This is a genomic window from Streptomyces sp. NPDC059897, from assembly GCF_042730865.1.
Classification (GTDB): Bacteria; Actinomycetota; Actinomycetes; order Streptomycetales; family Streptomycetaceae; genus Streptomyces.
The window spans coordinates 8316-64706 of record NZ_JBHWKQ010000033.1; the positions used below are offsets into that span (position 1 = coordinate 8316).

The window sequence follows — 56391 nt, forward strand, 5'->3', positions numbered from 1 at the left end:
CCCGCGCCCCCGCGGTTGTGGCCGCGCCCGGGGGGGTTGTGTGGGGGCGGCCCCTCCGTCTTTGGCCCCGCCCCCACCACTTTTTGTGCGTGTCAGCGGCGACGGTGTTGCGGTCTCGGGGCTCTGCCCCGGACCCCGCTGCTCAATCGCCGCAGGGGCTCAATTGGTCGGCACTGGTCGATGCCGTCTCGCCTTGGGCGGCAGGGTGGGCAAGGCGGCCCCCGGCGCAGCCGGCACCCTCGATGGGGCTCACGCCGCCTCCTCCAAGAAGCCTCCCGACTGGTGCTGCCAGAGTTTGGCGTAGGTGCCGTGGGCGGCCAGGAGCTCGGTGTGGCTGCCCTGCTCGACGATGCGGCCGTGGTCCAGGACGACCAGGCTGTCCATGCCCGCCACCGTGCTCAGGCGGTGGGCGACCACCAGCGCCGTGCGGCCCTCCATGAGGCGCCAGAGGGCCTCCTGCACGAGCAGCTCGCTCTCCGAGTCGAGCGCGCTGGTCGCCTCGTCCAGGAGCAGGATCGGCGCGTCCCGCAGGATCGCGCGGGCGAGCGCGACCCGCTGGCGCTGGCCGCCGGAGAGCTTGATGCCGCGCTCCCCGACCAGGGTGTCGAACCCCTCCGGCAGGGTGTCGGCGAACTCGGTGACGTGCGCCGCCTCCGCCGCCCGCCGGACCTCCGCCTCGCTCGCCCCCGGCCGCGCGAAGGCGATGTTCTCGCTCAGGGTGCGGTGGAACATGGCCGGCTCCTGGGGGACGTACGCGATCAGGGACCGCAGGTCGGCCTGGCGCAGCTTGGAGATGTCCTGGCCGTCGATCAGGATGCGGCCGCCGTCGATGTCCATCATCCGCAGGAGGAGGCGGGTGAGGGTGGTCTTGCCGCCGCCCGAGCGGCCGACCAGGCCGAGGCGGGTGCCGCCGGGCACGGTCAGGTCGAGCCCCGTGAACAGCGGCTCCGCTCCGGCGTGCGTGTACGCGACCCGCTCGAAGCGGACCGCGGCGGCCGAGGTCTTCTGCGGTTCCTCGGGCTCGGCCGGGTCGAGCACCTTCGGCTTGTCCCGCAGCAGCTCCGTGAACTGGGCCGCCTCCGTCATGGCGCGCTCCAGACGCCGGTAGATCTGGTTGAACTCGAACATGATCCGGGTCGCGTTGGTGAAGTACGTGAACGCGACGACGATCGCCTCGACGCCCTGCCCGTTGCCCGCGAGGGCGACCGCGAGCAGCAGTCCGAGGGCGTTGGTCAGCACGGAGAGCGGCGCGACGAGGGTGTCCACGCGCAGATTCCCGTAGTCCCAGGCGCGCAGTATGTGGCCGCGCGCGTCCGCGACCCGCTCCCGGTGCTCGGCGGCCTCGCGCTCCTCGGCGGCGAAGGCGCGGACCGTCTCCATGTTCATCAGGCTGTCGGCGACGTGCCCCGACATGTGGGTGAACGCCGCCTCGCGCGCGTTGACCAGCTTCTGGCGGCGCCGGATCAGCGGCCGCACGCACAGCCCGGTGATCGCGATCATCGCCAGGAGCACGACGACGAGCCAGGGCTCGTAGCGCCACAGCACCACCGATCCGAAGATGATCGGTACGAAGCTGGCCATCACGTTGAAGATCAGTACGTCGGCGAACTCCTCGAAGCGGGAGGCGAAGCTCAGGACGCGCTTGGTGAGGGCGCCGGCGAAGTTGTCGTGGAAGAACGTGGCGTCCTTCGCGTACAGCTCGTCCATGCCGATCACGTAGAGGCGCGAGATGGCGCGCGCTTCGAGCCGGTTGATGCAGTGGAAGCCGATGCGCCACAGTGCCTCGGCGGCGAGGAGCACACCGGCGAAGGCGAGGACGTACGGCAGCAGTGCGCGGGTGCCGCGCTCGCCGCCGTCGGCGAGGTGGCCGACGAGCTTGGCGACGACGAGCGGCGCGAGGTAGAAGATGCCGATGTTGCCGAGCGCGGGCAGCAGCATCGCGGGAATCGCGAACCGGCGTGCGTCGGCCAGTTCACGTCCGTAGTAGCGGAGTGCGAGCAGTACCGAGCCGCGGCTCGGTGGCACTACGCGTAATGAGGTCAATCCGATCCCGTCCCTTGGGTGTTGGCGGGTGTGGGCTTCCGGCCGCGGTGGGGGCCGGGAATCGGAGTGTCCCGTGACGCAGGGTGGTCGGTCCACACGTTTTCGGAGTCATGGCATGCGTATCGGCCGGGTTCGGGCGGGTCGGGTGCCGTGCAGGCCCGTGCCGGGAAGCTCGGGGCGGACCAGCACCTTTACGTGGTCGTCGGGGGCGTACAGGGTGGCGAGGGCCGTGGGGACGCCGGCGAGGCCCACCTCGCCGGTGATGAGCGCGGCGGCGTCCACGGTCCCGTCGGCGATCCGGTCCAGGGTGCGCGCGAACTCCTTCGGCGGGTACGCCATGCACATCGTGACCGTGATGTCCTTGTAGAGGCCCACCACCGGGCGGAAGACGTCTTCGGTCATGCACGCGCCGATGAGCAGGACGTGTGTCTCGCGGGGCGCCCTGTGCAGGATCTCGTTGAGCATGCCCGCGCGGCCGGAGCACTCCAGGACCTTGAGCTGCTGGCCTTTCCGCGATGCCTCGCGCCATGCGTCGAAGGGGTCCGTGGTCGTGGGGTCCACGACCACGTGCGCTCCGAAGTGGCCGGCCAACTCCCTTCTGCGCGGGGATGGTTCGGACACAACTACCGGTGCCACGCCTCGTTCGACGAGTGCCGCGAGGGCGCCGAGGCCGATGGGGCCGGAGCCGATCACGACGGCTCCCGAGCCCGGCCCGGGGTCGGCGCGCGCGACGTTGCCGTAGCCGACCGCGAGGGGTTCGGTGAGCGCCGCGACGTGCGGCGGCACATGGTCGGGCACGGGGATCAGCGCGGCCTCGGACAGGACGACGCGCTCGCCGAAGCCGCCGGGGAAGTCCGTGGCGTAGCCGATGGTGCGCATCGTGCCGCCCGCGTCGACGGCCCAGGGCAGGCCGACCACGGCCCGGCCCTGCCACTCCCCCGGGCTCAGCACCCGCGCGCACAGTTCGTGGCCGAGGACGAGGTCGGCGTCCGGGTCGAAGAGGAAGGACTCCGTGCCCGAGTCGCGGGACGCCTTGAGGAAGTCCTCGGTGTGCCGGGCGGCGGAGAGGTCGGAGCCGCAGATCCCGGTCGCGAGGGGCGCCGCGAGGACCTGACCGGGGCCCGGTACGGGTTCGGGCACGTCGTCGGCGACATGGAGGTCCCCGTCACGCAGCACGGCGGCGCGCATCACGACGCCCCCTTCTCGACCGCGGCCTGCACCGCCGCGCGCATCGCCCCGACGAACCGCTCGCTGTTGGCGTGCGCCCACGCCATCGACGCCGCGCGCCGCGTGTTCGCCCCGGTGCAGTGCGGCACCACGTGGTCGGCGAAGAGTTCGTACGAGCGTCGCTTCGCCTCCTGCGTGGCGAGCGGCAGGTCGAGCAGGAGCAGCGTGCCGAAGCCGCCGGAGGCCTCGGCGAGCGCCTCGACGCGGGCGATCGCGTCGTCCGGTGTGCCGATGGTGGCGACGCCGAAGACCGGGAAGCCGTCCGTGGTGAACTGCTCGACGGCGTCGGCGGGTTCGCGGCCCCACGGCAGCGTCGCGCCCGACAGGCCCTCGATGTAGCGGACGAGGTGACGCACCCCGTGCGCCGCCTCCGCGCGGGCCTGTTCCCGCGTCTCGGCCAGGTGCATCGGGACGACCAGACGCCAGGCGGCCCGGTCCGCCACGTGTCCGTTGCGCGCGCAGGACTTGTCGTACGCCTCCCAGTTCCCGCGCAGCGCCGCGAGGCCCGCCGGGTCGCCGGCCGCGAGCGAGAGCAGGCCGATGCCGTGCCGGCCGGCCTGGACCGAGCCGGAGGGCGAGACCGTCGAGGCGACCGCCATCTCCAGGCCCGCGGCCGGACGGTAGGGGCCCAACTGGCAGCGAGCCTCCGCCAGTTCGTACCAGTCGGTCTTCTCCGTGACCGTCTCGCCGCGCGCCAGGCGGACGATCGCGTCGAGCGCCTCGGCCATCATGTCCCGCTGCTTCATCGGGTCGATGCCCATCATGAAGGCGTCGGAGGCGAGCTGGCCGGGCCCCGCGCCGAGCATGACGCGGCCGCGCGTCTGGTGGTCGAGCTGGAGCAGGCGGTCCGCGAGCATCAGCGGGTGGTGGTACGGGAGGGAGTTGACGCCCGTCCCGAGGCGGATGCGGTGGGTGAGTTCGGCCGCCGCGGCGATGAACGCCTCCGGTGAGGCGATGGTCTCGTAGCCGGCGGAGTGGTGCTCGCCGATCCACGCCTCGTCGAAGCCGAGGCCGTCGAGGGCGCGGACCAGGTCGAGGTCCTGGCGGATGCGGAGGGAAGGGCTGCCGTCGAGCCCGTGGTACGGGGCGAGGAACGCGCCGAACCGGGCCGGGAGTTGGGGTGCCTGCTGCACTCGTACGCCTTTCGCCGTGCCGGACGTAGGACATAAGGTCGAGGCTTGCACTTCTTACGTCCTATATCGGCGCGGCCGAGAGGTCAACACACGGAGAGGAAGCGGGGAGTTGGAGAGTCCCAGGACGCGGCGGCACCACGACGGCTCACCCAGCGCGCGCACGCTCGCGCTCACCGTCCTCGGCGAGTACGTGCGGTACCCGGGCGATCAGCGGGTGGCGGCCGGGGCCGTCGTGGGAGCCCTTGGCGCGTGCGGGATCGGTGACGCGGCGGCGCGGCGGGCGCTCGGCCGGCTCACGCAGGAGGGCTGGCTGCGCTCGCGGCGGGCGGGGCGCCACACGCAGCTTGTGCTGGAACCCCGGCTCATACGGCTGCTCACCGCGTGGACGCACCGCCTTGAGCGGGCGGTGGACCCGACGCCGTGGAACGGCGAGTGGCAGCAGTTGCTGTTGCGTCCGCCCGCCGATGCCTGGCGCGAACGACCGCTGGTCGAGCAGCAGTTGGCGTTCGAGGGCTTCGGGTCGCTGGGGGCCGGGCTGTGGTGTGCGGCCGACCCCGGCGGCGTGCCCGCGCTGAAGGGCCTGCTGCGGGAGCAGGGGCTCGCGCCACACGCCCTGTGGTTGACGTGCCGGGCCGAGGACGATGCCGACCTGGTCGGCAGGACCTGGGAGTTGGGTGACGTACGGCGCGCTCATGAGGGGTTTCTGGCGCGGTTCGGGGACCGTGCCGGGCAGGTGCAGGGGCCGGAGGCCGCGTTCGTGGCGCGGACGCGGCTCGTGCACGCCTGGCGGACCACGTTCGAGCGCGATCCGCGGCTGCCCGACGCGCTGCTTCCGCACGACTGGCCGGGCCGCGCCGCGACCCGGCTGTTCGTCGACGCGTGGCGGGCGCTGCGGGCGCCCGCCGACACGTACTGGCGTCAGCTCACCTTCGGAGTGAAGCCCTTGGCCTCCTCGGACTCGGACGGCTGACGGACGACCTTCATGCCGCCGACCGCGGACTTATCGGGCTGGAGGATCACCGATCCGTGCGAGGACGGGGCCTTGGGGTCGGAGAAGTCCTGCGTGACGCCGAAGCCGTTCTCGAAGTCGCTCAGCGACAGCAGCGCCTTGTCGACGCCCTCGCGCGTGAGGTCCTTGCTCTCGCAGGCCTTCTTCAGGGCCTCGCCGAAGACGGCCGCGGCGGTCCAGCCCGCGACGACGCCGTTGTCGAGCGCGTCCTTCGGATAGGCCTTCTTGTAGTCGGCCACCAGCTTCTTCGCCTCCGGGGTGTCCGCGCCGATGGGCAGCGACGGCGAGGCGACCCAGTAGTTCTTCAGGAGGGCCGGGGCCGCCTGCGTGCCGAGCAGCTGCGGCGAGTACGCCGAGTTGTTGCCGATGATCGGCGCGTTCAGCTTCGCCGCCGCCGCGACGCCGACGAGGGAGGCCGCCTGGCGCGGGCCCGCGCTGATCACGACGCCCTTGACGCCGGCCTTCTTCAGGGCGGCGACCTGGGCGGTCATGTCGTTGTCGGTCGGCTTGATCTTCTGCTCGACGACGGTGATCCCGGCCTGCTTCGCCATGTACGTCGAGCCCTGCAGCGCGTTCTCGCCGTAGTCGCCCTCGAAGTAGACGTGGCCGAGCTTATCGCCCTTCTTCAGGCCCTTCTCCTTCATCAGGAAATCGATCGCGTTGATCGTCTCGATGTCGTACGTCGAGCCGATGACGCGCACATACTTACTGCCGAGCAGGTGCGCCGACCAGGCCTGCGGCAGCACGAGCGCCTTGTCCTGGCCGTCGATGCGCTGCTTGACGGCGGCGACGAACGGGGAGCCGAGGAACTGCGGGAAGCCGAGCACGTCGGGCGCCAGTTCGGTGTACGCGGCGACGGCCTTCTGCGGGTCGTAGCCGTGGTCGCGCACCGTCAGCTTGGCCTTGTAGCCGCAGGCGCCGCCCGCCGCGTTGAACTGCTTCACGTACAGCTGCTGCGCCTGTGTGACGGACTTGCCGAGTGTCGCGTAGACGCCGGTCATGTCGGTGAGGACGCCGAGGTTGATGGTCTTGCCTGTGATGCCCTTGCCGGTCTTGACGCCGCCCGCGCTCTGCTTGTCGCCGTCGTCGTCCTTGGCCTTGGAGCTGCACGCGGCGGTCAGCGCGAGCAGCGCGGCGACCGCGGTCACCGTGAGCGTGCGGGTGCGGCCGTTCCTTGGGTTCATGCGTCCTCCTGAGGGTGTTTCCTGGCTCGCTGGGCGGTCAGCCGCACAAGTCCGCCGGGTAGGAAAAGGACGACCGCCACGACGGCGGCGCCGTACAGATAGCGGGACGCCTCGCCGGGGGCCACGCCGCCGGTGCCGGGGGCGGAGACCAGGGGCAGGGCGTCGCTGTACCGGGTGAGCAGTTGCGGAAGCAGCGAGACGAAGGCCGCGCCGACGACGGCGCCCGCCACCGAGCCGAGGCCGCCGATGACGATCATGGCGAGGTATTCGAGGGAGAGCGTGATGCCGAAGTAGTCGGGCACGGTGCGCTGGAAGACCAGGGCGAGCAGGACGCCCGCGAGCCCCGCGTACATCGACGAGAGCACGAAGACGAAGCCCCGGTAGCGGGCCACAGGCACGCCGAGCACCCCGGCCGCGATCCGGTGGTCGCGGATCGCGTTGAGGGCGCGTCCCGGCCGTCCGCGCAGCACGCCGCGGGCGAAGAGTCCGCAGCCGAGGGTGAGCAGCAGGCCGAGGTACCAGAGCTTCTCGGAGGCGCCGAACGGCACGCCGGCGACGGCGAGTTCGCTCTCGTCGAAGGTGAGGCCGAACAGGCTCATGGCGGGTACGTCGCGCCCGTTGGCGCCGCCGGTCAGATCCTGGGCGTTGAACAGGACGTGCTGCCCGATGAAGATCAGCGCGAGGGTCGCGATGCCGAGGTACGCGCCCTTGAGGCGGCCCGCGATGGGGCTGAACAGGCCGCCCGCGACGCCGGCGACGAGCACCGCGAGCACGGCGGCGAGCCACGGCGGAAGCCCGAGCCCGTTGATCGTCTGGCCCCGCTCCCCCGCGAACACGCAGTACCCGTAGGCGCCGACGGCGAGGAAGAAGGCGTGCCCCATGGAGAGTTGGCCGGTCGCGCCGGTCAGCAGGTTGAGGCCGATGGCACCGATGGCCGCGGCCATGGCGAACAGTCCGGCCTGCAGCCAGAAGCGTTCCAGGTAGAACGGCAGGGCGAGCAGCAGGACGGCGCAGGCCGCGATGACGTACGTACGGCGGCGCGAGAGGAGCGTGCGCAATGAACTGCCATTGCTGGTACGGGACTTGGTGGGCGGGGCATCCGAGGCGAGTACGTCAGACACGGGCGAGCTCCTTCGTCCCGAAGAGCCCCGAGGGCCGCAGCAGCAGGATCACGGTCATCACGAGATAGGGCGCGAGGTCGCCGAGGCCGCGCCCCATGAAGGCGAGTTCGCTCTGGTAGCCGGCGGCGAGGGACTCGGTGACGCCGACGATGAGCCCGCCGACGAGCGCCCCAGTCGTGGAGTCGAGGCCGCCGAGGATCGCGGCGGGGAAGGCCTTGAGCGCCGCCAGTGACGTGGCCCGTTCGAGGCCCGGCGTCGGGAACACGGTCAGGAACAGCGCGGCGACGGCCGCGAGCCCGCCCGCCACCGCCCACGCGCCGAGCGACACGCGGCCGAGCCGTACGCCCATCAGCGCGGCGGTCTCGCTGCTCTCCGCGGCGGCGCGCATCGCGACGCCCCACGAGGTGTAGCGGAACGTGAGCAGGAACGCGGTGATGAGCAGGGCCGCCGCGGCGAGCGCGGCGATCCGGGTGTGCGCGATCGACACACCGCCGACGGTGAGCACGGCGTCGCCCCACGGGTCTCCCATGGCGAGCACGTCCGTGCCGAGGCGGCGGGTGAGTTCCGTGGTCAGGAGGATGTCGACGCCGATGGTGACGATGGCGAGGACGCTGTGGTCGCGCCCCCGGTAGCGGCGCATCACGAGGAACTCGACGGCGGCGCCGACGACGGCCGCGGCCGCGATGCCGACGCCGACCGCGGGCCAGAACCCGAGGTCGTCGTGGAGCGACGCGATGACGTAGCCGCCGGCGAGCAGCAGCGACGCGTGGGCGAAGTTGACGACCTCGGTGGCCCGGAAGATGACGACGAAGCCGAGCGCGATGAGGGCGTAGACGGAGCCCATCGAGACGCCGTTGATGAGGAGTTCGAGGAACGTCGTGAGATCGCTCATGCGGAGGCCTCCGGCTCTTCGGGGGCGCCCAGGTACGCCTGGACCACCGCCGGGTCGTTCTGCACCCGCTCCGGGGGCCCGCCCGCGATGCGGCGGCCGAAGTCGAGGACCGTCACCTCGTCGGCGAGCCGCATGACGACGCCCATGTCGTGCTCGACGAGGACGATGGAGATGCCGAGGCTGTCGCGGACGCCCGCGATGACGGCGGCGGTGCGGCGGCGTTCGTCGGCGGTCATGCCGGCGACGGGTTCGTCGAGGAGGAGGATCTTGGGCTCCATGCACAGGGCGCGGGCGAGTTCGGCGAGCTTCTGCGCGCCGTACGGCAACGAGCCGGTGGGTGTGGTCAGTTGATCGGCGATGCCGACGAACGCGGCGATCTCCGCCACCCGTTCGCGGTGGGCGCGCTCCTCGCGGGCCGCCGACGGCAGCCGCAGGCCCGCCGCGACGAAGCCCGCGCGGGTCAGCCGGTGCCGGCCGAGCAGCAGGCTGTCGGCGACAGTGGTGTGCGGCGGCAGCGCGAGGTTCTGGAAGGTGCGGGCGACGCCGAGTTCGGCGATGCGGTGCGGGGGCAGTCCGGTGAGTTCGCGCTCGCCGAGGTGGACGGTGCCCGAGGTGGCCCGGTAGACGCCGGAGAGGACGTTGAAGGTGGTGGACTTGCCCGCGCCGTTCGGGCCGATGACGGCGTGCACGGTGCCCGGTTCGACGGTCAGGCCGATGGCGTCGAGGGCGGTGAGGCCCGCGAACCGTACGGTCAGGTCCCTGACGTGCAGGGGCGGTACGTCGGTCATCGCGCGCCTCCCCAACGGCTCAGCGTCGGCGTGTGCGCGGACCCGCCGGTCGCGGCCGCGGCGTCCGAGGCGGCCGTCTCGTCGACCACGCCCAGGTAGCGGCGGCGCACCTCGTCGGAGCCCGCGAGTTCGTCGGCGCGGCCGTGCAGGGTGATCTCGCCGACCTCCAGGACGTACGCGTGCGAGGCGAGCCGCAGGGCGAGCGCCGCGTTCTGCTCGACGAGGAGGACGGACACGCCCTGGGCGTTGATCTCGCGGATCGTGTCGGCGATCCGGGCGGCCATCAGCGGGGCGAGGCCCAGCGACGGCTCGTCCAGGAGCAGCAGTTTCGGCGCGGCCATCAGGGCGCGGCCCACGGCGAGCATCTGCTGCTCGCCGCCGGACAGCAGCCCGGCCCGCTGCTGCGCCCGGTCGGCGAGGACGGGGAACAGTTCGTGCACGCGCCGCAGCGCCGCCGCCTTGTCGGCGCGCGATCCGTGCGAGCCGAGCGCCCCGGCCCGCAGATTGTCCGCGACGGTCATCCGCGCGAACACCCGCCGCCCCTCCGGTACTTGGCAGACCCCGGCGGCCACCACCCGGTCGGCGGACAGTCCGCCGATCCGGCGCCCGCCGAAGTCCACGGTGCCGGCCGTCACCGCCCCGCCGTGGAAGCCGAGGGTGCGCGAGACGGCGCGCAGCAGCGTCGTCTTGCCCGCGCCGTTGCCGCCGAGCACCGCCACGACGGAGCCCGCCGGCACCTCCAGGGTCACGCCGCGCAGCGCGCGGACGGGCCCGTAGCCGACGGACACGTCGTCGACGACGAGCCCTGGTTCGTTTGCCTTGCTCACATCGGTCACTGTGTGCGTCCCTCCCTGGACCGGTGGCGCTCACGACAGCACCGCGCGGACGGCCCGTCCACGGGCGGCCCGGGAATCGCTGCGCGGGCCCAGCGCCCGCCCGCCCCGGTTGTGCCCGCGCACAAGACCGCGTGTCAGGGGCCTGCCGGTGACGCCGGGCGGGTGGCATCCTCCGCACAAGCGGGTGAGTTCTTTGCCGTTGCTTTAAGGCTCGTCACGCCGTGGCCGCAGCCGCTGCCGCCGGGGCCGGACGGTTCGTTGGGGAGGGGCGATGGGCGCACGCAAGCACCGCACGGGCCAGGACTGGCAGCTGCTCAAGGAGGCGTGCGGCACGCTGCTCGACCGGGTGCCGGAGCTCGTCGACGAGCATCTGCGGCAGCTCTTCGCGTACTCGGACGTCTACGCGCGCGTGCTGCCGTACGACGCGCAGTGGCGGGAGGCCGAGCAGGCGATGCGGATCGGCATCGAGACGATCTCGGCGCCCCGCGACTCGCCGCGCAGGGACCTGGTGTACGCGGAGGACGCGGGCCGGCGCCGGGCCGGGCAGGGGCTGCCGCTCGACCTCCTGATCCACGCGTACCGCAACGCGGGCTATCTGGTCTGGGACGCCCTGATGGAGAGCGCGGGCGGCGAACCGGCCCGCCTGAAGGCGCTGATGCGCTCGGCGACGATGGTTTGGGCCGCGGTCGACGCGCAGGCCGAGGCGGCCTCCGAGGCGTACCGGGCCACGGAGCTGGAGCTGCGCCGCCGCACCGACGAGCAGACCCAGGCGCTGCTCGACGCGCTCCTGGACGGCCGTCCGGCGCCGGGCCTCGCGGCGCGCGCGGCGGCGGGCCTCGACCTGCCCGAGCACGGCCGGTACGCGGTCGTCGTGCTCCGGGTGGAGCGGCAGGGCGGGCGGGAGGCGTTCCACCGGCGGATCCAGGACGAGCGGTTCCGGTTCGTGTGGCGGATGCGGGCGGACTGCGAGGTGGGCGTCGCGGCGCTCGGGGCGGGCCGCACGCTGGACGATCTGGCGGCGCTGCTCGACGGCCGCTGCCCCGGTCCCGGCGGGGTCAGCCCGGTCGTCAAGGGGCTCGCCGAGCTGGGCCACGCCCGCCGCCTCGCCGAACTCGCGCTGCGGACCTGCCCTCCGGACACGACGGGCGTGGTCCGCCTGGACGAGCGGATGCCGACGGCCCTGGTGGTGAGCCAGCCGGACCTGGCGCAGCGCCTGGTGGCGGGCGTCTTCGGCGAGCTCCTGGCCCTCGAACCGGCCGACCGGGCCGTCCTGTTGGAGACGCTGGACGCGTGGCTGGCGTGCGAGGGCTCGGCAGGACGGGCGGCGGGCCGCCTGTACTGCCACCGCAACACGGTCTTCAACCGCCTGCGCAGGCTGGAGCAGTTGACGTCGCGTTCGCTGTCGCGGCCCCGCGACCTGATGGAGATGACACTGGCGCTCGACGCGTACCGGCTGTCACCGGGGTGAGCGGCAGGGGCACGCCGTACGCCGCCGTGCCCCGCCCCGCTCAGCGCAGGAAGTCGGTCCCGATGCGCTCCGCCACGTCCTCCAGGATCGGCCCCGCCTCGGCGATGCAGCGCGCCACGTCCGGCTCCACGTCGGTGAGCGCGTACGCCCGGCGGATCCCGGCCCGGCCAAGGACCTCCGGCGCCAGCGCGAGGCGTCCGCACACGGCGACGACCTCGACGCCCGCCGCCCGCGCCGCCGCGGCGACGCCCGCCGGGGCCTTGCCGTGCAGCGTCTGCTCGTCCAGCGAGCCCTCGCCGGTGATCACGAGCTCGGCCCGCTCCAGGGCGGGCGCGAAGCCGAGGACGTCGAGCATGACCTCGATGCCGGGCCGGAAGCTCGCGCCGAGGCCGACGAGCGCCCCGTACCCGATGCCGCCCGCGGCGCCCGCGCCCGGCGACTGGGCGTACTCCAGCGCCTTCGGCCCGATGGACTCGGAGAGCACCTTCGCGAAGTGGGCGAGCGCGGTGTCCAGCTCCGCGATGTTGTCCGCGGTGGCGCCCTTCTGCGGCCCGTAGATCGCGGGCGCGCCCTTGGGGCCTGTGAGCGGGTTGTCGACGTCGCTCGCCAGGACGAGATCGACGTCGGCGAGGCGCGCGTCGAGCCCGGACAGGTCGGCCGATGCGAGGTTCGCGAGGGCGCCGCCGCCCGGTCCGACCGGATTGCCGTCCGCGTCCAGCAGGCGGGCGCCGAGCGCGGACAGCATGCCCGCGCCGCCGTCGGTCGTGGCGCTGCCGCCCACGCCGAACACGATCGAGCGCGCTCCGGCGTCGAGCGCGGCGGTGATCACCTCGCCGGACCCGTACGTCGTCGCCGTCAGCGGCGCGAACTCGCCCTCGGGCAGCAGCTGGAGTCCTGAGGCCTCCGCCATCTCCACGACGGCCGTGCCCTCGCGCAGCGCGTACGCGGCGACGACCGGCTCGCCGAGCGGCCCGGTCACCGGGACCTCGCGGCGCTCGAACCCGGCCGCGACCGCCGCCGCCACCGTCCCGTCCCCGCCGTCCGCGACCGGCACGGACTCCACCGTGACCTCGGGCGCGACCCGGTGCAGACCCGCCGTCACACGCTGTGCGACCTGCACCGCGGTGAGCGAGCCCTTGAACTTGTCCGCCGCGATCAACACGTGCCGCGCGGTGTGTGCAGCGTCCGCCACCTTGCTCTCCCCTTGCTGTTGCGCCTTGCTCGAGGCAAGGCAGTCGCGCCGCTGCGACCTTAACCGCAGGAGGGGGCCGCTGCCCATGGCCGTCCGGTCCCCGGACCGCCGATCGCGGCCGGAATATTCGCACAAAGAGCCGCAAACCAGTACGACCGTTGATCTTCAAAAGCGGGTACACCGGTCTCATGACGCCAACCGGCCCCCGGCTCACCGACCTCACCGAGAGCGCCCTCGCCGACCGTGTGCTCGGCGGCTGGCTCGGCCGGATCGCCGGCAACATGCTCGGCAAGCCGGTGGAGCAGGGCGAGGTGTGGACGCGCGAGCGCATCGACCGCTATCTGCGGCAGGCGGAGGCCCTGCCGCTGACCGACTACCTGCCCGAGCCGCCGTCGGACGAGGTGGCGTCGGCGCTGCGGCCCGAGTGGCACCAGTGCGTGCGCGGCCGCATCCACGGCAGCTGCCGCGACGACGACGTGGACTACGCGGTGCTCGGCCTGCACCTCCTGGAGACCCACGGCTTCTCGTTCACGACGGAGCAGGTCGGCGAGCTGTGGCTGCTGCGCCTCCCCTACCTCCAGACGTTCACGGCGGAGCGCGCCGCGTACCGCAATCTCGCGAACGGCCTCAAGCCCCCGCTCACGGCGACGTACGACAATCCGCACCAGGAGTGGATCGGCGCCCTGATCCGCGCGGACGTCTTCGGCTGGACCAGCCCCGGCGCCCCGCGCCGCGCCGCCTCCCTGGCCCGCCGCGACGCGGTCCTCTCGCACACCGGGAACGGCGTCTACGGCGCGATGTGGGCCGCCGCCCTGATCTCCGCCGCCTTCACCGCGCCGACCCCGCGCGCAGCCCTGGACGCCGCGCTCTGCGTGATCCCCGCGAGCAGCCGCCTGGCCCGCGTCGTCCGCCGCACGGCCTCCCTGCACGACTCGCGGCTGACCTGGGAGGAGACCCTGGCCACGGTCGCCAAGGAGACGGCGGGCCTCGGCTGGATCCACACGGTGCCGAACGCCGCGGTGATCACCGCGGGGCTGCTGTACGGCGACGGGGACTTCACCCGGACCGTGGCGCTGACGGTCAGGGGCGGCCTGGACACGGACTCCAACGGCGCGACGGCCGGTTCGTTCGCGGGGGTGCTGTGCGGCGCCGCCGCGATCCCTCTGCAGTGGACCGAGCCGCTCGAGGACCGGGTCCGCAGCGCGGTCTTCGGCTTCGACGGCGCCCGTATCAGCGAACTGGCCGCCCGGACGGCGGGGTTGGCGCAGCACTGAGACCCGCGCCGCCCTTCCCGTCCGCGATCCTCTACGCTCCTCACGTCTACGCGCGTTGACATCTCCTGTGGCGGGGAGGGATGTTTCCGTGGACAGTTTCTCGTAACCAGAGCAAAGGGGCTCGTACCGGTGGCCAGGAAGATCATCCTCGATTGCGACCCGGGTCATGACGACGCGGTCGCGATGCTGCTCGCGCACGGCAATCCCGACATCGACCTGGTCGCCGTGACCACCGTCGTCGGCAACCAGACCCTGGAGAAGGTGACGCGCAACGCCCTCTCCGTGGCGGCGATCGCCGGGATCACCGGGGTGCCGTTCGCGGCGGGCTGCCCGCGGCCGCTGATCCGTACGATCGAGACCGCGCCCGAGATCCACGGCGACACGGGCCTCGACGGCCCCGCGCTCCAGGACGCCCTCTTCGAGCTCGACGAGCGGCACGCGGTGGACCTGATCATCGACACGGTCATGGCGCACGAGCCGGGCGAGATCACCATCGTGCCGACGGCCGGTCTCACGAACATCGCCCTGGCCGCGCGCAAGGAGCCGCGCATCGTCGAGCGGGTGCGCGAGGTCGTGCTGATGGGCGGCGGCTACCACGAGGGCAACTGGAGCCCGGTCGCCGAGTTCAACATCGTGATCGACCCCGAGGCCGCGCACATCGTCTTCAACGAGCCGTGGCCGGTCACCATGGTCGGCCTCGACCTCACCCACCAGGCCCTCGCCACCCCCGAGGTCGAGAAGAAGATCGCCGCGGTCGGGACCAAGCCCGCCCGGTTCGTCCTCGAACTGCTCGAGTTCTTCCGCGAGGCCTACCGCGAGAACCAGGGCTTCGAGCACCCGCCCGTGCACGACCCGTGCGCCGTCGCGTACGTCATCGACCCCAGCGTCATGACCGTCCGCAAGGCCCCCGTGGACATCGAGCTGCGCGGCTCCCTCACGCTCGGCATGACCGTCACCGACCTGCGCGCGCCCGCGCCCGATGACTGCCACACGCAGGTCGCCGTCGACCTCGACCACGAGAAGTTCTGGAACCTCGTCGTCGACGCGCTCGCCCGTATCGGAGAGCCCGACGGGAACGGGGCGCCCGCCGCATGAACGTCGCCGCCTCCCCCCACTCCTCGGCCGGCGGCCCCGACGCGCGGCGCCCGGTCCGGATCGGCGCCCTCATGGTCGCGCTGCTCGCGGCCAGCTTCGCCTTCCAGCTCAACGCCTCGATGCTCAGCCCGGCGCTCGCGACGATGGCGGACGAGCTGGACACCACCGCGTCCGCGATCGGCATCACGCAGACCGCGTTCTTCACGGCCGCAGCACTGTTCTCGCTGTTCCTCCCCCGGCTCGGCGATCTGATCGGCCGCCGCAAGGTGCTCACCGGGATGATGGTCCTGATGGCCGTCGGGTGTGTGATCTCCGCGCTGGCGACCTCCGTCGGGATGCTCGCCGTCGGCCGTGTCATCCAGGGCGCGTCGGGCCCGACGATCCCGCTCGCGCTGATCATGCTGCGCGTCGAGGTCCCGGACCCGAAGCGGTACGGCACGCTCATGGGCATCGTGACCGCCGTCAACGGCGGCATCGCGGGCGTCGACTCCTTCGCGGGCGGCTCGCTCGCCGAGCACTACGGCTACGCGTCGATCTTCTGGGTCATGACGGCCTTCGCGGTGCTCTCGGCGGTGCTCGTGCGCTTCTTCGCCCCGGAGTCCCGCGCGAGCGAGCGGCCGCCCATGGACTGGCCGGGCGTGCTGCTCCTGGTGATCTCCGTGGGCGCGCTGCTCATCGCCTTCAACGAGGCGGGCAAGCTGGCCGCCGCGAACTGGCCGCTCGCGATCGGCCTCCTCGTCGTGGCCGCCCTCGCGTTCTGGGCGTTCTGGCGGATGGAGAACCGCTCCTCGCACCCGCTGGTCACCACGCATCTGCTGAAGCGCCGCGCCACGTGGTCGCTGCTCCTGTCGACGATGCTCACCATGACCGGCGTCTTCGCGATCATGAACGGGCTGCTGCCCGGCTTCGCGCAGGACACCTCGGTGGGCCTCGGTCTCGGCGCCGAGGGTGCGACCTGGTGGACGCTGACCCCGTACGCGCTCGCGGGCCTCGCCATGGGCCCGGTCTCGGGACGCCTCGCGGCGACGTTCGGCTACGGCCGCATCCTGCGCACCGGCCTGATCGCCACGGCGGTCTCCACGGTCCTGGCGCTGCTGACCCTCCAGACGGACTCCTCGGGCCTGCTGCTCGCGGTGTCGATCCTGCTGGGCATCACCTACGCGGGCATGGCCAACATCATGCTGAACGGCCTCGGCATCGTGCTCTCCCCGCCCGAGAACCCCGGCTTCCTGCCGGGCCTCAACGCGGGCTGCTTCAACCTCGGCGCGGGCCTCAGCTTCGTGATCCTGTACGCGGCGATGGACTCGGTCGCCCCCTCCGGCGGCACCTCGGTCGGCGGCTACAGCGCCGGTGTCGTGGCGGGGCTCGTGCTCATCGTGGCGGCCCTGTTCGCGTCGCTGCTGATCCCGAAGCCCGTGCACGCGGAGGAGACGGACTGAAACACGGATCGCGGTGCGCGCACCGCGTCCGTCCGGCAGGCTGAGGCAGCGAACCACCGACCTACCGACCTACCGACCTACCGACTTACAAAAGGAGCGGTGCTCGATGAAGCTGGTGGTACAGGAGTTCCTGACGCTGGACGGTGTGTCGCAGGGGCCGGGCGCCCCCGACGAGGACACCAGCGACGGTTTCACGCGTGGCGGCTGGTTCGTGCCGTACGTCGACGAGGAGTTCATGGAGATCGCCGACGGCTGGCTCGGCGAGGCGGACGGGCTGCTGCTCGGTCGCCGCACCTACGAGAACTTCGCGCGGGACTGGCCGACGATGACGGACCACCCGATGGGGGCGGTCATGAACGGCCTGCCGAAGTACGTCGCCAGCCAGAGCCTGACCAAGGCCGACTGGAACCCGACGACGATCCTGGCGGGCAACATCGCCGCCGAGGTCGACGCGCTGAAGCGGCAGCCGGGCCGCGAGCTGCAGATCCACGGCAGCTCACGGCTCGCCCAGTCGCTGCTCGCGGCGGGCCTCGTCGACCAGCTGCGCCTCGCGATCGCCCCGGTCGTCGTGGGCCGCGGCCGGCGCCTGTTCCCCGACGGCGGCACCCCGGCGGGCCTGCGTCCGGTGAGCCAGCGCTCGACGGCGGGCGGCCTGTCCGTGCACGTCTTCGACACGGCGGGGCTGCCGTCGTACGGGGTGTATCCGGGTTAGGTCCGGTCTTCGGCCTGCCGGGGCGGCCCGGAGGGCACGGCGTCCGTGTGCCGGGCCGCGAGGCGGCGGGCCGGCGCGCGGTACGCCTCGGGTGAGCGGTGGTACGTCCGTACCGTCAGCAGACCGGCGATCAGGCGCGGGTCGTGGGCCGGTTCGTGCAGTTCCACGTGGCATCCCGAGTCGCGGTCCGTGTAGGTCAGCACGGTGTGGTCGCGGTCCCGCCAGGTGATGCGCTGGGGCGGTGGGACGGCGCCGGAGAAGGCGCCGCCGAGCAGCCCGAGGATCACCACCACCAGCTGCACCGGCAGGATCAGCCACCACAGGGTCCACAGCCACAGCGGACCCTGGCGCCCCACCGCCGCCGGCCGCCCTTCGGGCCGTACCGTCCAGCGGGTCCGCAGCCGTCGACCGCGCAGCCCCGGCTCCCGGGTGATCGTGCCGAGCACGTCGCCCTCGGGGGCGCGGACGCGGTAGGTGATCGGCTGCCCGGGCGTCGGGCACAGCGCCTCCACGCGCGCGTAGGGCGTGGTGTGCGCCTCGTCCGCCCACAGGGTCAGGATCCGCTCCACCGGGCCCTCCGCCTCCAGGTGGAGCCAGGCGACGGCGGGCGCGGTGTCCGGTTCGTCGGCCCAGCGGATCTCCTGCGTGCCGGTGGTCCGCAGCTTCAGGCATCGCCCCATGCGGGCGCACGCTAGCCGAACAGGGTGGGGGCGCCAGAGGACGCGCTCAGTCCGGCACGCGTGCGCTCGAAGTGCAGCAGGCGCCGCTTGCGGTCGAGGCCGCCGCCGTAACCGGTGAGGTCGCCGTTGGCCCCGATGACGCGGTGGCAGGGGACGATGACGCCGATGGGGTTCTTGCCGTTGGCGAGGCCCACCGCCCGGGAGGCGTTCGGGTTTCCGAGGGCCTCGGCCAGCTCCCCGTAGGTGCGGGTCTCCCCGTACGGGATCCGCTGGAGCTCGGCCCAGACGGAGCGCTGGAACGGGGTGCCGTGCAGGTGCAGCGGCAGGTCGAAGTCCCGCGCCGCGCCCTCGAAGTAGGCGTTCAGCTGGTCGATGGCCGCGCCGAAGGGCCGCTCGTCGCGGGCGCCGAAGGTGTCCTGCGGCGGGCGGTGGCGCTGGTCGGTCATGTAGAGGCCCGAGAGCGTGCCGTCGGTGGACACGAGGGTGAGCGGGCCGTAGGGGCTGTCGACGACGGTGTGGTGGCGGATGCCGGTCATGGTCGTGGCCTTTCCTTACGCGGGCAGGGAGTTGATGGGGTGGGAGTCGGTCGCCCACAGGTACTGGGTGGCGTACGCGCGCCAGGGGCGCCAGGCGGCGGCCCGCGCGGTGAGCGCCGCCGGGGTGTGGGGCAGGCCCAACTCCTGTGCAGCGCGGCGCATTCCGAGGTCGGTGGGGAGGAAGGCGTCCGGGTCACCGAGGGCCCGCATGGCGATCGCCTCGATGGTCCAGGGCCCGAAGCCGGGCAGCTCCGCGAGCCGTGTGCGGGCCTCTGCCCAGTCGGACTCGGGGCCCAACGTCACCTCCCCGTCGGCCAGTTGGCGTACGAGGGTGGTGAGGGTCGTGCGGCGGCTGCGGGGCAGGGCGAGGGACTCGGGGTCGAGGGAGGCGAGGGCCTGTGGTGTCGGGAAGAGGTGGGTGAGGCCGCCCTCGGGGTCGTCGACCGGTTCGCCGTGGGCGAGGACGAGGCGGGCGGCGTGGGTGCGGGCGGCGGCCGTGGAGACCTGCTGGCCGAGCACGGCGCGTACGGCGAACTCGGCCTCGTCGACCGTGCGCGGCACGCGGCGGCCCGGTGCCCCGTCGACGAGCGGGGCGAGGAGCGGGTCGGTGCGCAGCTGTTCGTCCACGGCGACCGGGTCCGCGTCCAGGTCGAGCAGGCGGCGGCAGCGGCTGATGGCCACGGCGAGGTCGCGCTGGTCGGTGAGGACGAGGCGGCAGGCGATGTGCTCGGCGCCCGGGGTCAGGGCCGCGATGCCGTGCCCGTACGGGAGCCGCAGGGTGCGCCGGTACGCGCCGTCGCGCCACTCCTCGACGCCCGGCACGGCGGTGGCGGCGAGGTGCCCGAAGAGATTGCTGGGGTTGAGGGGCTTGCGGAACGGCAGCCGCAACGTCAGTGCCCCTGGGGCGCCGGCGCGTCCCTGGGGCGCGCGCGTGCGCAGCTCCGTCGGCGACAGCGCGTAGACCTCGCGGACGGTCTCGTTGAAGGTGCGGATCGAGGCGAAGCCCGCCGCGAACGCGACGTCCGAGAGCGGGAGTCGGGTCGTCTCGACGAGCAGGCGCGCCGTCTGGGCGCGCTGCGCGCGGGCCAGGGCGAGCGGGCCCGCGCCCAGCTCGGCAAGGAGCTGCCGCTCGATCTGGCGGGCGCTGTAGCCGAGCCGGCGGGCGAGCCCCGAGACACCCTCGCGGTCCACGACGCCGTCGCCGATGAGGCGCATCGCGCGGGCCGTGAGGTCGGCCCGCGCGTTCCATTCGGGGGAGCCGGGCGTGGTGTCGGGGCGGCACCGCTTGCAGGCCCGGAATCCGGCCTGCTGGCAGGCCGCCGCGCTCGGGTAGAAGCGCATGTTGCGAGGCTTGGGCGGCACGACCGGGCAGCCGGGGCGGCAGTAGATGCGGGTGGTGACCACGGCGGTGAAGAAGACCCCGTCGAAGCGGGTGTCCTTGGCCTGCACCGCGCGTACGCAGCGATCCGTGTCGGTGTGCATGTGTCCAGCTTCGTGCAAGGTGAGCGCGGTGGCTGGCGAGAATCCGACATCTACGTCGACGCCCGGCACGCCCTCGCGGACGCCGCCCGCGAGGGCCGTGGGGTCGAACCGTGGGAGCCGTGGGGTCAGGCCGTGGCGGGGCGCCACATCGTCCACAGCAGCGGGCCGCCGCCCGGCAGCTTCAGCTCCTCACGGACGGTGAAGCCGAAGTGCTCGTAGACCGGCAGGTTGGATTCCTTGGAGGACTCCAGGTGGACGGGCATGCCCGCGGCGTCGGCCGCGGCGAGGCCGGAGCGCAGCAGCGCGGCGCCCTCGCCGCGGCCCTGGGCGGCCGGGTCGACGCCGATCAGGGCGAGGGACCAGTGCGGCTGCGCGGGGGTGTGCCGGGCGGCGGCTTCGACGGCGTCGCCGAACAGTTCGGCCCGCTCGCCGAGGATGGCCTGGAGTTCCCGGATGGTGTCGATGTCGGGCACGGCCTTGTCCTGGTCCTCGGCGGGCACCCAGAACGCGGCGGCGGAGCCGGTGCGCTCGCAGCGGCCGTGGCGGACGTACTGGCGGGCGAAGATGGTGGTGAAGTACCGCGCCAGGGACGCCTGCCGCCCGGGGCCCTCCGGGAAGAAGAAGCCCATCATCGGGTCGTCGTGGAAGGCGCGGGCGAGCAGGTCGCCCAGCGCGGGCGCGTCCTCGGGGACGGCGGGGCGCGGTGTGGTCGTCGTCGACATACCGGTCATTCTTACGCCGGTGATCTTCGACGCTCCCGGCGGGGCCCCGATGTGCCTACGAGGCGTCGTCCAGGTGGCGGGCGAACGCCTCGCGCGCCCGGTCGTCGAAGACCACGAAGCGGATCTCCCGCACCGAGGTGCGGGTCGTGCGGGTCGTCTCCACAGCGATCCGCGCCCCGTCGTCCAGCGGCCAGCCGTAGATCCCGGTGGAGATCGCGGGGAACGCCACCACGCGCGCGTGCAGCTCGTCCGCCACCCGCAGCGACGCGCGGTAGCAGGAGGCGAGCAGCTCCGAGCGGTCTTCGGTGGGCGACCAGCGCGGGCCCACCGTGTGGATGACGTGACCGGCCGGAAGACGGCCCGCCGTCGTGGCGACCGCCTGGCCCGTGGGCAGGCCCTTGCCGTACTTCGAGGCCCGCAGCGCGCGGCAGTCGGCCAGGATCTCCGGGCCGCCCCGGCGGTGGATCGCGCCGTCCACTCCCCCGCCGCCGAGCAGCGAGGAGTTGGCCGCGTTGACGATCGCGTCCACGTCCTGCTCGGTGATGTCGCCCTGGACCAGTACGAGTTGAGCACTCATGACGCGCGCAGCCTCCTCCACACCGCCTTCGCGGCGTTGTGGCCCGACATGCCGTGGACTCCCGGTCCCGGTGGGGACGCGGACGAGCAGATGTACACGGCGGGGTGCGGGGTCGTGTACGGGGAGAGGGAGAGCTTGGGGCGCAGCAGGAGCTGGAGGCCGCTGGCGGCGCCGGAGGCGATGTCGCCGCCCACGTAGTTGGCGTTGCGGACCGCGAGTTCGGGCGGGCCCGCCGTCGCGCGCGCGAGGACGAGGTCCCTGAATCCCGGGGCGAAGCGCTCCACTTGGCGCTCGATGGCGTCCGTGAGGTCGCCGTCCCAGCCGTTCGGCACATGCCCGTACGCCCAGAAGGTGTGCTTGCCCTCGGGGGCGCGCGTCGGGTCGGCGACGGTCGGCTGCACCGTGATGAGGAACGGGGCCTCGGGGCCGCGGCCCTCGCGGGCGGCCTCGTTCAGCGCCCGGCCGATGTCCGAGCGGTGCGGGCCGACCTGCACCGTCCCGGCCGTGCGCGCCTCCTTCGCGGTCCACGGCACCGGTCCGTCCAGCGCGTAGTCGACCTTGAAGACGCTCGCCCCGTACCGGAAGCGGTCGTAATAGCGGCCGAGCCCGGCGATCCGGGCGACCGCCGTCGGCGACGTGTCGAAGATGTAGGCGCGGGCGGGCGGCAGGTCGTCGAGCCGCTTCACCTCGAAGTCGGTGTGGACGGCGCCGCCGAGGTCCTTCAGATACCCGGCGAGCGCGTCGGAGATGGCCTGGGAGCCGCCGCGTGCGACGGGCCACCCGCGCGCGTGCGCGGCGAGCGCGAACACGAGGCCGATCGCGGACGTGGCGAAGCCGGACAGCGGCGCGATGACGTGGGCGACGAGGCCCGAGAGCAGTGCCGGGGCCTTCTCGTCGCGGAAGCGGCGCATCAGCCAGGTCGACGGCGGCAGGCCGACGAGGCCGAACCGGGCGAGGGTGACCGGGTCGCGGGGCAGCGCGCTGAGAGGGAGGGACATGAAGTCCTTCACCAGGGTGTCCCAGTGCGGGAGCAGCGGTTCGATCAGGCGCCGGTACGCGCCCGCGTCGCGCGGCCCGAAGGACGCGGCGGTCTCGGCGACGGACCGGGAGAGGACGGCCGCGCTGCCGTCGGGGAACGGGTGCGCCATCGGCAGTTCGTGCTGCACCCAGTCGAGCCCGTAGCGCTCCAGGGGCAGGTCACGGAACGCCGGGGAGTTGATGCCCAGGGGGTGCGCGGCCGAGCACGGGTCGTGTCGGAAACCGGGGAGCGTCAGCTCCTCGGTGCGCGCGCCACCGCCCACCGTCCCCTCGGCCTCGAACACGGCAACGGAGAAGCCGCGCCTGGCCAGTTCAACGGCTGCGGTCAGCCCGTTCGGCCCCGCACCCACCACGACGGCATCGAGCATCGACGGCACCTTCGGACTCCTTCGTCAGCCGATGGCCACTGCTCGCACAGGATATGCCGGGCCACCGACAACGCCGGTCCGCGGGTCAGCCCGCCAGCAGTTCCGCCACCCGCCGGGTGGTGTCCGCGTCGCGCGCCGCGGTGAACGGCAGCGCGTTTCCGCCGCGGATGGAGAACGGGGCGCCGTCCCGCGTGAGGTGGGTGCCGCCCGCCTCCTCGACGAGCAGGATGCCCGCCGCGTGGTCCCAGGCCAGCTCCCAGCTGAACGCGATGGCGTCGACGGCGCCCCGGGCGATGCCCAGGTACTCCAGGCCCGCGGAACCGCACGGGCGCGGCGCGACGCCATCCGTGCGCAGGCCGAGGAGTGCGCGCTTCTGGTCGTCGGTCGTGAAGTCGGGGTGCGAGGTCGCGACCCGCAGGTCGGCGCCGGGTGCCGGGGGTCCGGCGTGCAGCACCTCTCCGTTGAGCCGCGCGCCGCGGCCGCGGACGGCCACGGCCATCTCGTCGAGCGCGGGCGCGTACGTCCAGGAGGCGAGCACCACGCCGTCGAGCGCAAGGGCGACGAGGGTGCAGAAGCCGGGGTCGCCGTGCACGAACTGGCGGGTGCCGTCGACCGGGTCGACGATCCACACCGGGGCGCTGCCCTGGATCGCCTCGTACGAGGCCGGGTCCGCGGCGACAGCTTCCTCGCCGACGACGACGGAGCCGGGCAGGAGGCCGGCGAGCTCGCGGGTGAGGTACTCCTCGGCGCGCTTGTCGGCGACCGTCACGAGGTCGTGCGGTGCACTCTTCTCCTCGATCTCGTCGGCGTCGAGCTGCCGGAAGCGCGGGGTGATCTCGGCTGCGGCGGCGGCGCGGACGATGTCCTCGACGTCGGTGAGGAGCTTGTGGTTGATGTTCTGGGTCAGAAAGTCTTCGATGCTTTCCGTCTTCGTTTCGATCATGGCTCCATGAGAACACACCCCACTGACAACGCCCCCACGGCAGGTGAACGGGAGGTGGCCCCCGGATGATTTCCGGGGGCCACACACGGAGTGACCGCTCAGCGACCGACCGCGTATCCCTGCATGCCGCGCGGGTTCGCCGCCGCGGACAGGACGCCGGTGCGCGGGTCTCGGGCGACCGCGCACAGTCGGCCCTCGGACCAGGCGTCGCCGACGGTCACGTCGTGGCCGCGGCGGCGCAGCTCGGCGACGACCTCCGCGTCCATGCGGGACTCGACGGTGACCGAACCGGGCCGCATGCCGCGCGGGAAGAAGGAGCCGGGGAACGAGTCGTTGTGCCAGTTCGGGGCGTCGATGGCGCCCTGGAGGTCGAGCCCGCCGCGCACCGCCCCGCGCAGCGCCACCGCGAGGAAGAAGTGCACCTGCCACTGGTCCTGCTGGTCGCCGCCGGGGGTGCCGAAGGCCATCACCGGGACGCCGTCCTTCAGGGCGAGCGACGGGGTGAGCGTGGTGCGGGGGCGCTTGCCGGGCGTGAGCGAGTTCGGCAGGCCCTCCTCCAGCCACGCCATCTGGAGGCGGGTGCCGAGCGGGAAGCCCAGCTCGGGGACGACCGGGTTGGCCTGCAGCCAGCCGCCGGAGGGCGTGGCGGCGACCATGTTGCCCCAGCGGTCGACGATGTCGATGTGGCAGGTGTCACCGCGGGTGGCGCCGTTGGCGGACACCTCCTCGTCCGAGGCCGACTTCTGCACGGTGGGCTCGCCCGCGCCCGCGACCCCCATGGCGTCGAAGCCCTCCTCGCCGGAGGCGACGGCGTGGGCGTGCGCGCTCAGGCGCGGCTCGGCGCCGAGCGGGCTGCCGGGACGCAGCTCGTGGGAGGCCTTGTCCGGGTCGACGAGGGCGCGGCGCTCGGCGTTGTACGCGTCCGAAAGCAGCGCGTCCACCGGGACGTCCGCCGCGTCGCCGTACCAGGCCTCGCGGTCCGCCATCGCGAGCTTGCAGCCCTCGATCAGCAGGTGGACGTAGTCGGCGGACCCGTAGGCGGGCAGCTCGGGCGGGAGCAGGGCGAGCTGCTGGAGGAAGGCGGGGCCCTGGCTCCAGCCGCCGGCCTTGCACAGCGTCCAGCCGTTCCAGTCGTACGTCGCCGGGGCCTCGTAGGACGCCGACCAGCCGGCGAGGTCCTCGGCGGTCAGCGTGCCGACGTGGCGCTCGCCGCTGGTGTCCTTCGTGGGCCGCTGCGACTGGCGCACGAGCGCCTCGGCGATGAAGCCCTCGCGCCACACCTTCCGGGCGGCCTCGATCTGAGCGACACGGTCGGCGCCTCCGGCCTCCTCGGACTCGGCTATGAGGCGCTTCCAGGTGGTGGCGAGCTGCCGGTTGCGCAGCAGCTCACCGGGCTTGGGCGCCTTGCCGTCGACGAGGTAGACCTCGGCGGACGAGGGCCACTCGGTCTCGAAGAGCTCGCGGACGGTCTCGACGGTCTCGCCGACGCGCTCCACGGGCGCGTGCCCGTCCTCGGCGTACCCGATGGCGTACTTGAGGACCTCGGCGAGGGTCTTGGTGCCGTGGTCCTTCAGGAGCAGCATCCAGGCGTCGAACGCGCCGGGCACGGCGGCCGCGAGCGGTCCTGTGCCGGGGACGAGGTCGAGGCCGAGGGACTTGTAGTGCGCGACGGTGGCGCCCGCCGGGGCCCCGCCCTGCCCGCACAGCACGCGCACCTCTCCCCCGGTCGGCGCCAGGATGATCGGCACCTCGCCGGCGGGCCCGTTCAGGTGCGGCTCGACGACGTGCAGCACGAAGCCCGCGGCGACGGCGGCGTCGTAGGCGTTGCCGCCGTCCTCCAGGACGGCCATCGCGGACTGGGAGGCGAGGTAGTGCGTGGAGGACACCATGCCGAAGGTGCCCTGGAGGGTCGGGCGGGTGGTGAACAAGGAGGCTCCTAGCTGGTGGCGGTGCGGGTGTTGGGGATCGTACGAGACGCTGCCGACAGCGCCTCCGGTGGCGCGGAGGCGGCGTCCGGGGCCGTGCCGTCCTCGGCGACGAGGTGGCAGGAGACCTCCCGGCCGCCCTCCAGCGTCCGCAGGGCGGGGACTTCGGTGCGGCAGCGGTCGACGGCGAGCGGGCAGCGGGTGTGGAAGCGGCAGCCGGCGGGCGGGGCGAGCGGGCTGGGCAGTTCGCCGCTGAGGACGATGCGTTCGCGGCTGCGCTGCGTGGCCGGGTCCGGGACGGGTGCGGCCGAGAGCAGCGCCTGCGTGTAGGGGTGCTTGGGGTCGGCGAACAGCTCGCGCGTGGGCGCCTGTTCGACGATCTGGCCGAGGTACATGACGGCGATCCGGTCGGCGAGGTACTCGACGGCCGCGAGGTCGTGCGTGATGAACAGGCAGCCGAAGCCGCGGTCGCGTTGCAGGTCGGCCAGCAGGTTGAGGACGGAGGCCTGCACGGAGACGTCGAGCGCGGAGGTCGGCTCGTCGGCGATCAGCAGGTCCGGTTCGACGGACAGGGCGCGCGCGATGGAGATGCGCTGGCGCTGGCCGCCGGAGAGTTCGTGCGGGTGCCGGTCGGCGTGCTCGGGGCGCAGCCCCACCTGGTCGAGGAGTTCGGCCACCCGCGCGCGTGCCGCCTCGCCCTTCGCGATGCCGTGCAGCTTGAGCGGTTCGGCGATGATCTGGCCGACCGTCATCCGCGGGTCGAGCGAGGACGACGGGTCCTGGAACACCAGGTGGAAGTCCTTGCGCAGGGGCCGCAGGGCGCGCCGCGACATGCTGGTCACGTCGGTGCCCTTGATGCGCACGGTGCCGCCGGTGGGGTCGTCGAGGCGGACGGCGCAGCGGCCGACGGTCGACTTGCCGCTGCCGGACTCGCCGACCAGGCCGACGACCTCGCCGCGACCGACGGCCAGGGTGACGCCGTCGGCGGCGCGCACGGTGCCGCCGGAACCCGCGAAGTGCCGTTCCAGGTCGATCAGTTCAAGCACGGGCTCGGGGCTCATGACGCGGTCTCCTGGAGGGTGTGCGGGTGCCAGCAGGCGGCGCGGTGCGGGGCGTCGGCCCCGGCGTCCGCGGCGACGGCCTTGAGGCCGGGACGGCTCGACGTACAGGTGTCGTCGGCGCGGGCGCAGCGCGGCGCGAAGGTGCAGGCGTCGGGCTGGGAGTCGAGGCTCGGCACGAGGCCGGGGATCTCGGGGAGCCGCCGCTTGGCTGTGCCTTGCGAGCCGCCGGGGCGCAGCACGGCGGAGAGCAGTCCGCGCGTGTACGGGTGCTTGGGGTCGTCGAACAGCTCGTCCACCGGTGCCTGTTCGACCGGGCGGCCCGCGTACATGACGAGCACGCGGTCGGCGGTGTCGGCCACCACGCCGAGGTCGTGCGTGATGAGGACGATGGCGGTGCCGAGCCGCTCGCGCAGCGATTGCAGCACCTCCAGGATGCCCGCCTGCACGGTGACGTCGAGCGCGGTCGTCGGCTCGTCGGCGATGAGCACGGCCGGGTCGCAGGCGACGGCGATGGCGATCATGACGCGCTGGCGCATGCCGCCGGACAGCTGGTGCGGGTACTCGTCGACGCGCTCGGCCGGGGCGGGGATGCCGACGAGGTCGAGGAGTTCGACGGCACGCGCGCGTGCCTGCTTCTTGTTCAGCCCCTGGTGGCGGCGGAGCACCTCGCCGATCTGGCGGCCGATGGTGAGCACCGGGTTCAGGGACGTCATCGGCTCCTGGAAGATCATCGCGATGTCGTTGCCGCGGATCTTCCCGTACGCCTTGTCGTCCGCGCCCGCGAGCTCCTTGTCGCCGATCCGGACGGAGCCGGTGATGTGCGCGCTGGGCGGCAGCAGCCCCATGACGGCCATGGAGGTGACGGACTTGCCGCAGCCCGACTCCCCCACCACGGCGAGCACTTCACCGGCGCGCAGGTCGAAGGAGACCTGGTCGACGGCGTGCACGGTGCGGGTGTCGGAGCGGAACGAGACGGACAAGTCACGGACGCTGAGAACAGGATCGGGGCTCATCGGGTCGCTCCACGGGGGTCGAGGACGTCGCGCAGGCCGTCGCCGAGCAGGTTGAACGCCAGCGTCGCGGCGACGACCGCGAGGCCGGGGAACACCGCCATCCAGGGCGCCTGCGCGAGGAAGGACTGGGCGGAGGACAGCATCACGCCGAGGGACGGCTCGGGCGGCTGCACGCCGAGGCCGAGGAAGCTGAGCAGGGCCTCGCCGATGATGGCGGTGGGGATGCCGACGGTGGCCTGCACGATCAGCGCCGAGGTGGCGTTGGGCAGGATGTGCCGGAACAGGACGGTGCCGTCGCCGCCGCCGTTGGCGACCGCAGCGGCCACGTAGTCGACGTGCTTGAGGCGGAGCGTCTCGGCGCGGGAGATGCGGATGACGGCCGGGATCTGCGAGATGCCGATCGCGATGGTCGCGTTGCCGAGCGAGGGGCCGAGGACGGCGGCGAGGCCGACGGCGAGCACCAGGAACGGGAAGGCGAGCATCGTGTCGGTGACGCGGGAGACGACGCTGTCGGCGACCTTGCCGTAGTACCCGGCGAGCAGCCCGAGCGGGACGCCGACGACGAACGCGAGGACGACCGCGAGGACGCCGACCTGCATCGAGGCGCGGGCCCCGAACACGACGCGGGACAGCTGGTCGCGCCCGAGGTCGTCGGTGCCCAGCCAGTGCGCCCAGCTCGGCGCGGCGAGGACGTCGTCGAAGTTGGCGCGCGCCGGGTCGTAGGGCGCGACGAGCGGCGCGAACAGCGCGGCGAGCACGAAGATCGCGGCGATGACGGCGCCGGTCATGGCGAGCTTGTTCTTGCGCAGGGCGCGCAGCTTGGCGTTCCCGGCGGCCCGGGCGCGTATTCCTGTGAGAGCCAGCGTGGTCACCGGGCACCTCCGAGCCGGATGCGCGGGTCGATGACCGAGTACGCCACGTCGACCAGCAGGTTGATGAAGATGTACGCGAACGACGTGCACAGCACCACGCCTTGCAGCGTCGCGTAGTCGCGGGTGAAGACGGCGTCGATGGTGAGCTTGCCGAAGCCGGGGAGCACGAAGATCTGCTCGGTGACGACGGCGCCGGAGATCAGGTGGCCGAGCTGGAGGCCGAGCACGGTGACGACGGTGACGAGCGAGTTGCGCAGCGCGTGTCCGCCGACCACCTCGCGGCGCGAGAGGCCCTTGGCGCGGGCGGTGCGCACGTAGTCCGCGGACAGCGAGTCGAGCATCGCGGCGCGGGTCTGCCGCATGACGACGGCGGCGAGCCCGGAGCCGAGGACGATCGCGGGCAGCACCATGCGGCGCAGGTTGTCGATCGGGTCGGTGCCGAACGGGACGAAGCCGGAGGCCGCGAAGACCGGTACGGCGATCGCGAAGGCGAGGACCAGGACGATGCCGAGCCAGAACGTCGGCACCGAAAGACCCAGCAGGGCCAGGGCGTTGGCGATCCACTCGGCGGTCTTGCCGCGGCGCACGGCGGCGACGACACCGGCTCCGACCCCAAGGACGATGGCCAACAGGAGGGACAGCGCCGCGAGTTCGAGGGTGACGGGCAGCGCCTGCGCGATGGCGTCGGAGACCGGGAGACCGGTACGCGAGGAGTTGCCGAGGTCGCCCTGGAGGGCGTGCCCGATGAACCGGCCGTACTGGATCACGATGTTGTCGTCGAGCCCGTACGCGGCGCGGATCGCGGCCAGCGCCTTCGGGCTGCGCTCCTCACCGGCGAGGGCGAGCGCGGGGTCGCCGGGCAGCGCGCGGATGCCGGCGAACACGACGATCGACACGAGGAACATCGTGATGACGGACTGCCGGATCCGGGTGAGGACGTACTTGGCCATCGGGTGCCCGGCGAGCAGCCCCGACTTCTTCAATGTGGGCTTCTTGACAGCCACTTGAGCGGTCGTCACTTGACGTACCCCGCATCCTTGACTCGGACGAGGCCGTCGCCGTAGACGCGCAGGCCCGCGACGTCCTGCCCGGTGACGACGTAGTTCTTCTGGCGGTAGAGGTAGATCAGGGCGTGCTCGTCGTTCACCTTGCGGATCAGCTCGGCGTAGATCTTGTCGCGCGTCGCGGAGTCGGACTCGGTGCGGCCGCGCTTGATCAGCTCGTCGATCTCGGGGTCGCCGAGGCCGTAGGCGTTCATCGCGCCCTTGGTCTGCAGGAAGCTGGCGATGTTGCCGTCGGGGTCGAGCCGTCCGGACCAGCCGCTCTGGAAGGCCTCGTAGTGGCCGTCGTCGGTCTCCTCGAGCATGGTGGCGTACTCGGTGGGGCGCAGCTTCAGGTCGAATCCGGCGTCCTTGACCATCGCCTGGATGACCTGGCCGATGCGGCTCCACTCCGGCGTCGTGTTGATCTTCAGTTCCACGGGCACGGAGCCCTTGACGCCCGCCGCCTTCAGCAGCCGCTTGGCCTTGGGGACGTCGCGCTTCGGGCACTCGGAGGCCTTGACGCCGGGCGCGATCGCGGACGCCGGGGACATCGGGCCGCAGGCGGGCTCGTACATGCCCTGGAAGGCGACCTTGTTGATGAGGTCGCGGTCGATGGCCAGCTCGAAGGCCTCGCGGACGCGGACGTCCTTGGCCATCGGGGTGTCGACCTCGCCGGGGGCCTGGCCGAGGCCCTTGACGTTGCCGACGTTGATGCCGATGCCCTGGTAGCCAAGCGAGGGCGAGTTGAAGAGCCGCAGCTTGTTGTCGGTGAGCGCGCTCTTCACGTCGACCGGGACCATCTGGTCGCCGACCTGGACGTCGCCGGAGCGCAGGTTGGCGAGGCGGACGCTGCCGTCGGGGATCGGCTTGTAGATCACCCTGTCCAGGCGGACGTCCTTGGCGTCGTAGTAGTTCGGGTCCTTGGCGACGACGATGCGGTCGCCGCCGACACGCTCCACGAACCGGAACGGCCCGACGCAGGACGGGTGGTTGGTGAAGTTCTTGCCGTACTTCTTGAGCGCGGTCGGCGACATGACCATGCCGGAGCGGTCGGCGAGCACGGCGGTCAGCGGCACGTACGGCTGCTTCAGGGTGAGCTTCACGCTGTACGGGCCCGTGGCCTTCGCCGACTTCAGCGGGGTCAGCTCGGTGGCGCGGGCGGAGCCCGACAGGTCGCGGTGGCGCAGCAGGGAGGTGACGACGGCGTCGGCGTCCAGCTTCGTGCCGTCGCTGAACCTGGCGTCCTCGCGCACGTCGAAGGTGACGGTGCGGCCGTCCTTCGACACCTCGGGCTGCCGGGTCGCGAGCTGCGGCACGACCTTGCCCTGCTCGTTGACGTCGTAGAGCTTTTCGCACATGCCCGCGAAGACGGTGCGGCCCACGAGGGTCTGGGCGAGGGTCGGGTCGAGCTTGTCGGGGTCGGCGTTGAGGGCCACGGTCAGCGTTCCGCCGTCACGGACGGGACGGTCGTCGGTCATCCGCTCCCCGCCCACCTCCGTGGCCGAGGACTGCAGGGAGCCGCAGCCCGCCAAAGTGGACATCGCCAGGACAACTGCCGTGCTGGCAACCGCTGTTCGGCGCACGAGGGCGTACCTCCGCCAGGGATGAGGGGTGGGCGATCGGTGAGCGATCAAGGAATACGGCAGAACGTATTTCGCATACAGTCCGCACACAAGAGGGTTGTCCGGGATCCGGACAACCCTTGGTGAAGATTGGATAACCCCGAGCGGCAAAAGGGGCTCCACGCCCACAAATTGCCCCGCCCACCGACCCGCCGCTCAGGCCGGCGGAGCGAACGCCTCCCCTTCCACTTCCCGCAGCCGCCGGAACCGCCCCCTCAGCTCCGCCCTGCGCGCCCGGTCCATGGCGAGATTCACCAGCTCGCCCGGATCCTCCTGGTGGTCGTACAGCTCGTGGTCGTTGTCGTCGAAGTCGGCGTCCGGGCCGTAGAGCATCGTCGAGGGCTCCGGCTTCTCGCCCAGGTCCGCGGGGAGCCCGCCGCCGACGCCGAAGTAGCGGGCGTACTTGAACCGGCCGTCGAACATGCCGCGCACCGCGTACCGCGTCTGCTGGATCCGGCGGGTGTGCGTGGCCTCGTGCGCGAACAGCACGTAGTCGCGCACCGACGCGCGCGGGTCCCGGAGCACGGGCGTGAGGTCCACGCCGCGGAACGAGTCGGGCGCGGGCGCCCCCGCGAGCGCGCAGATCGTCGAGGCGAGGTCGACATGCGAGGCGAGGGAGCCGCTGACCGTGCCGGGCCGGGTCACGCCCGGGGCCTTCACGTAGCAGGGCACCCGCATGATCTCGTCGTAGACGAAGGGCCCCTTGGAGCGCAGGCCGTGGCCGCCGCACATGTCGCCGTGGTCGGACGTGAAGATCACGACCGTGTCGTCCCAGCCACCGGACTCCTCCAGGGCACCGAGGACCTTTCCGAGGGACTCGTCGGCGAGGCGGTGCAGCTGGGCGTAGTAGTCGAGCTGGCGCAGCCACGCGCCCTTGTCGGCGGGGTCGATGCGGCCGTACAGGCTGTGCTGCTGGTCGTGGCGCCACTGCCGCTGGGTGTCCGGCTTGGTGTGCAGGTCGTCGTCGAAGTTCGCGGGCAGCTCGCTGAACACCTCGTCATAGGGCCGCTCGTACGGCGGGATCGCCTGCCCGCCGCCCCAGTCGCCGTCAAGGAACTGGCGGATGAACTCCATCGTGCGGGGGTGCGCGCGCTGATATTCGGGCTGGTCGATCGGGTACCACATCACGTCGTGCGGATTGACGAGCGCGACGGTCAGGAACCAGGGATCGGGGGCGTCGGCGTTGCGGCGCAGCCAGTGCGCGGCGTTCTCCGCGATGACCGGGTCGAAGTGCACACCGGTGCCCGCGAGGCCCATGAAGTGGTGGTCGTTGCCGTCCCAGTCGCCGTAGCCGTACGCCTCCATGTCGGGCCGCGCCGAGCGGGACAGGTGCCACTTCCCGATGTACGAGGACCGGTACCCGGCCCCCCGCAGCGCGCCGCCGATGGTGGTGACGGCGGGGTCGAGCTCCGGCTGCCAGGGGAAGATGACGTTCTCGGCGACCTGGTGCTGGGTGACGTACTGGCCCGTCATCATCGTGGCCCGCGAGGGCGAGCAGGGCGAGGAGTGCGTCCAGTAGTTGGTGAACTCCATGCCTTCGGCCAGCAGCCGCTCGCGCCACGGGAGTTCGACCGTGGCCGGCAGCCAGTCGCGCTGGCGCTCCTGGTCGGAGACGACGAGGAGGATGTTGGGCCGATGAGGGTGAGGCATGTCAACCTTCCTTGTTCGCAGGGGAGTTGGCCTCGCGCGTGGCGGCGCCCACGCCGCCGGTAGCCGGGGTCCGGCCGTGCCGCATGAGGACGGCGACGAGCAGGGCCGTGGCGGCGAAGCCCGCCGCCACCAGGAACGCGGCGACATAGCCGGACTCGGCGTAGAGGATCTCGTCGCCCGCCGCCGGTCCTTCGAGGACGTGCCGGGCGAGGACGGCGCCGAGCACCGTGACGCCCGTGGCGTTGCCGAGGTTGTTGGCGACGCCCATCATTCCGGCGCCGACTCCGGTGTGTGTCGCGGGCACGGCCTCGACGACGAGGTTCGACACGGACACGAAGAAGAAGCCGAAGCCGACGCCCGCGAACACGGCCGCGAGCAGGATGTGCCACACCTGCGTGTGCAGCACCGCAAGGAGCGCCGCGCCCGTGGCGAGGCAGCCGAGCGCGACGACGAGGCCGGTGCGCGGCCCGTGCCGCCGCGCGAGCAGCCCGCCGAGCGGACCGCCCGCCGCGCTCAACAACCCTTGCGGGACAAGGAAGACGGCGACCCCGAGCGGCGCCATGCCGAGCCCGAACCCGGTGTCCTTCGGTGTCTGCACGAGCTGCGGCAGCGCGAGCGCCTGCCCGCCGATCGCCACGGCCCCGCCGAACGCGGCGAGCAGCGTCCAGCGCAGCGCGGGCCCCGCGAGCAGCCGCAGGTCGATCAGCGGATGCGCGGCGCGCAGCTCGCACACCACGAACAGGGCGAGCAGCACGCACGCCCCGACGGCCACCGCGATCAGCCGGCCCGAGCCCCACCCCCACCGGCCGCCCTGCCCCACCGCGAGCAGCACCCCCGCCGCGCCGCACCCGAAGAGCAGTCCCCCGGCGACGTCCACGCGCCGCCGAAGGCGCACCCCGGACTCCGGGAAGGTGGCGACGACGAGCGGCGTGAGCACCACCGCGTACAGCAGGCAGAACCAGAAGATCGCCCGGAAGCCGAAGGCCTGCGTGAGCGCCCCGCCGACGACCGGGCCCACGATGACGCTGAACCCGATGCCGGTCGTGATCGCCCCCATCGCGACCGGCACGATGCGCGCCGGGAACACATCACGGATCAGCCCGTACGCGGCCGGGGCGATCACCATGGCGACGCCCTGCACGGCACGCCCCGCGAGGAACACGGGGAAGTTCGGCGCGAGGGCGCACACCAGCGAGCCGACCGCGAAGGCGCCCGCCGCGTACACGATCACCCGCTTCTTGCCGTGCCCGTCCGCGACCTTGCCGAGCAGCGGCTGCGCCACCACCCCGACGAGGCTGACGACGGTCAGTGTCCAGCCGATCGACGGGGTGCGGAACTCGGCCGCCATCTGCTGCAACGCCGGGTAGACCAGGGAGAGTTCGAGCGCGACGACCTCGGTGAGCAGGATCAGCGGGACCAGCCGCAGGACGTACGCGGCGGTGCTGCGGCCTTCGATGCGCGACGTGTCGGTCACGGAGACGTCTTAACGCGCTTGCGTTAAACAAGCAAGACACGCGACACTCCTCGCCATGCCTCCCGCGAACACGAACACGACGGCCACCGCGAACGGAACACGACGCCGCCTCATCGACGTGGCGGAGCGCCTCTTCGCCGAACAGGGCATCCATGCCACGTCACTTCGGGAGATCGCCGCGGCGGCGGACCAGCGCAACACGTCCGCGGTCGCCTACCACTTCGGCACGAAGCGGGGCCTGATCGACGCGATCTACGAGGACCGGCTCACGGTCACCACCGCGCGCCAGTTGGAGCTCCTGGAGGCGATCGACGCGCAGGGCCGGGGCAGGGAACTGCGGGCGCTCACCGGGGTGTTGGTGCGTCCGATGGTCGAGCGCCTGGAGGACCCGGAGCGGCCCAGCTGGTTCCTGCGGTTCGTCGTCAACGCCATGTACGTCGAGGGCATCGCGCCGGACGACCTCAGGGCCCACCCGTGGACGCGCGGACTGCTGCGGCTGCACTCCCGGATCACGCGCTGCATGCCCGAACTCCCGGACCGCATACGGGAGAACCGCTGGGACTTCTTCATCGGCCTGCTGCTGCACACCCTCGCCCAGCGGGAGCGGGCACTGCAGGCCGGGGCCGACCCCGGCGAACCGCGACTGCTCGCGGCCGACCTCGTCGACGCGGGGGTGGCGGTGCTCACCGCCGAGGTGTCGGAGAAACCCTGGTGATCAGCTGTCCACCCAGCCGTGCTTGCGCCCGCTCTGCACCAACTCCCGGCGGATGGCCAGGATCTGCTCCCCCGTCAGGGACGGGGCCGAGCGCAGCAGCAGCTCCGTGACCTCGTTGGTGAACTCGTCGACGCGCAGCACGTCGCAGAGCACGTCGTCGCCGTCGGCCGCGTGCCGCCCCGGCGCGGGAGCCGAGGCGCCCTCGGCGAGCTGGACCGACGAGGCCTTGGGCCCGCGGTCGCCGTCCTCGATGTCGAAGGAGACCTTGAGGCCCGTGCGGATGTACGACTCGGGAATCAGGAGGTCGTTCACATGCAGGAAGACGTCCTCGCCGCCGTCGTCCGGCGCGATGAACCCATAACCACGCGCTCCGTCGAAGCGCACCACACGACCAGCGACCACGCCGACCCCCAACCACCTCGGCGGACCCGGTGCCCGCAGCCTCCAACAACGTTTGCGGATCCTACCGGTCCGCCCCCGCGAACCCGCGGACCCGCCGCGGCGACGCCCCAGCGTGATGTCGCGGTGACGGAAGTGGCGGTTTCCGCACACAGGAACTCATGTGAGACTGGCGTCCCCCGCCCACCCTGACGTAAGGGACGTACGCGGTGCGTTCTCTCCCGCTCCCGGTCACCCTGACCGCACGCCTGCTGCCCGTCGCCGTGCTCGCCTGCGCGGGCTGGGCCTACTCCGGCCCGATGGCGGAGCAGTCCGCGAGCAAGGACCGCTCCGAGTCGGCGCCGCAGTCGTCCTCGGCGCCCGACGAGCCCGGCGAGTCCGTGGCCTCGAAGACCTATCAGAAGCCGCCGGCCCCCTGTGAGGCGCTGCCCGCCTCGACCATCAAGTCGCTCGTGCCCGACGCCAAGACGGCCGGCAAGGAGCTGTCGGCCACCGACGAGTCGGTCCGCCGCGGCTGCTCGTGGAGCGCCCTGAAGGGGTACGACTACCGCTGGCTCGACGTCTCCTTCGAGGTGAAGGACTCCGACGACCTGGCGAAGAAGGCATACGCGGCCGGGAACGGCGAGAAGCGGACCAGCCCGCTCAAGGGCCTCGGGGACGAGGCGCGCGTGACGAGCTCGCTCACGACGAAGAACAAGCAGGACACGCGCGAGTCCGTCGTGACGGTCCGCACGGGGAACATGCTGCTGACCGTCACCTACAACGGCAGCGACTTCGAGTCGAAGGACGCGCCGTCGAACGACACCGTGATCAGAGGCGCCCGCGAGGCCGCCGGGGACGCGGAGGCCTCGCTCGGCACCGGGAAGGGCTCCTGACTCAGCCCCGGCTCGGCGGCCAGTTCTTGAACGTCTTGGGGCGCGGCGGCGCGTACGTGCGCACCTTCGACGTGCTCAGGCCCATCCGCACCAGCGACTCGGCCACGGTCACGGCCGCGGCGACGCCGTCGACGACGGGCACGCCCGTGCGCGCCTTGACCTCGTCGACGAGGCCCGCCATGCCGCCGCAGCCCAGGCAGATCACCTCGGCCCGGTCCTCCTCGACGGCCCGCGCGGACTGCTCGACGATGGCCTTCACGGCGGCGTCCGGATCGCGTTCGAGATCGAGCACGGCGAGGCCACTGGCCCGTACGGAGGCGAGCCGGTCGGTGAGCCCGGCCAGCTTGAGGCGGTCCTCGATGAGCGGCACGGCCCGGTCGAGCGTGGTCACCACCGAGTACTTGTGGCCGAGGTACATGGCCGTGCTCGCGGCGGCCTCGGTGATGTCGACGACCGGTACGTCGAGGAGCTCCTGGAGCCCCTCGCGGCCGTGCTCGCCGTAGCCCGCCTGGATGACGGCGTCGAAGGGCTCCGGGTAGGCGCGGACCGTCTCCATGACGGCGATCGCGGCCAGGTAGCTCTCGTAGTTGCCCTCGCAGGAGTCGGGGCCGAACGCCGGGGTGAGCGGCACGATCTCGGTGCCCGGCGAGGCCACGGCCCTGGCCTGCGCACCGATGCTCTCGGTCATGTCCTCGGTGGTGTTGACGTTGCAGACGAGAATGCGCATGGCGGGCTACAGCTTTCTTCTTGTTGTGCTTCGTGGTGGTGCGGGAGCGGGGGTCAGGCGGCCGGGACCGCGATCTCCTCGCCGTCCTTGTCGTTCGCGATACGGCTGCGGTCCGCGAGGACAACGTAGAGCAGCGCGGCGAGGCCGGCGCCGATGAACCAGGAGAAGCCGGAGAGCGACTTGAACGCGGGCACGAGGGCGATCACGACCGCGACGGCGGCGGACGGGGCGAACGCGGCGACGGCCCGCAGGTGGAACCCGGAGCGGTAGTGGTAGTCGCCGTCGGCGGCGTCGGTGTAGAGGTCGGGGACGTTGACCCGGGTCTTGCGGACGATCCAGTAGTCGGCCATGACGACGCCGAAGGCCGGGCCGAGCAGGGCGCCGAGCCCGCCGAGGAAGTAGTTCACGACGGTCGGGCTGTTGTAGAGGTTCCACGGCAGGATGACGAGGCCGATGACGGCGCTGACGATGCCGGCCTTGCGGAAGTCCAGCTTGCGCGGGAACAGGTTGACCAGGGCGTAGACGGGCGCGACGAAGTTGGCGAGCAGGTTCACGGCGATGGTCAGGACGATGAAGGCCAGGGAGGCGAGGACCATCAGCGGGGTGCTCGGGATGGTCGCCACGATGTCCTCGGGACCGGCGATGACCTTCCCGTTGATCGCGAACTGGCCGCCGGAGAGCACGACGACGATGCCGGCGAAGAACAGCATGTTGAGCGGGATGCCGACGAGGTTGCCCGCGACGATGGCGCGGCGGCTCTTCGCGGAGCGGGTGAAGTCGCAGAAGTTCAGGACGAAGGTGCCGTAGATGACGACCCACAGCGCGGCGGACTCGAAGATCTGCCGCCAGGCGTCGAGCCCGGTGGGCGCGGAGCCGGTGGAGACCGCGATGGACATGTCGGCCTTGACGAAGATCCAGGCGGCGAGCGCGCACATCGTGATGAGGATGGTGGGCGCGGCGAACGCCATGTACTTGCGGATCAGCTCCATGCCGTAGCTGACGATCACGACCTGGACGACCCAGAGGACCAGGAAGGTGATCCAGCCGAGGGTGGACAGGCCCAGGATCGAGTTGTGGTCGAGCGCGGCGGCGCCGGGCGCCAGCTTCTTGATCACGGCGCCGAGCACGACGGCGGCGAGATAGGTCTGGATGCCGAACCAGGCGATGGCGACGGCCCCGCGCACCGCGGCGGGGACCTGCGCCCCGCGGATACCGAAGGCGATCCGGCTCATCACGGGGAACGGGACGCCGGTCTTCTGGCCCATGTAGCCGGAGAGCGTGAGCAGCCCGAAGAGCAGCAGCGAGGCGACGGCGAAGGCGATCAGGATCTGCCAGACGCTGAGCCCGAGCGCGAACAGGCCCACGGCGAACGCGTAGTTGCCGAGGCTGTGCACGTCGTTGCCCCACAGCGTGAAGACGTTGTACGCGCCCCAGCGGCGGCCCTCCTTCTTGGTGGGGGCCAGATCGGGACTGTAGAGACCCGGACTGGTGCGGGCGGGCCCGTCGACACCGGCGGTGGGGGTCTGTTCGTGCACGGCAGTCATGACGCGCTCCTGGGGGATGTCCACAATTTCCGCGATGAGGAATCTGGTTTCCTCTTGGCGGGAAGACGCTACGGGCCGGTTTTGCGGTAATCAAGAGGTGTACGCGAAGAAAACACCGATTCCTCACGGGCCAACTCGCCGCCCGATTCGGGCATTTGCGGGCCGAGCGCGCAGAGCACGCACAGCGCCCGCATCTCCAGTTTGGTATACCAAAGCCGATGGGAGGGGGATCCGTCAATGGGAGACGGGTCACAGAAAGCACATCGGGGGAAGAGTGCGCGATTCATTGACGCGCAACGCCTTCGACCCTACGTTCCCGTCCGGACACACGACCACCGTCCGAAATACCGGACACGTGTGCCTCGTCCGACGCGAAGGAGCCCCCATGCCGCGCGCTTCACGAAGAACCGCGTTACTCGCCATCCCCGCCGCCGCCCTGCTGGCGCTGATCCCCTCGACGGCCTCGGCCTACCCGAACCCGGGCACGGTCACCGGCGCCACCGTCGTCCACGACCCCACGATGATCCGCACCTCGGCGGGCAAGTACCTGCTCTACGCGACGGGCGGCGGCCTCGCCGAACGCTCGTCGACCGACCGGACCGCCTTCACCGCGGGCCGCGACGCCTTCACCACCAAGCCCTCCTGGTGGTCCTCGTACGCGACGGAGGCCTGGGCCCCCGACATCTCGTACCACGGCGGCAAGTACCTGATGTACTACGCCGTTTCGACCTTCGGCTCCAACAAATCCGCGATCGGCCTGGCCGGCTCCACGACCGGCGAGCCGGGCTCGTGGACGGACTACGGCACCGTCTACACCTCCACCACGTCCAGCGACTACAACGCCATCGACCCGAACCTGTTCGTCGACGGCGACGGCAAGTGGTGGCTGTCGTTCGGGAGTTGGTGGTCCGGCATCAAGATGATCCAGATCAATCCGTCGACCGGCAAGCAGATCGCCACGAACACCAAGCGCTACTCACTGGCCGCGCGCCCCACCGGCACCAAGGCCGTCGAGGCGCCCTACGTCGTCAAGCGCGGCAGCCACTACTACCTGTTCGCCTCGTACGACACCTGCTGCGCCGGCACCTCCTCCACGTACAAGGTCAAGGTCGGCCGAGCCACGAGCGTCACCGGGCCGTACTACGACAAGAACGGCGTCGCCATGACGAACAACGGCGGCACGCCCGTCCTGGAGTCGCACGGCCGGTACATCGGTCCCGGCGGCCAGTCGATCATGAACGACGTGGACGGGGACCTGATCGTCTACCACTACTACGACGGCCAGGACAACGGCACCCCGAAGCTCGGCGTCAACCTGCTCGACTGGAGCTCGGGGTGGCCCGTCGCCTACTGAGACCTCCGCTCCCCCAGCATGAGCACCGTGTAGAGCACGAGTGACGCCGCGAGCCCCACCGCCCAGCCGTAGTCCGCCAGCGGCTTGAGGAAGGGGATCAGGCCGTCCACGGGGAACGGGCCCGCCTTCTCGCCCTTCGCGTTCAGCGTCGAGTACGAGCCGCCCACGGCGAGCACCCCGCCGACCGCGAAGGCGAGAACGGCGCGCCAGTTCCAGCCGCCGCGATACCAGTAACGCCCCTCCCGCACATACAGGTCGGCGAGGTGCAGCACCGTGCGCCGCACGATCCAGTAGTCGGCGATCAGGATGCCCGCGACCGTGCCGAGCAGCCCGCCGACCACGCCGAGCCACGTGAAGATGTACAGCTCGGGCGTCGAGGTGAGCTTCCACGGCATGACGAGGACGCCCACCACGCCCGTGATGATCGCGCCGGTGCGGAAGCTGATCAGCTTCGGGGCCAGGTTCGCCAGGTCGTACGCGGGCGAGACCACGTTGGCCGCCACATTGACCGAGATCGTCGCCACGAACACCGTGACCAGCGCGAAGAGCAGCCCGAACACGTTGTCCGTCTTGCCCGCGAGCGCCACCGGGTCCCAGATCGGCGCCCCGTACACCTTCTCCGAACCGGCCGTCACCAGGACCGACATCAGCGCGAAGAGTGTCATGGTCGTCGGCAGCCCCATGGTCTGCCCCCAGACCTGCGCCCGCTGGCCCTTCCCGAAGCGGGTGAAGTCCGGGATGTTCAGCGACAGCGTGGACCAGAAGCCGATCATGCCCATCAGGCCGGGGAAGAAGACCTTCCAGAAGTCGGGGCCCCAGCCGACCTTCGACGGCTCGTGCAGCAGCGGGCCGAAGCCGCCCGCCTTGTTCGCGATCCAGATCAGCAGCACCGCCGCGCCGACGAGCACGAACGGCGCCGCCCAGTTCTCGAAGCGGCGCAGCGTCTCCATCCCCCGGTAGATGATGGCGAGTTCGATCACCCAGAAGACGAAGAAGCAGAGCCAGAGGGTCCACGGGTAGCCGCCGACCTCGGCCGCGCCCGTCCACCCTCCGAAGATCTTCCCGAGCAGCACGAAGATGCCCTGGCCGCCGATCCACGTCTGGATGCCGAACCAGCAGCAGGCCACCGCGGCCCGCACCATCGCGGGCAGATTGGCGCCGCGGATCCCGAAGCCGGCCCGCGCGAGGACCGGGAAGGGGATGCCGTACTTGGGGCCCGCGTGCCCGGTCAGCAGCATCGGGAGCAGGACGATGACGTTCGCCAGGGCGATGGTGAGGACGGCCTGCTTCCAGTCCATGCCCAGGGCGACGAGACCGGACGCGAGCGTCCACGACGGGATGCAGTGCGCCATCCCGATCCACAGGGCCACGAAGTTGTACGTGGTCCAGCGGCGGTCGGCGAGCGGAACGGGGCGCAGGTCCTCATTGGCGTAGCGGCTGCCGGCCGGATAGGCGTCGGCGGCGAGCTCCACCGCATGCTGGGGTGCTCTCGGGGCGGTGTCGGTCATGGGGCAGTCCGTTCTGCTCAGGGAGACGGAATCAGCGCACCGTTCCTGTCAGGCGTGCAGCGCGGGGATCACGTCCCTGCCGTACGCCTCGATCACCGCTTCCTTCGCGTCGTGCATCGCGTACACGGCGAACTGGTCGACGCCCAACTCCTTCAGCCTGCCCAGCCTTTCGAGGTGCGCGGCGGGCGGGCCGAGCAGACAGAAGCGGTCCACGATCTCGTCGGGCACGAACGCCGTGTCCGGGTTCCCGGAGCGGCCGTGGTGCGCGTAGTCGTACCCCTCGCGCGCCTTGATGTAGTCCGTCAGCGCGTCCGGGACCATGCCCGAGTGCGCGCCGTACTTGGCCACCAGGTCGGCCACGTGGTTGCCGACCATGCCGCCGAACCAGCGGCACTGCTCGCGCGCGTGGTCGAGCGCGGCCGGTGTGTCGACCTCCGTGACGTAGGCGGGCGCCGCGACACAGATCTTGACCGCGGCGGGGTCACGGCCCGCCGCGGTCGCCGCGTCCCGCACCGCCTTGATCATCCACTCGGTGAGGAACGGGTCGGCGAGCTGGAGGATGAACCCGTCGGCCTCCTCACCGGCCATCTTCAGGGCCTTCGGCCCGTACGCCGCCATCCACACGGGGAGTTCGGCGCCCTCGCGCACCCAGGGGAACCTGACGACGGAGCCGCCGCCGAGGTCGGCCTCGTCGCCGCGAGCCAGCGCCCGGATGACCTTCATCGCGTCGCTGATCCGGGCCAGCGTGTTCGGCTTGCGCCCCGCCACCCGCATCGCGGAGTCGCCGCGCCCGATGCCGCACACCGTGCGGTTGCCGTACATGTCGTTGAGCGTCGCGAAGGTCGAGGCGGTGACCTCCCAGGTGCGGGTGCCGGGGTTGGTGACCATCGGGCCGACGGTCAGCCGCTCGGTCTCCGCGAGGATCCGGCTGTAGATGACGAACGGCTCCTGCCACAGCACGGCGGAGTCGAACGTCCAGCCGTACGTGAAGCCGGAGGCCTCCGCGCGTTTCATGAGGTCCACGACCGCGGAGGCGGGCGGGTCGGTCTGCAGGACGAGTCCGAAATCCATGGGGAGCCCCTCGTGTCTTGTGCCGAGTGCCGGGTGCCGAGCCGCCATTGAAAGGCACAATCGTGGACTTCCCGGGGAGGCTTGGCAAGAGGTCCACCGGATGAGCTCTACGCGCGTCCAGCATCCGCCACCCGTGCGGGTGAGGGGCGGGCCCCCTCACCCGCGGGTGCTCAGACCGCGGACGCCCTGCGCGCCGGACGCCACCCGGGCCCCGGCACCGCCGCCCGCAGCTGCCGGGTGTACTCCTCCCGCGGGTCCGCCAACAGGCCCTCCGTCGGCCCCTGTTCGACGACGCGGCCCGCGCGCATCACCAGCGCCCGGTCGCTGATCTGCCGGACCACGGCCAGGTCGTGCGAGATGAACACGTAGGCGATCTCACGGCGTTCGCGGATGTCGGCGAGCAGGTTGAGGATCTGGGACTGGATCGACACGTCGAGCGCGGCCACCGCCTCGTCGAGGACGAGAACGCGCGGCTCCACGGCGAGCGCGCGGGCGATGGCGACGCGCTGGCGCTGCCCGCCGGAGAGCTGGGCCGGGCGCAGCTCCGCATGGTGCTTCGCGAGGCCGACCGACTCCAGCAACTCCGCTGCCCGCGACCGTCGTTCGGCGGCCGACGCGGGGAAGTGCAGGGCGAGCGCGGTCTCGACGACGTCGCCGACGCGCTGCAGCCGGTCCAGGGACGCGTACGGGTCCTGGAACACGATCTGGATCTCGCGGGCCCGGCGCCGCCGCTCGGCCGAGGGCACCCGGCGCCGCGCGGCGCGCTCCCTGCCGCACACGGTGAGGCGCCCCGCGTCCGGTGTCTCCAGGCCGAGCAGCATCCGCGCGACCGTGCTCTTGCCGGAACCTGACTCCCCGACGATGGCCAGACACTCCCCGGCGCCGACCGTGAACGACACGTCGTCCACGGCCACGGCGTCGCCGAACGTCTTGCGCAGGTCGACCGCTTCGAGGACGGCCCCGCCACTGCTGCTCACCATGTCGCGACCTCCTCCGCCCGCAGGCACGCCACCCGCACACCGTCGTCCAACTCCCTTTCCTCCGGCTCCTGTTGACCGCAGGCGTCGACGGCGTGCGCACAGCGCGGGGCGAACGCGCAGCCGGGCCCCTCCTCCTGCGCCTCGAAGGCCGCGACCGGGCGGCCGGGGACGACCGGGAGGCGGTGCGCCCGGTCGGTGAGGCTCGGGCGGGAGCGCAGCAGGCCCGCCGAGTAGGGGTGCCGGGGGCGTGCGGTGAGCGCCTCGGCGGGCTGGGTCTCCACCGTGCGGCCCGCGTACATGACGGCGAGGCGGTCGCAGGTCGCGGCGGCCAGCTCCAGGTCGTGCGTGATCAGCAGCAGCGCCAGGCCGCGGGACCGCCGCGCCTCGTCGAGGATCGCCATGACCTCGGACTGGGCGGTGACGTCGAGCGCGGTGGTCGGCTCGTCGGCGAGCACGAGGTCGGGCTCGGCCGCGAGCACGGAGGCGATCATGACGCGTTGCAGCAGGCCGCCGGAGAGTTCGTGCGGGTACTGGCGCAGGCGGCGCGCCCCGTCGGGGATGCCGACGTCGGCGAGGATCGCGACGACGCGGCGCTCGGCCTCCCGGCGCGCCACCGACCGCTCGGCGACCAGCGCCTCCGTGAGGAAGTCGCCCACGCTGCGCACCGGGTTGATGTGGGCGCGCGGGTCCTGGAAGACCATGGCGATGCGGCGGGCCCGCAGGGCGCGCAGGGCACGGCCGCCGAGCGCCGTGACGTCGCCGCCCTCGAACTCGACGCGCCCGTGGGTGCGCGCGCCCTGCGGGGTGAGGCCGATGACGGCGCGCGCGGTCATCGACTTCCCGGACCCCGACTCGCCGACGAGGCCGACGGCCTCGCCCCGGCCCAGTACGAGATCCACCCGGTCGACGAGGGTCCTGCGCACGCCCTTCGTCCCCGGGACGGGGATGTCGAGCCCGAATCCGCGCAGGGCGAGCAGCGGTGCCGCGTCCCGCTCCATGGGTGTGGTGGTCATCGGTCCCTCCCGAGCCGGTCGCCGAGCACGTTGACCGCGCACACCGCGAGGGCGATCGCCACGCCCGCGGCCACGGCCTCGATCGGATTGCCGCGCATGGCGCTGTCCAGGCCGGACTTCACCATCAACCCCCAGTCGGGCGTGGGTGGTTGGACGCCGAGGCCGAGGAAGGAGATCGCCGCGAGGTCGATCACGGCGTAGCCGAGCGCGGACACGGCCTGCGCGACGATGATCGGCCGCAGGTTGGGCAGCAGGTGCCGTACGCAGATGGTGACCGCGGGCCGGCCCTGCACCCAGGCGGCGGCGACGTAGGGCAGGTTCCGCTCCCGCAGCGCGGCGCCGCGCACCACTCGGGCGACGTACGGGGTGTAGGCAACGGTCAGGCCGAGCGCGACGGGCATCAGGCCCGGTCCGAGCACGGCGACCGCGAGCAGCGCGAACACGATGCCGGGCACCGCGAACAGCACGTCGAGGACGCGCGAGACGACCGTGTCGACCCAGCCGCCGCACCACGCCGCGGTGATCGCGAGGGTGGTGCCGACGGCCGCGGACACGGCGATGACCAGGACCGGGCCGAGCAGGGTGGGGCGGGCGCCCCAGATCAGCCGGGACAGCACGTCGCGGCCGAGGGCGTCGCCGCCGAGCCAGTGCCCCGGGGTGGCGTAGCCGAGCGTGTTGAACAGGTCCGGGAGATCGGGGTCGTAGGGCGCGACGAGGGGCGCCGCGAGGGTGCCGAGGACGATCAGGGCGAGGACGGCGGCCGCGGCGCGGGCGAGCGGGTCGCGCGGCACCGCTCTGCGGGCGGCGGTCAGCGAGGTGGCGAGTGCGGTGGTCATCGAGCCATCCGGGGGTCGAGGACGGAGTAGAAGAGGTCGACGACGAGGTTGACGACGACGAAGGACGCCACGAGGACGAGCACCACGGCCTGCACCACGGCGAAGTCCCGCTGCATGATGGCGCGGACGAACAGCGAGCCGATGCCGTCGAGCGCGAACACGTTCTCCACGACGACGGCCCCCGCGAGCAGCCCCGCGACGGTCAGGCCGATGACGGTGGTGACGGGCACGGCCGCGTTGCGCAGCACGTGCCGCCGCACGATCCGGGATTCGGAGAGCCCCCGGCTGCGGGCGGTCTCCACGTGTTCGCGGCCCATCTCCTCGCGCACGGAGGCGCGGGTGATCCGGGCGAGGTACGCGGCGGAGCCGACGGCGAGCGTGATGGCGGGCAGCGTGAGGTGGTGCACGCGCCCCCACAGCCCTTCGCCCGCGCCGAACACCGGGAACCAGCCGAGGCCGCGCGCGAACACGATCACGAGGACGACGCCGATGACGAACACCGGGGTGGCGAGCAGCACCGAGGAGACGCCGGTGACGGCGGCGTCGGTGCGGCCGCCGCGCAGCGCGGCGAGGGTGCCGGCGGCGAGCCCGCCGACGACGATGAGCAGCGACGAGTAGGCGACGAGCCACAGGGTGGTGGCGGCGCGCGTGCCGAGCAGCGTGGTGACGTCCTGCCGGTAGACGAGCGAGCGGCCGAGGTCGCCGCCGAGCGCGTCGCCGAGCCAGCTGACGTAGCGCACCAGGAAAGGGTCGTCGAGGTGGTACTGGGCGCGGATCGCGGCGATCTGCTCGGGCGTTCCCGTGCGGTTGCCGAGGAGGAACGCCATCGGCCCGCCCGGCACCAGGTACAGCAGCCCGTACACGAGGAAGGAGGCGACGAGCAGCACGGCGGCGAGCCCGGCGAGCCTCAGCAGCACGAATCTGACGGTGGGGTTGAGAAGCGATTTCATGCGTCACCGACCTCCCAGGCCCGTGGCCCACGGGTAGTACAGATACGGGAACGAGGGGACGGCGCCGGTGATCCGGTCGCTCTGGTAGAGGATGACCGGCAGGTTGTTCAGCGGCATCCAGGTCACGTCGCGGGCCACCCTGCTCTGGATGCGGGTGACGATGCGGGCGCGTTCCGCCCGGTCGGAGGTGGCGCGGGCCTTCTTGATGTCGGCGTCCACGCCCTCGTACCCGCTGAAGTTGTTGTTGCCGCCGGACAGGAAGACTGTGTACGCGTCGAGGGGGTCCGGCACGTTCCCGTACCAGGTGGACAGGAAGGCGTCGATGCCCTTGCGGGCCTTGGGGTCCTGGTAGAGGTTGCCGTACTGCTCGACGGGCACGACGCGGATGTCGATATCGAGGCCGAGCTTCTTTCCGGTGGCCTTGACGAGGTTGCCGGTGAGTTCGTGCACGGAGGAGCTGCCCTGCACGGCGATCGTGATTCGCTTGCGGGCGGCGGGCCCCGCCTCCTTCAGCAGCGCCTTCGCCTTCTTCAAGTCGGCTTTTCCGCTGGGCAGTTGGTCGTACGCCTTGCGGAAGGTCTCCTTCTCGTAGCCCCAGGTCGCCGGCCCGGCGAGGGCACGCTGGGCGGGTGCGGTGCCCTGGAAGACGGCGGCGCCGAGCGCGTCGCGGTCGAGGGCGTACGAGAGGGCCTGGCGGACCTTCCGCATCGCGTACGGGCCGTGCTCGGTGGCGTCGAGCAGCGCCCAGTAGGTGAGCGAGCGGCCGAGGGTGACGGTGCCGGTCGGTGAGGACTGCAACTGGCCGATCGCGGCGGGCGGCAGGTAGAAGTACTGGCCGTCGACCTCGCCGGAGCGCAGCGCGTTGACGGCGGTGGTCTCGTCGGCGATGAACCGGAAGGTCAGCGACTTGGAGACGGGCCTGTGGGGCCGGTCCCAGTAGTCGTCGTTGCGGGTGATGGTGAGCGATTCGCCGGAGCGCCAGCGCGCGAACTCGAACGGTCCCGTGCACATCACGCCCTGCTTGGGCGTCCCGTAGTCCTTGTCCGCCCGTTCCATGGCCGACTTCTGGGACACGGCGCCGGCCGCGGTGGCCATGGCCTGGTTGAACAGGGCGTCGGGCCGCTTGAGGGTGACGGTGAGCTCCATCCGGCCCGTGGCCCGCACGGAGTCGACGTTCTGGAAGTAGTCGCCCCACCAGGTGCCGAGCTTCGGGTCGAGGTGGCGGCTCAGGCTCGCGGCCGCGTCGTCGGCGGTCAGCGGCTCGCCGTTCCAGAAACGGACGCCTTCACGGAGGGTGTAGACCCACTTCTTCGGGGTCGGGTTGGCGGCCTTGGTGGCGAGCCCCGGCTTGATCCTGAAGTCGGGGGTGAGCCGCAGCAGGCTCTCGCAGAGGTTCGAAAGGACCGTGTTCTCTGCGTAGTTGAAGGACTTGATCGGGTCGATGCCCTGCGGCTCGTACGGCAGGTTCCAGGTGATGGAGTCGAGCGGTTTCGTCGCCTTCGGGGTCGAGGTCTTCAGGTCGAGCGCGACGGCGGGGCGCAGCTTGCCGGGTCCGCCGCCGCAGCCGCCGAGCGTGGCGGTGAGGAGCAGTGCGGCGAGGGCCGAGGTGAGGACGCGGCGGTTCACGACACCCCACCGCCCCCGACGAGTTCGCCGTCGCGCGCGACGACCCGGCCGCCCCGCACGACCATGCGCGGGACGGGCCTGCGCACCACGGCCCGGGCGACGCTCGGCGCGTCCACGAGGATGAAGTCGGCCGGGTCGCCGGGCCTGAACCCGACCCGGTCGAGGCCGAGGAGGTCGGCGCCGCCGTCGGCCACGAGCGCGTAGCAGGCGGCGAGGTCGGCGTCGGTGCGGGCGTCGCTGCGGTAGGCGAGCAGGTGGGCCCGGTCGAGCATCTGGGCGTCACCGAACGGGGTCCACGGGTCGCACACCCCGTCGGAGCCGACGGCCACGGCGGCGCCCGCGCGGGTGAGCGCGGCGAAGGGGACGAGGGGGTCGGCGCCGAGGGCGCAGGTGGTGACGGTGATCCCGGCCTCCGCCAACCGGCCTGCCACATCGGCCAGTTGAGAGGCGTCGAGCCCGTCGAGCGCGAAGGCATGGCTGACCGTGACGCGGCCTTCGAAGCCCGCGGCCACCGTGCGCCGGGCGATCTCCAGGATCTGGTCGACACCGACGGCGCCCCGGTCGTGGAGGTGGATGTCGAGGCCCACACCGCGCCGCTCGGCGAGGGCGAAGAGCAGGTCGAGCTGCCCGTCGCGGTCGCCGTCGAAGCCGACCGGGTCGAGGCCTCCGACCAGGTCCGCGCCCTCGTCGAGGGCCTTCTCCAGGAGGACGTCGGTGCCGGGCGCGGCGAGGACCCCGAGCTGCGGGAACGCGACGAGCTGCACGTCGAGGAGGTGCGCGCGGGCGTCGGCCGCCGCGCGCACGCCGCGGACGTTGTCGACCCCGTACTGCGGCGCCACGTCGGCGTGCGCGCGCAGGGCGCGGGTGCCGTGGGCGATCGCGTGGTCGAACAGCGCGCCCGCGCGTTCGGCGACCGGGGCCATTCCGGTGCGCACCGAGGCGTCGTACGCGATGAGTTCGGCGAGGGATTCGGCGGGTTCGCGGTCGAGCCAGGGCCCGCCCCAGGTGGTCTTGTCCGGGTGGATGTGGGCGTCGACGGGCGCGGGCAGCGCGAGCAGCCCCGCTCCCCCGCACTCCTCGCCGGCGCCGTCCCGGCCACCGGTCTCGACGAACCGGCCGCCCTCGATCACCAGGTCACGGGCCGCGCCGCCGAGCGGGCGCACCCCCGAAAAACGCCTCCGGTCGCACTGCTCCATCAAGCCATCTCCCGTGTGTGGTTACGGAGTTGCCGAGCCGCCGCATAGAGTTATCAGACATCTGATGTTTCGAGAAGAGGGTGCGCACGGGGTGCCGAACGCGGCAGGGCGCATAATCGCGAGGGGGCCCAGCGCGCCCTCCATTCACGACAGGCGGGGAGACATGAAGAGCGTCGGGCGGAAGTCCCTGGTGGACGCGGCGATCACCGAACTGCGGGGGGAGATCGCGAGCGGCAGGTGGCAGGTCGGCGACAAGATCCCTTCGGAGAGCACCCTCGCCGAGACCCTCGGGGTGAGCCGCCTGTCCGTGCGCGAGGCCGTCCGCGCCCTGGTGCACACCGGGCTCCTGACGACCCGCCAGGGCGACGGCACCTATGTGACGGCGACGGACGAGACGGCCGTCGCGTTCGGCCGGATGCTCGCAGACGTCGCCGACCGGGACGTGGAGGAGGTCCGCAGAGGGCTCGACCTGGTGGCGGCCCGGCTCGCCGCGAGCCGCCGCACCCAGGCCGACCTCGCGGAGCTCCGGGAGATCACCGCCAGGCGCCGGCGGCACTTCGACGCACGGGAGCTGAAGGAGTTCGTCGAGGCCGACATCGAGTTCCACCTGTGCGTCGCGCGGGCCGGGCAGAACCCGCTGCTGCTCGACCTCTACACGACGCTCAGCACGGCACTGCGCGACACCGTCCTCGCGGACGACATGCAGCACTCCACGACGGACGCCCACCAGGCGCTGGTGGAGGCCATCGCGGCGGGCGACCCGGCGGCGGCGGACGCCGCCGCGCTCACCATCATCGAGGCGTGACAGGCCCCTCGGGCCGGGCGTCCTCGTGGGGCGCGTGGCCCGGGAACGTGCCGAGGTCGGCGATCCGGTAGCCGTTCGGGTAGCCGCGCACGGTGCTGCTGTCCCGGCCGTGCTGCGGCGTGCTCCGCGCCGGAAGCAGCCGCACGAACCGGCCGCGCATCCTGAGCCCGCCGCGCACCACCCGCTCGACGGCCGGCTTCGGGTCCCGGTAGCCGAACGCGGCGCGCAGCGGCGGGTCCATCAGGCAGACGGAGGCCCGGCGCACGGCGGTGCCGAGCGGGCCCGGGTACCAGGATGCCATCAGGTCGAGCGTCGCCTCGGACACCGCGTGGCCGCCCGGGTCGTACGCGAAGTGCCGGCGCTCGTAGTCGTCCATGAGGCGCTCGAACTCCTCGTACGTCTCCGGGATGTCCTTGATGTTCATGCGGCGCCCGAGGTCCCGGTAGTAGTTCGTGGACGCGCGCACCTCGTGGGGCGAGTACGGCCGCCACGCGTACGCGTCCATCCAGCGCTTGGGCACGACGACGAAGGTCGACAGGACGTAGCGGTAGTCGTCGTTGGAGATGTCGTACGCGCGGTGCATCCGGTTCATCCGGCGCACGGCCTCGCGCCCCTCCCCCGTGTCGGGGCCGTGCTCGCCAACGGCGTCGAGGATGAGCACCGTGTCGTCGTACCGCTTCTGCGTGCGCCCGGTGAACTCGCCGGTGCGGCCGAGGAGTCGGCCGATGCTCGGCACCGCGTACGTCCGGTAGAGGGCGAACCCGAGGGCCTGCATGGTGTCCCAGGGGAACTCGTACGACGAGCTGATGCCGTAGATCTCGTGGTAGTCGGTGTCGGGATCGAGCCGGCGGATCTTCCGGGTCCAGTGGTCGCGCCGCACGCTGGTCCTCCCTGGGCTTGGCGCACGACGGGGCCGTTCCCCGACGTGCCCACAGACCCACCTTCGTACGCCCGCCTGCAAGGATCAAGACCGACGGCGCGCGGACGCGGGGCGCGGGGTGACGGAGGTCACGGGGGCACGCGGCGTGTACGCGGAATGCGCGGGTCCGTCCCGCTGCTGCACGGGTTGTCGGCCGGTTCCTGCCCCAGGGATCGGCCTCCCCCGTTCTTCGAAAGGCTTCCTGCACCATGCCGCTGGCCCTCCTGGCCCTGGCTGTTGTCGCGTTCGGCATCGGCACCACCGAGTTCGCCACGATGGGGCTGCTGCCCCAGATCGCCGAAGGCATCGACGTGTCGGTGCCGCACGCCGGCAATCTCGTGTCCGCGTACGCGCTCGGTGTCGTCGTCGGCGCGCCCGTCCTGACGGGCATCGGCGCGCGCATCCCGCACAAGCGGCTGCTGCTGCTCCTGTCCGGCCTGTTCGTGGTCGGCAACGTCGCGTCCGCGCTCGCCCCGAACTTCGGCCTGCTCTTCGCCGCGCGCTTCCTCGCCGGGCTGCCGCACGGCGCGCTGTTCGGTGTGGGCGCCGTCGTCGCGTCCCGGCTCGTCACTCCCGACCGGGCCGCACGCGCCGTCTCGAAGATGTTCCTCGGCCTGACCGTCGCGAACATCGTCGGCGTCCCCGCGAGCACGGCCCTCGGCCAGCACCTGGGCTGGCGCTCCGCCTACTGGGCGGTCGCCGTCATCGGAGGTGTCGCCCTCGCGGCGCTCGCCCTGTTCGTGCCGCACCAGCCGCGCAGCGGGCAGACCGGTATCCGGCACGAGCTGCGGGCGATGGGCAACCGGCAGGTGGTCATCGGCCTCGCCACGGCCGTGGTCGGGTTCGGCGGCTTCTTCGCCGTCTACAGCTACCTGGTGCCGATGCTGACGAACGTCACGGGCATCTCCGACTCCTCGACCACCCTGGTCCTCGCGCTGTACGGCGTCGGCATGACACTGGGCACGCTGATCGCGGGCCCGCTCACGGACCGGGCCCTGCGGCCCACGCTGTACGGGGGTCTCGCGCTGCTCGCCGCGGCGCTCGTGGCGTTCTACTTCGCGGTTCACAGCACGGTGCCCGCGCTCATCGTCATCACCCTCGTCGGCGCGCTCGGCTCCCTGATCACGACGCCCGTACAGATGCTCCTGATGGCCAAGGCGGAGGCGGCGCCGACCATGGCGGCCGCCTCCAACCACTCGGCCTTCAACCTCGCCAACGCGGGCGGCGCCTGGCTCGGCGGCCTGGCCATCTCCGCGGGCTGGGGCTGGACCTCCCCCAACCTGGTGGGCGCGGCCCTCGCCGTAGCGGGCCTCGCCCTGGCCTTCGCGGGCGGCTTCATGGACCGCGGCGCCCGCCGCTCCGACGTGATCGCGTCGTCCGAAGCCGACCCTTCGGCGCAGCCCGACCAGGTGACACTGACGAAGCCCTGACGGCGGTTGCCCTCTCAGCTTCCGAAGGGGACGTCCTGGCTGGTGGCCATCCGACGGGTGTTCGGGTGGGCCTTGACGTAGTCCTGGATGTACGAGAGGGCCTCCCGCGCGCCGCTGTCGTTCGTTCCGCAGCCCTTCGGGCCGCTGACGCCGTCGGGGTAGCAGGACATCCGGTTGCCGTAGATCAGGGAGTCCACGGCGGCGCCGTCGGCCGAGTCGGAGAGCAGGGTTTCGGCGCGCTCCCGGTCGCCGGTGCCCACGGTCCAGCCGACCGTGCCGGCGAGCTCTCCGCGGTCCCGGGCCCGGCCGCCGGCCCGCAGCTCCTCGCGGATGCCGCCGAACTTGAACGCCATGTTGAACAGGCCGTCGTCCATCACCCGCTGGTTCCGCGCGACGGCCGCCCCGTGCTCGGCATAGCCGTCCCGGACGTCCGCGTAGGTGCCGCTGTAGGCGACGCCTTCCTTGCTGTTCAGGCTGCCCGTCACGTCCTTCCAGCCGCTGCCGCCCTCGGTCCCGTAGAAGCCGTAGAGCACCCGGATGCCCTGGCTCTCCAGCTTGGCGCGGGCCAGGTCCCGCAGGGCGGCCGCGGAGCACTGCTTCCTGTCCGGGTCGCTGCTCGCGCACCAGTCGGGGTTCTTCATGTCCAGCCAGACGAACGACACTTGACGCCCCGTCCGGTGCTCCTTCGCGACCTGGTCGAACATGGCGGCCATCGTGTCGCCGTAGCTGGTGAGCGTGCCGTCGTGATCCGCCCACCAGCCTTCCTTCCAGGCCGTGGCGTCGATCTCCAGCGCGTTGGCGCCGTCCCGGAGAGCCGCGGTCACCCCCTGAGTGGTGAGGACCCGGTGGGCGATGGCCCAGGTGGGGCGCTGCTGGCCGGACTCCTCGGCGGCCGCGGAGCCCGCGGTTCCCAGGGTGGCGGTGACGAAGGCCAGGGCCAGCGGAAGCAGTGTCCTGCGGCGTCTGCGTACGGCGCTCATCCGGACGGGGGTCCTCTCTGTCGTTGGGGGCAACAGGCGTTGTGGACAACAGGCAAAACTCGGAGGAGCCTACGCGAAGTTACCATTCGGTAACCAGCGAGTGTGACGTAAGTAACCGGTCAGTAACCTGGCCCTCGCGGTGCCACCGGGATTCACTGCACCTCCCCAGCCCGTCCGGACCCCGTTCGCCTCACCGAGATCGTGTGGGCATCCGACGACGAGGAGACGGAGACACAGGATGCAGTCGCAGGCAATCAGCAGACGCGCGATGCTCGCGGGGGTCGGCGGCGTCGGCACCGCCGTCGCCCTTGGCGCGTTCGGCCGGCAGGCGCTGGCGGCCGAGAACGGCGTGGCCAAGTTCCCGATGCCGGACAAGGCCGAGCTGAACGTGCTGATCACGGGCGACGCCGGCACCGGCACGCCCGACCAGTTCGCCGTCGCGGCCGCCGCACGCAAGCTGTGCGCGAAGCGCGGTGTCGACCTCGCGATCGGGCTCGGCGACAACATCTACGAGAACGGCCCCGAGAGCGACCTGGACGACGAGTTCACCACCAAGTTCGAGGAGCCCAACAAGGGCATCGACGTCCCCTGGCTGATGGTGCTCGGCAACCACGACACCAGCGGTGTCATCCCCGGCAGCGGTGGCCGCCCGTCCCGCGGCGACCACGAGATCGCCTACCACCGGCACTCGGCCCGCTGGAACATGCCCGACCGCCACTACCGCGTGGCCGTCCCCCAACAGGCGCCCGTCGCCGAGTTCTTCGCCATCGACACGACGCCACTGTCCTCGTACGTCCTGCAGACCGACTCCAAGTACCACTGGGACGGCCCCTTCGCCCACGAGCAGCGCGCCTGGCTGGCCGACGCACTCGCCGCCTCCCGCGCCCGCTGGAAGTTCGTCTTCGCCCACCACCCGCTGCGCAACAACGGCGCGCACGGCAACGCGGGCGCGTACGAGGGTGTCACCTGCGGCGACTACATGAGCGGGAAGCACGTCAAGGAACTGTACGAGGAAGTGGTCTGCGGCAAGGCCGAGTTCATCCTCTCCGGCCACGACCACACGCTCCAGATCCTGGACACCGGCGCCGACCACCACGGCACCCAGCAGATCGTCTGCGGCGCGTCCGCGAAGACCGGCGGGAAGGGCAACCAGGCCGAGAACACGGAGTTCTGGGCGGCCTACGACACCCTCGGCTTCATGATGCTCTCGATCAACGCCGACCGCGTGGTCACCGACGCGTACACCGTGGACCCGGAGACCTCCGACTACCGGCACGCGTACCGCCACACACGAACGGAGAGCATCGCCCGTTAGCGGCACCCGCTCACCTGTATGGTTCCCGCGGAGATGCGGGTGGTCCCCAACGAGGGTGATCTGTCGGTCATGGCTTCTCACGAGCACAGCACACCGGCCGCGGACTCCACACGGCGTCGCGTCCTCGGCCTGTCCACGGCCCTGATCGGCGGTGCGCTCACCACGTGTCTGGCGCCCGACGCCGCCGCCCACTCCCCTGTTCCCATGGGGCCGCCCCGGCCCGCCGCCATGCCCCTCCGTCGGCGCTACCGCGTCTCCGCCCGCTACGGAGTGCGCGGCAACTGGGCGGCGGGGCACCACACGGGGATCGACCTCGCGGTTCCCGAGGGGACGCCGGTCTTCGCCGTCCGCGCGGGCACCGTCGTGCTGGCCAAGCGGTCGGGCGACTACGGCAAGGCGGTGACCATCCGGATGTCGGACGGTCGCTACGCCGTCTACGGACACCTCAGCCGCATCCGAACCCGCCCGGGGGCCCGGGTCACCCCTGGCATGCGCATCGCGGACAGCGGCAGCACAGGACGCGCCACCGGCCCACACCTCCACCTCGAGATCCGTGCACGCCGCGGGTACGGCTCGGACGTGAACCCGGTCGCCTATCTGGCACGGCACGGCGTCCGCCTCACGTGACGCCGCCTCCCCCTGTCAGGCCAGGTACTGGCAGGTCCCCCGCGGCATGTACACACCGTGCCCCGCACGCCCCGTGAACTCCCGCTCGCTGATCACCGGTTCGCCCCGCGACAGCACCGTCTCCACCCGACCCGTGATGCGCTTCCCCTCGTACGCCGAGTAGTCGACGTTCATGTGGTGGGTGTCTGCGGAGATCGTCTGCTCGGCGTGCGGGTCGTAGACGACGATGTCCGCGTCGGCACCCGGCGCGATGGTCCCCTTCTTCGGGTACAGGCCGAACATCCGGGCCGGCGTCGCGCAGGCGATCTCGATCCAGCGGCGGCGCGAGATGTGCCCGTCGACGACGGCCTGGTGCAGCAGGTCCATGCGGTTCTCGACGCCCGGCATCCCGTTCGGGATCTTCGAGAAGTCGCCGCGCCCCAGCTCCTTCTGCCCGCTGAAGCAGAAGGGGCAGTGATCCGTCGACACGACCTGGAGGTCGTTCGTGCGCAGACCGCGCCAGAGCGCCGCCTGGTGCTCCTTCGGCCGCAGCGGCGTGCTGCACACGTACTTCGCGCCCTCGAAGTCCGGCTCCGCGAGGTTGTCCGTCGACAGGAACAGATACTGCGGACAGGTCTCGCCGAACACCGGCAGTCCCTCGTCCCGGGCCCGCGCGATCTCCGCCAGCGCCTCCTGCGCCGACACGTGCACCACGTACAGCGGCGCGCCCGCCACCTGCGCCAGCTTGATCGCGCGGTGCGTCGCCTCGGACTCCAGGAGGGACTTGCGGACCTCGCCGTGGAAGCGGGGGTCGGTCTCGCCGCGGGCAAGCGCCTGCTCGACCAGGACGTCGATCGCGATGCCGTTCTCGGCGTGCATCATGATCAGGCCGCCGTTCTCCCCGGCCCGCTGCATCGCCCGCAGGATCTGCCCGTCGTCGGAGTAGAAGACGCCCGGGTACGCCATGAACTGTTTGAAGGACGTCACCCCCTCCCCCACCAGGAGGTCCATCTCCTTCAGCGTGTCCTCGTGGACGTCGGAGACGATCATGTGGAAGCCGTAGTCGATGGCGCACTGGCCGTCCGCCTTGGCGTACCAGGCGTCGAGGCCCTCGCGCAGGGAG

General features: G+C 72.0%; 51 protein-coding genes (1 of these 51 cut by a window edge). 13 read left to right on the forward strand and 38 right to left on the reverse strand.

Features of this window, described 5'->3' with window-relative positions; all coding sequences use genetic code 11:
* Window positions 1-249: 249 nt before the first annotated feature.
* The 3 genes from ACFV9W_RS29005 to ACFV9W_RS29015 form a co-directional block, all read right to left on the reverse strand.
* Complete coding sequence (locus ACFV9W_RS29005) at window positions 250-2025, reverse strand: ABC transporter ATP-binding protein (RefSeq protein ID WP_385766441.1); 1776 nt, start codon at window positions 2023-2025, stop codon at window positions 250-252.
* A 126-nt stretch (window positions 2026-2151) separates the two neighbouring features.
* A complete protein-coding gene (locus ACFV9W_RS29010) occupies window positions 2152-3231 on the reverse strand; it encodes a zinc-binding dehydrogenase (protein WP_385766444.1) in 1080 nt (359 codons plus the stop codon).
* On the reverse strand, window positions 3231-4403 hold the full coding sequence (locus tag ACFV9W_RS29015; protein WP_385766446.1) for an LLM class flavin-dependent oxidoreductase: 1173 nt from the start codon (window positions 4401-4403) through the stop codon (window positions 3231-3233). The genes ACFV9W_RS29010 and ACFV9W_RS29015 overlap by 1 nt, the downstream gene beginning before the upstream one ends.
* A gap of 109 nt (window positions 4404-4512) precedes the next feature.
* Between ACFV9W_RS29015 and ACFV9W_RS29020 the strand changes: the two genes are divergently transcribed.
* Window positions 4513-5373 (forward strand): PaaX family transcriptional regulator C-terminal domain-containing protein, encoded by an 861-nt coding sequence (locus ACFV9W_RS29020; protein ID WP_385766449.1) that lies wholly within the window; start codon window positions 4513-4515, stop codon window positions 5371-5373.
* On the opposite strand, the gene ACFV9W_RS29025 is transcribed toward ACFV9W_RS29020, so the two are convergent.
* From ACFV9W_RS29025 to ACFV9W_RS29045, 5 genes are read right to left on the reverse strand one after another with little or no spacing between them, the layout of a single operon-like run.
* Entirely contained in the window at window positions 5322-6596 is a 1275-nt protein-coding gene (locus ACFV9W_RS29025; protein WP_385766452.1) for an ABC transporter substrate-binding protein, read from the reverse strand. The genes ACFV9W_RS29020 and ACFV9W_RS29025 overlap by 52 nt on opposite strands.
* The gene (locus ACFV9W_RS29030; RefSeq protein ID WP_385766630.1) at window positions 6593-7654 is read right to left on the reverse strand and encodes a branched-chain amino acid ABC transporter permease; all 1062 of its coding nucleotides are present in this window, start codon (window positions 7652-7654) and stop codon (window positions 6593-6595) included. Before ACFV9W_RS29030 ends, ACFV9W_RS29025 begins: the two co-directional genes overlap by 4 nt.
* Window positions 7655-7709: 55 nt before the next feature.
* On the reverse strand, window positions 7710-8609 hold the full coding sequence (locus ACFV9W_RS29035; protein WP_385766455.1) for a branched-chain amino acid ABC transporter permease: 900 nt from the start codon (window positions 8607-8609) through the stop codon (window positions 7710-7712).
* Entirely contained in the window at window positions 8606-9397 is a 792-nt protein-coding gene (locus tag ACFV9W_RS29040) for an ABC transporter ATP-binding protein (protein ID WP_385766457.1), read from the reverse strand. The genes ACFV9W_RS29035 and ACFV9W_RS29040 overlap by 4 nt, the downstream gene beginning before the upstream one ends.
* Window positions 9394-10224, reverse strand: a complete 831-nt coding sequence (locus ACFV9W_RS29045) for an ABC transporter ATP-binding protein (RefSeq protein ID WP_385766460.1) — start codon at window positions 10222-10224, stop codon at window positions 9394-9396. Before ACFV9W_RS29045 ends, ACFV9W_RS29040 begins: the two co-directional genes overlap by 4 nt.
* A 280-nt stretch (window positions 10225-10504) precedes the next feature.
* On the opposite strand from ACFV9W_RS29045, the gene ACFV9W_RS29050 reads away from it, so the two are divergent.
* Window positions 10505-11701 (forward strand): PucR family transcriptional regulator, encoded by a 1197-nt coding sequence (locus ACFV9W_RS29050; protein WP_385766463.1) that lies wholly within the window; start codon window positions 10505-10507, stop codon window positions 11699-11701.
* 40 nt (window positions 11702-11741) lie between these two features.
* Here the strand turns inward: ACFV9W_RS29050 and ACFV9W_RS29055 are convergent, their stop codons facing one another.
* On the reverse strand, window positions 11742-12893 hold the full coding sequence (locus tag ACFV9W_RS29055; RefSeq protein ID WP_385766466.1) for a glycerate kinase: 1152 nt from the start codon (window positions 12891-12893) through the stop codon (window positions 11742-11744).
* A gap of 188 nt (window positions 12894-13081) precedes the next feature.
* On the opposite strand from ACFV9W_RS29055, the gene ACFV9W_RS29060 reads away from it, so the two are divergent.
* The 4 genes from ACFV9W_RS29060 to ACFV9W_RS29075 all read left to right on the forward strand — a co-directional run bounded on the left by ACFV9W_RS29060 (window position 13082) and on the right by ACFV9W_RS29075 (window position 17413).
* Window positions 13082-14167: an ADP-ribosylglycohydrolase family protein gene (locus ACFV9W_RS29060; RefSeq protein ID WP_385766468.1), complete on the forward strand. Its 1086-nt coding sequence runs from the start codon at window positions 13082-13084 to the stop codon at window positions 14165-14167.
* Between the two features lie 129 nt (window positions 14168-14296).
* A complete protein-coding gene (locus ACFV9W_RS29065) occupies window positions 14297-15262 on the forward strand; it encodes a nucleoside hydrolase (RefSeq protein ID WP_385766470.1) in 966 nt (321 codons plus the stop codon).
* Window positions 15259-16701 carry an MFS transporter gene (locus tag ACFV9W_RS29070; RefSeq protein ID WP_385766473.1) on the forward strand — a complete coding sequence of 481 codons (1443 nt, stop codon included), beginning with the start codon at window positions 15259-15261 and terminating at the stop codon, window positions 16699-16701. Before ACFV9W_RS29065 ends, ACFV9W_RS29070 begins: the two co-directional genes overlap by 4 nt.
* Before the next feature lie 106 nt (window positions 16702-16807).
* Window positions 16808-17413, forward strand: a complete 606-nt coding sequence (locus ACFV9W_RS29075) for a dihydrofolate reductase family protein (protein ID WP_385766475.1) — start codon at window positions 16808-16810, stop codon at window positions 17411-17413.
* On the opposite strand, the gene ACFV9W_RS29080 is transcribed toward ACFV9W_RS29075, so the two are convergent.
* The 15 genes from ACFV9W_RS29080 to ACFV9W_RS29150 form a co-directional block, all read right to left on the reverse strand.
* Window positions 17410-18093 (reverse strand): hypothetical protein, encoded by a 684-nt coding sequence (locus tag ACFV9W_RS29080; RefSeq protein ID WP_385766478.1) that lies wholly within the window; start codon window positions 18091-18093, stop codon window positions 17410-17412. The genes ACFV9W_RS29075 and ACFV9W_RS29080 overlap by 4 nt on opposite strands.
* Before the next feature lie 11 nt (window positions 18094-18104).
* Complete coding sequence (locus ACFV9W_RS29085) at window positions 18105-18629, reverse strand: methylated-DNA--[protein]-cysteine S-methyltransferase (protein WP_385766479.1); 525 nt, start codon at window positions 18627-18629, stop codon at window positions 18105-18107.
* Between the two features lie 15 nt (window positions 18630-18644).
* Window positions 18645-20111, reverse strand: coding sequence for an AlkA N-terminal domain-containing protein (locus ACFV9W_RS29090; protein WP_385766482.1), 1467 nt, complete (start codon window positions 20109-20111; stop codon window positions 18645-18647).
* Window positions 20112-20236: 125 nt separating this feature from the next.
* Window positions 20237-20833 (reverse strand): GNAT family N-acetyltransferase, encoded by a 597-nt coding sequence (locus tag ACFV9W_RS29095; protein WP_385766485.1) that lies wholly within the window; start codon window positions 20831-20833, stop codon window positions 20237-20239.
* 55 nt (window positions 20834-20888) lie between these two features.
* Entirely contained in the window at window positions 20889-21410 is a 522-nt protein-coding gene (locus ACFV9W_RS29100; RefSeq protein WP_385766488.1) for an O-acetyl-ADP-ribose deacetylase, read from the reverse strand.
* Window positions 21407-22825, reverse strand: a complete 1419-nt coding sequence (locus ACFV9W_RS29105) for a phytoene desaturase family protein (protein ID WP_385766491.1) — start codon at window positions 22823-22825, stop codon at window positions 21407-21409. Before ACFV9W_RS29105 ends, ACFV9W_RS29100 begins: the two co-directional genes overlap by 4 nt.
* A gap of 76 nt (window positions 22826-22901) precedes the next feature.
* Window positions 22902-23759 (reverse strand): inositol monophosphatase family protein, encoded by an 858-nt coding sequence (locus ACFV9W_RS29110; RefSeq protein ID WP_385766494.1) that lies wholly within the window; start codon window positions 23757-23759, stop codon window positions 22902-22904.
* 98 nt (window positions 23760-23857) lie between these two features.
* Window positions 23858-25687 carry a gamma-glutamyltransferase family protein gene (locus tag ACFV9W_RS29115; RefSeq protein WP_385766497.1) on the reverse strand — a complete coding sequence of 610 codons (1830 nt, stop codon included), beginning with the start codon at window positions 25685-25687 and terminating at the stop codon, window positions 23858-23860.
* 8 nt (window positions 25688-25695) lie between these two features.
* Window positions 25696-26745 carry an ABC transporter ATP-binding protein gene (locus ACFV9W_RS29120; protein WP_385766500.1) on the reverse strand — a complete coding sequence of 350 codons (1050 nt, stop codon included), beginning with the start codon at window positions 26743-26745 and terminating at the stop codon, window positions 25696-25698.
* On the reverse strand, window positions 26742-27758 hold the full coding sequence (locus tag ACFV9W_RS29125) for an ABC transporter ATP-binding protein (protein WP_385766503.1): 1017 nt from the start codon (window positions 27756-27758) through the stop codon (window positions 26742-26744). The genes ACFV9W_RS29120 and ACFV9W_RS29125 overlap by 4 nt, the downstream gene beginning before the upstream one ends.
* Window positions 27755-28621 (reverse strand): ABC transporter permease, encoded by an 867-nt coding sequence (locus tag ACFV9W_RS29130; RefSeq protein ID WP_385766632.1) that lies wholly within the window; start codon window positions 28619-28621, stop codon window positions 27755-27757. Before ACFV9W_RS29130 ends, ACFV9W_RS29125 begins: the two co-directional genes overlap by 4 nt.
* 5 nt (window positions 28622-28626) lie before the next feature.
* Complete coding sequence (locus tag ACFV9W_RS29135) at window positions 28627-29580, reverse strand: ABC transporter permease (protein WP_385766635.1); 954 nt, start codon at window positions 29578-29580, stop codon at window positions 28627-28629.
* Window positions 29581-29645: 65 nt separating this feature from the next.
* Window positions 29646-31214 carry an ABC transporter substrate-binding protein gene (locus tag ACFV9W_RS29140; protein WP_385766506.1) on the reverse strand — a complete coding sequence of 523 codons (1569 nt, stop codon included), beginning with the start codon at window positions 31212-31214 and terminating at the stop codon, window positions 29646-29648.
* A 237-nt stretch (window positions 31215-31451) separates the two neighbouring features.
* On the reverse strand, window positions 31452-32945 hold the full coding sequence (locus tag ACFV9W_RS29145; RefSeq protein WP_385766508.1) for a sulfatase-like hydrolase/transferase: 1494 nt from the start codon (window positions 32943-32945) through the stop codon (window positions 31452-31454).
* 1 nt (window position 32946) lies between these two features.
* On the reverse strand, window positions 32947-34419 hold the full coding sequence (locus ACFV9W_RS29150) for an MFS transporter (RefSeq protein WP_385766511.1): 1473 nt from the start codon (window positions 34417-34419) through the stop codon (window positions 32947-32949).
* Window positions 34420-34474: 55 nt separating this feature from the next.
* Between ACFV9W_RS29150 and ACFV9W_RS29155 the strand changes: the two genes are divergently transcribed.
* Window positions 34475-35134 carry a TetR/AcrR family transcriptional regulator gene (locus tag ACFV9W_RS29155; protein WP_385766514.1) on the forward strand — a complete coding sequence of 220 codons (660 nt, stop codon included), beginning with the start codon at window positions 34475-34477 and terminating at the stop codon, window positions 35132-35134.
* Here the strand turns inward: ACFV9W_RS29155 and ACFV9W_RS29160 are convergent, their stop codons facing one another.
* Complete coding sequence (locus tag ACFV9W_RS29160) at window positions 35135-35536, reverse strand: cold-shock protein (RefSeq protein ID WP_385766516.1); 402 nt, start codon at window positions 35534-35536, stop codon at window positions 35135-35137.
* A 206-nt stretch (window positions 35537-35742) separates the two neighbouring features.
* Here ACFV9W_RS29160 and ACFV9W_RS29165 point away from each other — a divergent pair, with 206 nt between their 5' ends.
* Window positions 35743-36408 carry a hypothetical protein gene (locus ACFV9W_RS29165; RefSeq protein WP_385766518.1) on the forward strand — a complete coding sequence of 222 codons (666 nt, stop codon included), beginning with the start codon at window positions 35743-35745 and terminating at the stop codon, window positions 36406-36408.
* 1 nt (window position 36409) lies between these two features.
* Here ACFV9W_RS29165 and ACFV9W_RS29170 read toward each other — a convergent pair whose 3' ends face one another.
* Window positions 36410-37135, reverse strand: coding sequence for an aspartate/glutamate racemase family protein (locus ACFV9W_RS29170; RefSeq protein ID WP_385766521.1), 726 nt, complete (start codon window positions 37133-37135; stop codon window positions 36410-36412).
* Between the two features lie 53 nt (window positions 37136-37188).
* The gene (locus tag ACFV9W_RS29175) at window positions 37189-38679 is read right to left on the reverse strand and encodes an NCS1 family nucleobase:cation symporter-1 (RefSeq protein ID WP_385766523.1); all 1491 of its coding nucleotides are present in this window, start codon (window positions 38677-38679) and stop codon (window positions 37189-37191) included.
* 385 nt (window positions 38680-39064) lie between these two features.
* Here ACFV9W_RS29175 and ACFV9W_RS29180 point away from each other — a divergent pair, with 385 nt between their 5' ends.
* On the forward strand, window positions 39065-40033 hold the full coding sequence (locus tag ACFV9W_RS29180) for an arabinan endo-1,5-alpha-L-arabinosidase (RefSeq protein WP_385766525.1): 969 nt from the start codon (window positions 39065-39067) through the stop codon (window positions 40031-40033).
* Here the strand turns inward: ACFV9W_RS29180 and ACFV9W_RS29185 are convergent.
* The 8 genes from ACFV9W_RS29185 to ACFV9W_RS29220 form a co-directional block, all read right to left on the reverse strand.
* On the reverse strand, window positions 40027-41541 hold the full coding sequence (locus ACFV9W_RS29185; RefSeq protein WP_385766528.1) for an NCS1 family nucleobase:cation symporter-1: 1515 nt from the start codon (window positions 41539-41541) through the stop codon (window positions 40027-40029). The two genes, ACFV9W_RS29180 and ACFV9W_RS29185, sit on opposite strands and share 7 nt — an antisense overlap.
* A 48-nt stretch (window positions 41542-41589) precedes the next feature.
* The gene (locus ACFV9W_RS29190; protein WP_385766531.1) at window positions 41590-42612 is read right to left on the reverse strand and encodes a TIGR03842 family LLM class F420-dependent oxidoreductase; all 1023 of its coding nucleotides are present in this window, start codon (window positions 42610-42612) and stop codon (window positions 41590-41592) included.
* Between the two features lie 170 nt (window positions 42613-42782).
* Window positions 42783-43592: an ATP-binding cassette domain-containing protein gene (locus ACFV9W_RS29195; protein ID WP_385766533.1), complete on the reverse strand. Its 810-nt coding sequence runs from the start codon at window positions 43590-43592 to the stop codon at window positions 42783-42785.
* Window positions 43586-44605, reverse strand: a complete 1020-nt coding sequence (locus ACFV9W_RS29200; RefSeq protein WP_385766535.1) for an ABC transporter ATP-binding protein — start codon at window positions 44603-44605, stop codon at window positions 43586-43588. The genes ACFV9W_RS29195 and ACFV9W_RS29200 overlap by 7 nt, the downstream gene beginning before the upstream one ends.
* The gene (locus ACFV9W_RS29205; RefSeq protein ID WP_385766538.1) at window positions 44602-45441 is read right to left on the reverse strand and encodes an ABC transporter permease; all 840 of its coding nucleotides are present in this window, start codon (window positions 45439-45441) and stop codon (window positions 44602-44604) included. Before ACFV9W_RS29205 ends, ACFV9W_RS29200 begins: the two co-directional genes overlap by 4 nt.
* Window positions 45438-46391 (reverse strand): ABC transporter permease, encoded by a 954-nt coding sequence (locus tag ACFV9W_RS29210; RefSeq protein WP_385766541.1) that lies wholly within the window; start codon window positions 46389-46391, stop codon window positions 45438-45440. The genes ACFV9W_RS29205 and ACFV9W_RS29210 overlap by 4 nt, the downstream gene beginning before the upstream one ends.
* A gap of 3 nt (window positions 46392-46394) precedes the next feature.
* Window positions 46395-48017, reverse strand: a complete 1623-nt coding sequence (locus tag ACFV9W_RS29215; protein WP_385766544.1) for an ABC transporter substrate-binding protein — start codon at window positions 48015-48017, stop codon at window positions 46395-46397.
* Window positions 48014-49213, reverse strand: a complete 1200-nt coding sequence (locus ACFV9W_RS29220) for an amidohydrolase (protein WP_385766547.1) — start codon at window positions 49211-49213, stop codon at window positions 48014-48016. Before ACFV9W_RS29220 ends, ACFV9W_RS29215 begins: the two co-directional genes overlap by 4 nt.
* Before the next feature lie 163 nt (window positions 49214-49376).
* Between ACFV9W_RS29220 and ACFV9W_RS29225 the strand changes: the two genes are divergently transcribed.
* On the forward strand, window positions 49377-50018 hold the full coding sequence (locus tag ACFV9W_RS29225; protein WP_385766550.1) for a FadR/GntR family transcriptional regulator: 642 nt from the start codon (window positions 49377-49379) through the stop codon (window positions 50016-50018).
* Here the strand turns inward: ACFV9W_RS29225 and ACFV9W_RS29230 are convergent.
* Window positions 50005-50898 (reverse strand): oxygenase MpaB family protein, encoded by an 894-nt coding sequence (locus ACFV9W_RS29230; protein ID WP_385766552.1) that lies wholly within the window; start codon window positions 50896-50898, stop codon window positions 50005-50007. The genes ACFV9W_RS29225 and ACFV9W_RS29230 overlap by 14 nt on opposite strands.
* A 248-nt stretch (window positions 50899-51146) precedes the next feature.
* Here ACFV9W_RS29230 and ACFV9W_RS29235 point away from each other — a divergent pair, with 248 nt between their 5' ends.
* Entirely contained in the window at window positions 51147-52367 is a 1221-nt protein-coding gene (locus ACFV9W_RS29235) for an MFS transporter (RefSeq protein WP_385766555.1), read from the forward strand.
* A 14-nt stretch (window positions 52368-52381) separates the two neighbouring features.
* On the opposite strand, the gene ACFV9W_RS29240 is transcribed toward ACFV9W_RS29235, so the two are convergent.
* Entirely contained in the window at window positions 52382-53347 is a 966-nt protein-coding gene (locus tag ACFV9W_RS29240) for a phospholipase (protein ID WP_385766558.1), read from the reverse strand.
* Between the two features lie 238 nt (window positions 53348-53585).
* On the opposite strand from ACFV9W_RS29240, the gene ACFV9W_RS29245 reads away from it, so the two are divergent.
* Together ACFV9W_RS29245 and ACFV9W_RS29250 are read left to right on the forward strand one after the other, a co-directional pair.
* The gene (locus tag ACFV9W_RS29245) at window positions 53586-54662 is read left to right on the forward strand and encodes a metallophosphoesterase (protein WP_385766560.1); all 1077 of its coding nucleotides are present in this window, start codon (window positions 53586-53588) and stop codon (window positions 54660-54662) included.
* 69 nt (window positions 54663-54731) lie between these two features.
* Window positions 54732-55289 carry a M23 family metallopeptidase gene (locus tag ACFV9W_RS29250; protein WP_385766562.1) on the forward strand — a complete coding sequence of 186 codons (558 nt, stop codon included), beginning with the start codon at window positions 54732-54734 and terminating at the stop codon, window positions 55287-55289.
* Between the two features lie 15 nt (window positions 55290-55304).
* Here ACFV9W_RS29250 and hydA read toward each other — a convergent pair whose 3' ends face one another.
* Window positions 55305-56391, reverse strand: the 3' portion of a protein-coding gene (hydA, locus tag ACFV9W_RS29255) for a dihydropyrimidinase (protein WP_385766565.1). It continues 320 nt past the right edge of the window; the window shows 1087 of its 1407 coding nt (coding positions 321-1407); its start codon lies beyond the right edge, outside the window; it ends in the stop codon at window positions 55305-55307.

What these genes read in the sequence shown, in the direction of transcription:
- ACFV9W_RS29085 (WP_385766479.1), bottom strand. Translation starts at nt 18,629, where the DNA reads ATGACCGGCATCCGCCACCACACCGTCGTCGACAGCCCCTACGGCCCG.
- ACFV9W_RS29040 (WP_385766457.1), bottom strand. Translation starts at nt 9,397, where the DNA reads ATGACCGACGTACCGCCCCTGCACGTCAGGGACCTGACCGTACGGTTC.
- ACFV9W_RS29140 (WP_385766506.1), bottom strand. Translation starts at nt 31,214, where the DNA reads ATGTCCACTTTGGCGGGCTGCGGCTCCCTGCAGTCCTCGGCCACGGAG.
- ACFV9W_RS29155 (WP_385766514.1), top strand. Translation starts at nt 34,475, where the DNA reads ATGCCTCCCGCGAACACGAACACGACGGCCACCGCGAACGGAACACGA.
- ACFV9W_RS29050 (WP_385766463.1), top strand. Translation starts at nt 10,505, where the DNA reads ATGGGCGCACGCAAGCACCGCACGGGCCAGGACTGGCAGCTGCTCAAG.
- ACFV9W_RS29125 (WP_385766503.1), bottom strand. Translation starts at nt 27,758, where the DNA reads ATGAGCCCCGATCCTGTTCTCAGCGTCCGTGACTTGTCCGTCTCGTTC.
- ACFV9W_RS29185 (WP_385766528.1), bottom strand. Translation starts at nt 41,541, where the DNA reads ATGACCGACACCGCCCCGAGAGCACCCCAGCATGCGGTGGAGCTCGCC.
- ACFV9W_RS29110 (WP_385766494.1), bottom strand. Translation starts at nt 23,759, where the DNA reads ATGATCGAAACGAAGACGGAAAGCATCGAAGACTTTCTGACCCAGAAC.
- ACFV9W_RS29080 (WP_385766478.1), bottom strand. Translation starts at nt 18,093, where the DNA reads ATGGGGCGATGCCTGAAGCTGCGGACCACCGGCACGCAGGAGATCCGC.
- ACFV9W_RS29240 (WP_385766558.1), bottom strand. Translation starts at nt 53,347, where the DNA reads ATGAGCGCCGTACGCAGACGCCGCAGGACACTGCTTCCGCTGGCCCTG.
- ACFV9W_RS29220 (WP_385766547.1), bottom strand. Translation starts at nt 49,213, where the DNA reads ATGGAGCAGTGCGACCGGAGGCGTTTTTCGGGGGTGCGCCCGCTCGGC.
- ACFV9W_RS29200 (WP_385766535.1), bottom strand. Translation starts at nt 44,605, where the DNA reads ATGACCACCACACCCATGGAGCGGGACGCGGCACCGCTGCTCGCCCTG.
- ACFV9W_RS29075 (WP_385766475.1), top strand. Translation starts at nt 16,808, where the DNA reads ATGAAGCTGGTGGTACAGGAGTTCCTGACGCTGGACGGTGTGTCGCAG.
- ACFV9W_RS29180 (WP_385766525.1), top strand. Translation starts at nt 39,065, where the DNA reads ATGCCGCGCGCTTCACGAAGAACCGCGTTACTCGCCATCCCCGCCGCC.
- ACFV9W_RS29250 (WP_385766562.1), top strand. Translation starts at nt 54,732, where the DNA reads ATGGCTTCTCACGAGCACAGCACACCGGCCGCGGACTCCACACGGCGT.
- ACFV9W_RS29190 (WP_385766531.1), bottom strand. Translation starts at nt 42,612, where the DNA reads ATGGATTTCGGACTCGTCCTGCAGACCGACCCGCCCGCCTCCGCGGTC.
- ACFV9W_RS29195 (WP_385766533.1), bottom strand. Translation starts at nt 43,592, where the DNA reads ATGGTGAGCAGCAGTGGCGGGGCCGTCCTCGAAGCGGTCGACCTGCGC.
- ACFV9W_RS29145 (WP_385766508.1), bottom strand. Translation starts at nt 32,945, where the DNA reads ATGCCTCACCCTCATCGGCCCAACATCCTCCTCGTCGTCTCCGACCAG.
- ACFV9W_RS29205 (WP_385766538.1), bottom strand. Translation starts at nt 45,441, where the DNA reads ATGACCACCGCACTCGCCACCTCGCTGACCGCCGCCCGCAGAGCGGTG.
- ACFV9W_RS29210 (WP_385766541.1), bottom strand. Translation starts at nt 46,391, where the DNA reads ATGAAATCGCTTCTCAACCCCACCGTCAGATTCGTGCTGCTGAGGCTC.
- ACFV9W_RS29035 (WP_385766455.1), bottom strand. Translation starts at nt 8,609, where the DNA reads ATGAGCGATCTCACGACGTTCCTCGAACTCCTCATCAACGGCGTCTCG.
- ACFV9W_RS29095 (WP_385766485.1), bottom strand. Translation starts at nt 20,833, where the DNA reads ATGTCGACGACGACCACACCGCGCCCCGCCGTCCCCGAGGACGCGCCC.
- ACFV9W_RS29070 (WP_385766473.1), top strand. Translation starts at nt 15,259, where the DNA reads ATGAACGTCGCCGCCTCCCCCCACTCCTCGGCCGGCGGCCCCGACGCG.
- ACFV9W_RS29090 (WP_385766482.1), bottom strand. Translation starts at nt 20,111, where the DNA reads ATGCACACCGACACGGATCGCTGCGTACGCGCGGTGCAGGCCAAGGAC.
- ACFV9W_RS29235 (WP_385766555.1), top strand. Translation starts at nt 51,147, where the DNA reads ATGCCGCTGGCCCTCCTGGCCCTGGCTGTTGTCGCGTTCGGCATCGGC.
- ACFV9W_RS29100 (WP_385766488.1), bottom strand. Translation starts at nt 21,410, where the DNA reads ATGAGTGCTCAACTCGTACTGGTCCAGGGCGACATCACCGAGCAGGAC.
- ACFV9W_RS29225 (WP_385766550.1), top strand. Translation starts at nt 49,377, where the DNA reads ATGAAGAGCGTCGGGCGGAAGTCCCTGGTGGACGCGGCGATCACCGAA.
- ACFV9W_RS29060 (WP_385766468.1), top strand. Translation starts at nt 13,082, where the DNA reads ATGACGCCAACCGGCCCCCGGCTCACCGACCTCACCGAGAGCGCCCTC.
- ACFV9W_RS29010 (WP_385766444.1), bottom strand. Translation starts at nt 3,231, where the DNA reads ATGCGCGCCGCCGTGCTGCGTGACGGGGACCTCCATGTCGCCGACGAC.
- ACFV9W_RS29120 (WP_385766500.1), bottom strand. Translation starts at nt 26,745, where the DNA reads ATGAGCCCCGAGCCCGTGCTTGAACTGATCGACCTGGAACGGCACTTC.
- ACFV9W_RS29135 (WP_385766635.1), bottom strand. Translation starts at nt 29,580, where the DNA reads ATGGCCAAGTACGTCCTCACCCGGATCCGGCAGTCCGTCATCACGATG.
- ACFV9W_RS29245 (WP_385766560.1), top strand. Translation starts at nt 53,586, where the DNA reads ATGCAGTCGCAGGCAATCAGCAGACGCGCGATGCTCGCGGGGGTCGGC.
- ACFV9W_RS29170 (WP_385766521.1), bottom strand. Translation starts at nt 37,135, where the DNA reads ATGCGCATTCTCGTCTGCAACGTCAACACCACCGAGGACATGACCGAG.
- ACFV9W_RS29025 (WP_385766452.1), bottom strand. Translation starts at nt 6,596, where the DNA reads ATGAACCCAAGGAACGGCCGCACCCGCACGCTCACGGTGACCGCGGTC.
- ACFV9W_RS29175 (WP_385766523.1), bottom strand. Translation starts at nt 38,679, where the DNA reads ATGACTGCCGTGCACGAACAGACCCCCACCGCCGGTGTCGACGGGCCC.